At 64.2% G+C, this 55686-nt stretch carries 53 protein-coding genes, 1 tRNA gene and 2 pseudogenes (1 of these 56 only partly in view); 33 read left to right on the forward strand and 23 right to left on the reverse strand.

From position 1 onward, the window contains the following. The first annotated feature begins 412 nt into the window (after positions 1-412). The 8 genes from QBK88_RS23975 to QBK88_RS24010 are packed head-to-tail and all read left to right on the forward strand — an operon-like array spanning position 413 to position 10985. Positions 413-1243: a class II aldolase/adducin family protein gene (locus QBK88_RS23975; protein WP_277963955.1), complete on the forward strand. Its 831-nt coding sequence runs from the start codon at positions 413-415 to the stop codon at positions 1241-1243. A gap of 9 nt (positions 1244-1252) precedes the next feature. Continuing rightward, complete coding sequence (locus QBK88_RS23980) at positions 1253-2215, forward strand: ABC transporter substrate-binding protein (RefSeq protein WP_277963956.1); 963 nt, start codon at positions 1253-1255, stop codon at positions 2213-2215. A gap of 1 nt (position 2216) precedes the next feature. Beyond that, a complete protein-coding gene (locus tag QBK88_RS23985) occupies positions 2217-4676 on the forward strand; it encodes a TonB-dependent receptor (protein WP_277963957.1) in 2460 nt (819 codons plus the stop codon). A 10-nt stretch (positions 4677-4686) separates the two neighbouring features. Further along, on the forward strand, positions 4687-6030 hold the full coding sequence (locus QBK88_RS23990) for an LLM class flavin-dependent oxidoreductase (RefSeq protein ID WP_277963958.1): 1344 nt from the start codon (positions 4687-4689) through the stop codon (positions 6028-6030). Next, the gene (locus tag QBK88_RS23995; protein WP_277963959.1) at positions 6027-7613 is read left to right on the forward strand and encodes an ABC transporter substrate-binding protein; all 1587 of its coding nucleotides are present in this window, start codon (positions 6027-6029) and stop codon (positions 7611-7613) included. The genes QBK88_RS23990 and QBK88_RS23995 overlap by 4 nt, the downstream gene beginning before the upstream one ends. Next, positions 7610-8578 (forward strand): ABC transporter permease, encoded by a 969-nt coding sequence (locus QBK88_RS24000; protein ID WP_277963960.1) that lies wholly within the window; start codon positions 7610-7612, stop codon positions 8576-8578. Before QBK88_RS23995 ends, QBK88_RS24000 begins: the two co-directional genes overlap by 4 nt. Further along, entirely contained in the window at positions 8578-9378 is an 801-nt protein-coding gene (locus QBK88_RS24005) for an ABC transporter permease (RefSeq protein ID WP_268142143.1), read from the forward strand. The genes QBK88_RS24000 and QBK88_RS24005 overlap by 1 nt, the downstream gene beginning before the upstream one ends. Further along, positions 9375-10985: an ABC transporter ATP-binding protein gene (locus QBK88_RS24010; protein ID WP_277963961.1), complete on the forward strand. Its 1611-nt coding sequence runs from the start codon at positions 9375-9377 to the stop codon at positions 10983-10985. The genes QBK88_RS24005 and QBK88_RS24010 overlap by 4 nt, the downstream gene beginning before the upstream one ends. Positions 10986-11034: 49 nt before the next feature. Here QBK88_RS24010 and QBK88_RS24015 read toward each other — a convergent pair whose 3' ends face one another. Next, entirely contained in the window at positions 11035-12255 is a 1221-nt protein-coding gene (locus tag QBK88_RS24015; protein ID WP_277963962.1) for a DUF1835 domain-containing protein, read from the reverse strand. Positions 12256-12514: 259 nt separating this feature from the next. Here QBK88_RS24015 and QBK88_RS24020 point away from each other — a divergent pair, with 259 nt between their 5' ends. Further along, positions 12515-13870 carry an LLM class flavin-dependent oxidoreductase gene (locus QBK88_RS24020; RefSeq protein WP_277963963.1) on the forward strand — a complete coding sequence of 452 codons (1356 nt, stop codon included), beginning with the start codon at positions 12515-12517 and terminating at the stop codon, positions 13868-13870. A gap of 44 nt (positions 13871-13914) precedes the next feature. On the opposite strand, the gene QBK88_RS24025 is transcribed toward QBK88_RS24020, so the two are convergent. After that, positions 13915-15006: an NADH:flavin oxidoreductase/NADH oxidase gene (locus QBK88_RS24025; protein WP_268142147.1), complete on the reverse strand. Its 1092-nt coding sequence runs from the start codon at positions 15004-15006 to the stop codon at positions 13915-13917. Positions 15007-15058: 52 nt separating this feature from the next. On the opposite strand from QBK88_RS24025, the gene QBK88_RS24030 reads away from it, so the two are divergent. Then, positions 15059-15394 (forward strand): winged helix-turn-helix domain-containing protein, encoded by a 336-nt coding sequence (locus QBK88_RS24030; protein WP_277963964.1) that lies wholly within the window; start codon positions 15059-15061, stop codon positions 15392-15394. 123 nt (positions 15395-15517) lie between these two features. Here the strand turns inward: QBK88_RS24030 and QBK88_RS24035 are convergent, their stop codons facing one another. Both QBK88_RS24035 and QBK88_RS24040 read right to left on the reverse strand, forming a co-directional pair. Then, complete coding sequence (locus tag QBK88_RS24035) at positions 15518-16705, reverse strand: MFS transporter (RefSeq protein WP_277963965.1); 1188 nt, start codon at positions 16703-16705, stop codon at positions 15518-15520. 135 nt (positions 16706-16840) lie between these two features. Beyond that, on the reverse strand, positions 16841-17488 hold the full coding sequence (locus QBK88_RS24040) for an SMI1/KNR4 family protein (RefSeq protein ID WP_277963966.1): 648 nt from the start codon (positions 17486-17488) through the stop codon (positions 16841-16843). Positions 17489-17585: 97 nt separating this feature from the next. Here QBK88_RS24040 and QBK88_RS24045 point away from each other — a divergent pair, with 97 nt between their 5' ends. The 4 genes from QBK88_RS24045 (at position 17586) to QBK88_RS24060 (ending at position 19548) form a co-directional block, all read left to right on the forward strand. After that, positions 17586-17762 carry a hypothetical protein gene (locus QBK88_RS24045; protein ID WP_268142151.1) on the forward strand — a complete coding sequence of 59 codons (177 nt, stop codon included), beginning with the start codon at positions 17586-17588 and terminating at the stop codon, positions 17760-17762. Between the two features lie 67 nt (positions 17763-17829). After that, complete coding sequence (locus QBK88_RS24050; protein WP_277963967.1) at positions 17830-18012, forward strand: hypothetical protein; 183 nt, start codon at positions 17830-17832, stop codon at positions 18010-18012. Between the two features lie 24 nt (positions 18013-18036). Next, positions 18037-19038: an SDR family oxidoreductase gene (locus tag QBK88_RS24055; protein WP_277963968.1), complete on the forward strand. Its 1002-nt coding sequence runs from the start codon at positions 18037-18039 to the stop codon at positions 19036-19038. Between the two features lie 93 nt (positions 19039-19131). Continuing rightward, positions 19132-19548: a response regulator gene (locus QBK88_RS24060; RefSeq protein WP_277963969.1), complete on the forward strand. Its 417-nt coding sequence runs from the start codon at positions 19132-19134 to the stop codon at positions 19546-19548. A 15-nt stretch (positions 19549-19563) separates the two neighbouring features. On the opposite strand, the gene QBK88_RS24065 is transcribed toward QBK88_RS24060, so the two are convergent. After that, positions 19564-20766, reverse strand: coding sequence for an MFS transporter (locus QBK88_RS24065; RefSeq protein WP_277963970.1), 1203 nt, complete (start codon positions 20764-20766; stop codon positions 19564-19566). 184 nt (positions 20767-20950) lie between these two features. Between QBK88_RS24065 and QBK88_RS24070 the strand changes: the two genes are divergently transcribed. Further along, positions 20951-21985 carry a YVTN family beta-propeller repeat protein gene (locus QBK88_RS24070; RefSeq protein WP_277963971.1) on the forward strand — a complete coding sequence of 345 codons (1035 nt, stop codon included), beginning with the start codon at positions 20951-20953 and terminating at the stop codon, positions 21983-21985. 228 nt (positions 21986-22213) lie between these two features. Then, positions 22214-22471, forward strand: a complete 258-nt coding sequence (locus tag QBK88_RS24075; RefSeq protein ID WP_277963972.1) for a hypothetical protein — start codon at positions 22214-22216, stop codon at positions 22469-22471. Between the two features lie 91 nt (positions 22472-22562). On the opposite strand, the gene QBK88_RS30955 is transcribed toward QBK88_RS24075, so the two are convergent. The 6 genes from QBK88_RS30955 to QBK88_RS24105 all read right to left on the reverse strand — a co-directional run bounded on the left by QBK88_RS30955 (position 22563) and on the right by QBK88_RS24105 (position 28560). Beyond that, positions 22563-23018: a short chain dehydrogenase gene (locus tag QBK88_RS30955; protein ID WP_445764985.1), complete on the reverse strand. Its 456-nt coding sequence runs from the start codon at positions 23016-23018 to the stop codon at positions 22563-22565. 92 nt (positions 23019-23110) lie between these two features. Continuing rightward, complete coding sequence (locus tag QBK88_RS24085) at positions 23111-24334, reverse strand: zinc-dependent alcohol dehydrogenase (protein WP_277963973.1); 1224 nt, start codon at positions 24332-24334, stop codon at positions 23111-23113. Between the two features lie 126 nt (positions 24335-24460). Further along, the gene (locus tag QBK88_RS24090; protein ID WP_277963974.1) at positions 24461-26758 is read right to left on the reverse strand and encodes an FdhF/YdeP family oxidoreductase; all 2298 of its coding nucleotides are present in this window, start codon (positions 26756-26758) and stop codon (positions 24461-24463) included. Positions 26759-26837: 79 nt separating this feature from the next. Then, on the reverse strand, positions 26838-27914 hold the full coding sequence (locus tag QBK88_RS24095; protein WP_277963975.1) for an aldo/keto reductase: 1077 nt from the start codon (positions 27912-27914) through the stop codon (positions 26838-26840). Positions 27915-27991: 77 nt separating this feature from the next. Then, a complete protein-coding gene (locus tag QBK88_RS24100) occupies positions 27992-28189 on the reverse strand; it encodes a helix-turn-helix transcriptional regulator (RefSeq protein ID WP_277963976.1) in 198 nt (65 codons plus the stop codon). Next, positions 28186-28560, reverse strand: a complete 375-nt coding sequence (locus QBK88_RS24105; RefSeq protein WP_277963977.1) for a hypothetical protein — start codon at positions 28558-28560, stop codon at positions 28186-28188. Before QBK88_RS24105 ends, QBK88_RS24100 begins: the two co-directional genes overlap by 4 nt. Before the next feature lie 163 nt (positions 28561-28723). Between QBK88_RS24105 and QBK88_RS24110 the strand changes: the two genes are divergently transcribed. The 3 genes from QBK88_RS24110 (at position 28724) to QBK88_RS24120 (ending at position 31382) form a co-directional block, all read left to right on the forward strand. Then, a complete protein-coding gene (locus QBK88_RS24110; protein ID WP_277963978.1) occupies positions 28724-28906 on the forward strand; it encodes a hypothetical protein in 183 nt (60 codons plus the stop codon). Positions 28907-29014: 108 nt separating this feature from the next. Then, a tRNA-Arg gene (locus tag QBK88_RS24115) sits at positions 29015-29089 on the forward strand. A gap of 25 nt (positions 29090-29114) precedes the next feature. Continuing rightward, entirely contained in the window at positions 29115-31382 is a 2268-nt protein-coding gene (locus QBK88_RS24120) for a hypothetical protein (protein ID WP_277963979.1), read from the forward strand. 116 nt (positions 31383-31498) lie between these two features. On the opposite strand, the gene QBK88_RS24125 is transcribed toward QBK88_RS24120, so the two are convergent. Further along, a complete protein-coding gene (locus QBK88_RS24125) occupies positions 31499-32389 on the reverse strand; it encodes an alpha/beta fold hydrolase (RefSeq protein ID WP_277963980.1) in 891 nt (296 codons plus the stop codon). Between the two features lie 113 nt (positions 32390-32502). Here QBK88_RS24125 and QBK88_RS24130 point away from each other — a divergent pair, with 113 nt between their 5' ends. Next, the gene (locus QBK88_RS24130; RefSeq protein ID WP_445764986.1) at positions 32503-33102 is read left to right on the forward strand and encodes a hypothetical protein; all 600 of its coding nucleotides are present in this window, start codon (positions 32503-32505) and stop codon (positions 33100-33102) included. A 125-nt stretch (positions 33103-33227) separates the two neighbouring features. Further along, positions 33228-33476 (forward strand): CsbD family protein, encoded by a 249-nt coding sequence (locus QBK88_RS24135; protein ID WP_277963981.1) that lies wholly within the window; start codon positions 33228-33230, stop codon positions 33474-33476. A 28-nt stretch (positions 33477-33504) separates the two neighbouring features. On the opposite strand, the gene QBK88_RS24140 is transcribed toward QBK88_RS24135, so the two are convergent. The 3 genes from QBK88_RS24140 to QBK88_RS24150 form a co-directional block, all read right to left on the reverse strand. After that, on the reverse strand, positions 33505-34407 hold the full coding sequence (locus QBK88_RS24140) for a carbohydrate kinase family protein (protein ID WP_277963982.1): 903 nt from the start codon (positions 34405-34407) through the stop codon (positions 33505-33507). 46 nt (positions 34408-34453) lie between these two features. Further along, the gene (locus QBK88_RS30960) at positions 34454-34738 is read right to left on the reverse strand and encodes a hypothetical protein (protein WP_445764987.1); all 285 of its coding nucleotides are present in this window, start codon (positions 34736-34738) and stop codon (positions 34454-34456) included. 247 nt (positions 34739-34985) lie between these two features. Continuing rightward, the gene (locus QBK88_RS24150; protein ID WP_277963983.1) at positions 34986-35327 is read right to left on the reverse strand and encodes a MarR family transcriptional regulator; all 342 of its coding nucleotides are present in this window, start codon (positions 35325-35327) and stop codon (positions 34986-34988) included. A 465-nt stretch (positions 35328-35792) separates the two neighbouring features. On the opposite strand from QBK88_RS24150, the gene QBK88_RS24155 reads away from it, so the two are divergent. After that, complete coding sequence (locus tag QBK88_RS24155) at positions 35793-36242, forward strand: putative ATP-dependent zinc protease (protein WP_277963984.1); 450 nt, start codon at positions 35793-35795, stop codon at positions 36240-36242. A 12-nt stretch (positions 36243-36254) separates the two neighbouring features. Here QBK88_RS24155 and QBK88_RS24160 read toward each other — a convergent pair whose 3' ends face one another. From QBK88_RS24160 to QBK88_RS24190, 7 genes are all read right to left on the reverse strand, one after another. After that, positions 36255-37016, reverse strand: coding sequence for an aspartyl/asparaginyl beta-hydroxylase domain-containing protein (locus QBK88_RS24160; RefSeq protein WP_277963985.1), 762 nt, complete (start codon positions 37014-37016; stop codon positions 36255-36257). A gap of 34 nt (positions 37017-37050) precedes the next feature. After that, on the reverse strand, positions 37051-37998 hold the full coding sequence (locus QBK88_RS24165) for a hypothetical protein (RefSeq protein WP_277963986.1): 948 nt from the start codon (positions 37996-37998) through the stop codon (positions 37051-37053). A gap of 11 nt (positions 37999-38009) precedes the next feature. After that, the gene (locus tag QBK88_RS24170) at positions 38010-38978 is read right to left on the reverse strand and encodes a diacylglycerol kinase family protein (RefSeq protein WP_277963987.1); all 969 of its coding nucleotides are present in this window, start codon (positions 38976-38978) and stop codon (positions 38010-38012) included. A 26-nt stretch (positions 38979-39004) separates the two neighbouring features. After that, positions 39005-40084 carry an LPS export ABC transporter permease LptG gene (gene lptG, locus QBK88_RS24175; protein ID WP_277963988.1) on the reverse strand — a complete coding sequence of 360 codons (1080 nt, stop codon included), beginning with the start codon at positions 40082-40084 and terminating at the stop codon, positions 39005-39007. Beyond that, positions 40081-41154 (reverse strand): LPS export ABC transporter permease LptF, encoded by a 1074-nt coding sequence (lptF, locus tag QBK88_RS24180; RefSeq protein ID WP_277963989.1) that lies wholly within the window; start codon positions 41152-41154, stop codon positions 40081-40083. Before lptF ends, lptG begins: the two co-directional genes overlap by 4 nt. A gap of 87 nt (positions 41155-41241) precedes the next feature. Further along, positions 41242-42072: a nucleotidyltransferase family protein gene (locus QBK88_RS24185; RefSeq protein WP_277963990.1), complete on the reverse strand. Its 831-nt coding sequence runs from the start codon at positions 42070-42072 to the stop codon at positions 41242-41244. After that, on the reverse strand, positions 42056-43180 hold the full coding sequence (locus tag QBK88_RS24190) for an N-acetyltransferase (RefSeq protein ID WP_277963991.1): 1125 nt from the start codon (positions 43178-43180) through the stop codon (positions 42056-42058). Before QBK88_RS24190 ends, QBK88_RS24185 begins: the two co-directional genes overlap by 17 nt. Positions 43181-43548: 368 nt before the next feature. Between QBK88_RS24190 and QBK88_RS24195 the strand changes: the two genes are divergently transcribed. The 9 genes and pseudogenes from QBK88_RS24195 to cptA all read left to right on the forward strand — a co-directional run bounded on the left by QBK88_RS24195 (position 43549) and on the right by cptA (position 52625). Continuing rightward, positions 43549-45276, forward strand: coding sequence for a fatty acyl-AMP ligase (locus QBK88_RS24195; RefSeq protein WP_277964016.1), 1728 nt, complete (start codon positions 43549-43551; stop codon positions 45274-45276). After that, complete coding sequence (locus tag QBK88_RS24200) at positions 45276-46187, forward strand: NAD-dependent epimerase/dehydratase family protein (RefSeq protein WP_277963992.1); 912 nt, start codon at positions 45276-45278, stop codon at positions 46185-46187. The genes QBK88_RS24195 and QBK88_RS24200 overlap by 1 nt, the downstream gene beginning before the upstream one ends. A gap of 30 nt (positions 46188-46217) precedes the next feature. Then, positions 46218-46481 carry an acyl carrier protein gene (locus QBK88_RS24205; RefSeq protein ID WP_277963993.1) on the forward strand — a complete coding sequence of 88 codons (264 nt, stop codon included), beginning with the start codon at positions 46218-46220 and terminating at the stop codon, positions 46479-46481. Next, positions 46468-47667, forward strand: a complete 1200-nt coding sequence (gene spt, locus QBK88_RS24210) for a serine palmitoyltransferase (protein ID WP_277963994.1) — start codon at positions 46468-46470, stop codon at positions 47665-47667. Before QBK88_RS24205 ends, spt begins: the two co-directional genes overlap by 14 nt. Positions 47668-47714: 47 nt before the next feature. Next, positions 47715-48485: pseudogene (locus tag QBK88_RS30965) on the forward strand (ABC transporter transmembrane domain-containing protein); the annotation flags it as partial. A gap of 294 nt (positions 48486-48779) precedes the next feature. Continuing rightward, positions 48780-49206 (forward strand): annotated as a pseudogene (locus QBK88_RS30970) (ATP-binding cassette domain-containing protein); the annotation flags it as partial. 183 nt (positions 49207-49389) lie between these two features. Beyond that, the gene (locus QBK88_RS24220; protein WP_277963996.1) at positions 49390-50127 is read left to right on the forward strand and encodes a nucleoside triphosphate hydrolase; all 738 of its coding nucleotides are present in this window, start codon (positions 49390-49392) and stop codon (positions 50125-50127) included. Further along, positions 50124-50885, forward strand: a complete 762-nt coding sequence (locus QBK88_RS24225; protein WP_277963997.1) for a hypothetical protein — start codon at positions 50124-50126, stop codon at positions 50883-50885. The genes QBK88_RS24220 and QBK88_RS24225 overlap by 4 nt, the downstream gene beginning before the upstream one ends. 33 nt (positions 50886-50918) lie before the next feature. Then, a complete protein-coding gene (gene cptA, locus QBK88_RS24230) occupies positions 50919-52625 on the forward strand; it encodes a phosphoethanolamine transferase CptA (protein WP_277963998.1) in 1707 nt (568 codons plus the stop codon). A 1-nt stretch (position 52626) separates the two neighbouring features. Here the strand turns inward: cptA and QBK88_RS24235 are convergent, their stop codons facing one another. Next, positions 52627-53571, reverse strand: coding sequence for a LysR family transcriptional regulator (locus tag QBK88_RS24235; RefSeq protein ID WP_277963999.1), 945 nt, complete (start codon positions 53569-53571; stop codon positions 52627-52629). 274 nt (positions 53572-53845) lie between these two features. Between QBK88_RS24235 and QBK88_RS24240 the strand changes: the two genes are divergently transcribed. Both QBK88_RS24240 and QBK88_RS24245 read left to right on the forward strand, forming a co-directional pair. After that, complete coding sequence (locus QBK88_RS24240; protein WP_445764988.1) at positions 53846-54547, forward strand: MlaA family lipoprotein; 702 nt, start codon at positions 53846-53848, stop codon at positions 54545-54547. A 95-nt stretch (positions 54548-54642) separates the two neighbouring features. After that, positions 54643-55686: the 5' portion of a mechanosensitive ion channel domain-containing protein gene (locus tag QBK88_RS24245; protein ID WP_277964000.1), read on the forward strand. Its footprint extends 198 nt past the window's final position; 1044 of the gene's 1242 nt are visible here — the first part of the coding sequence; it begins with the start codon at positions 54643-54645; its stop codon lies beyond the right edge, outside the window.

Here is a 55686-nt window from a genome sequence, read left to right on the forward strand (position 1 = left end):
GGGGCACAGCTCGGCTAACAGGTCCTCGCGTACGATGTGTTCGAGGCTGGCAGTTGGAATGCCGAGCAGCCGATATTCATGTGCAGCCTCCCAAGGTAATGAGTGGAAATGCAAATAGCTGATAACACAATGAAGATTTAATAAATATTAATTAGCATATAACTAATCAGAATTTTACTACTGATACTTAGACGAATAATGTTGATACACGCTTGAGCCCAAGCGTTCATCCCGACCCCCGCACGGTGGAGGAGAGCCTGTCTGCTTCCTGACCTGCGAGGGGTACACCATGCAAACCTGACCACCCGACTGCTTCGCGCCACCGCCATCGCAGCCCCCTGGCCCTTGCCAGCGGACCCGGCTGCGCCGAAGAAGCACCTGCCCCGGCAGGAGACAACCCGAGTCTGTCACCATGAGCCAACATCCGTCGTTCCCCCAAGGCATCTACAGCCTGCCCCAGGACAATAACCGCCTGGCCCTGCGCCAACCGGTGCGTCACGAAGACCCGCTCAAGGAACGCCTGCACCGCAAGCAGCGGCTGGCAGCGGCCTATCGCCTGTTTGCCCAATTAGGCTTCGAGGTCGGCGTAGCGGGGCATTTTACCGCCCGCGACCCGGTGGAGCTCGACCACTACTGGATCAACCCGCTGGGCGTGCCGTTTTGCCAGATCAGCGTCTCACACCTGCTGCGGGTGGACGGTGATGGCCAGGTCGTGGAAGGCGAGGGCGTGCTCAACACCAGTGCGCTCGAACTGCACTACGACCTGCAGAAGGCGCGCCCGGAGGTGGTGGGCATCGCCCATGTGCACGGTTTCCATGGCCGGGTGTGGTCGTCCCAGGGCCGCCTGTTCCAGCCCATCACCGCCGAGTCCGGGGCCTTCATCAATGACCAGGTGATTTTCGACCGCCATGCCCTGCGCGCCGCCGACGGGCGCCTGGAGCAGGACCGCGACCGGGTCAGCCAGGCGTTTGTCGAGACCTTTGCCGACCATAACCTGCTGGTGTGGCAAAACCACGGGCTGTGGGCCGTGGGCCAGACCGTGGAGAGTGCCGCCTGGCGCTTCATTCTCGCCGACGACACGGCCCGGGCGCACTTGCTGGCGTATGCCGCCGGCACGCCCGTGGTGCCTGAACTCGACCCGGCCGACAGTGGCGACAAGGCCCGCCATGAGTTCTTTGCCTGGCTGAACTTCCTGCCGCTGTGGGACCGCATCCGCCTGGAACAACCCGACCTGCTGGATTGAGGAATCACCATGCCGCATTTCTCTCGACGCCGCGTGCTGCAGGCGGGGCTGGCGCTGGGCGCGGGCTGCCTGGCGGGCCGCGCAATGGCCACCGGGCCGGGGCTGCGGGTCTGGCGCTACAAGGGCCTGGTGCCGTCGTTTCTCGACCTCGCGGGGCAGGGCAACCTGCCGTACCCGGTGGAGTGGGCGGATATCGCCGGGGGCAGCATCGTCATCGAGGCGCTGGCCAGCGACCACCTGGACTACGCCTACATGAGCGAGATCCCGCCCGTGTTCGCTGCCGCGGCCAACGCCCCGATCAAGCTGATCGCCGTGGTGCGTGGTGACGCCAACGAGACGCGCCTGGTGGTGAACAAGACGGCGGGCATCCAGCACATCAGTGACCTGCGGGGCAAGCGCGTGAGTTTCGTGCGCGGCACCAACACCCAGGCGTTTCTACTCAACCTGCTGCAGCACAACGGCCTGGCCTTGAGCGACGTGGTGCCGGTGCCGATGCCCATGCAGGACGCGCTGATCGCCTTCCAGAACGGCCACATCGACGCGCTGGTGGCTGGTGGCATTAGCGGGCTTCGGGCCGCGACGATGATGGATGGCGAGATGCTCGAGGGGACGGCGGGTTACTACGCCGGCAACTACCTGATCGCCACCAACGACGCTGCCCTGGCCGACCCCGTGCGCCGCGCGCGCATCGGCGATTTCCTGCAGCGCGAGCGTGCTACCTGGGCCTGGATACAGGCGCACCCGGACGCCTGGGCCGACCGCAGCGCGCAGCTGACCGGCATCAGCCGCGAGCTGTACCTGCAGCAATTCCACCAGCGCAGCCAGCCGGCCGAGGTGGTCGCCGTGGATGACACGGCCATCGCTTCGCAACAGCACGTCGCCGACCTGTTTCATGACCAGCAATTGATTCGCCGCGCCGTCGACGTCCGACCGCTGTGGCGCCACGACTTCAATCAACTTCTGAGCGTTTGACATGACCCCGCATTCCTCGCGTCTTACCCTCCGCTTCGCCCCCCTGTTGCTGGCCGGTTACGCCCTGCAGCCGATGTTCGCCGCCGCCGATACCAACAGTGATGACACCCTGGGCACGGTGATCGTCACCGGCTCGCGCGGCAGCGAGTCCCGTACCGTGACCAGCAGCCCCGCACCTATCGATGTCATCAGCGGCCAGCAACTGGAGAAAACCGGCAGCGGCAGCCTGCGCGGCGCCTTGCAGAAGGCCTTGCCGTCGTTCTCCCAGCGGCCCTCCGGCAGTTCCAACGACAGCATCGCCAGGCCTTACAGCTTGCGAGGCCTGAACGGCTCCAACGTGCTGGTGCTGGTCAACGGCAAACGCCGTCACAACAGCGCGGTGATCAACCTCGACTCCACGGCGGCCTACGGCACCAACCCCGTGGACCTGGACATGATCCCGGTCAGCGCCGTGGACCATATCGAGGTGCTGCGCGACGGCGCCTCGGCCCAGTACGGGTCGGACGCCATCGCCGGGGTGATCAACATCATCCTCAAGCAACAGGACCATGGTGGTTCGGTCAGTACTTCCTACGGTGATTATGCGGCCAAGGGCGATGGCGGCATCCTGCGCCAGACTTACAATCAGGGTGCGGCACTGCCCAACGACGGTTTCATCAACTTCTCCCTGGACGCCAAATCGCAGCAGACCGCCGTGCGTTCGCGCGACGCCACTGGCAGCTTCTACTACAAGCAACCGGACGGCAGCGCCGACCCGCGCGACGCCACCGCCGACCGCAAAGTGCAGGAGAACGGCCTGCCGAAGATCAAGGACATCAAGGTCGCCTACAACGCCGAGTTACCGCTGGACGATGTCACCCTGTATTCGTTTTCCACCTACAGCCACCGTGACGCCCGAGGCGGGCAGAACTACCGCCGGCCCAACTCGACCAACATCATTCCGCAGATCTACCCCGACGGCACCGCGCCGTTCTACACCCTGGTGGAGGATGACTATCAGGCAGCGGCGGGTGCCAAGGGCCAGGCCCTGGGCTGGAGCTGGGACCTGAGCTCCACCTTCGGCCGCGATGATGCCCAGTCCGGGGCCGACAAGACCCTCAACGCTTCGTTGGGCCCCAGCAGCCCGACCCATTTCAACACCTACAGCAGCACGTTCGACCAATGGACCAACAACCTGGACGTCACCCGTGCCTTCGATGTTGGCCTGAGCAAGCCAGCCCAGGTGTCCTGGGGCCTGGAACACCGGCATGAGCGTTACAAGACCGAGTCCGACAACCCGCTGTCGTACATCAACGGCGGCTACATTTACCCCAGTGGCCCGTTGGCCGGCCAGCCCGCCGCCGTAGGTGCCCAGGGCGCCATCACCCTCACGCCCGAAGACGCCGGCCAGGCCAGCCGCAACAGCTATGCCAGCTACCTGGACGTGGGCTTCAACCCCTTCGAGAAACTCTACGTGGGCGCCGCGGGGCGCTTCGAAGGCTACGACGACGGTTCGGGCACTACCACCAGCGGCAAGCTGTCGCTGCGTTACGACCTGACACCGACCTTCGCCTTGCGTGGCACGTTGAGCAACGGCTTTCGCGCTCCCTCGCTGTCGCAATCGGTGTACGCCCAGACGTCCAACCAGTACACCTCGGTCAACGGTGTGTCGCAGTTCGTCGAAGCCAAGACCGCCCGCGTCGACTCGGCGCTGGCCCGTGCCCTGGGCGCCGAAGACCTGAAGCCCGAAAAATCGCAGAACATCAGCCTGGGTTTCACCTGGCAGCCGATACAGGCGGCCAGCGTGACCCTGGACGCCTACCAGATCAAGATCGACGACCGCATCGCCTTGACCGGCTTCCTGTCCGGCGCCGGGGTCAATCAGATCCTGGTCGCCAACGGCTACAAGCCCGGTTACCAGGTCAAATACTTTACCAACGCCGCCGACACCACGACCCGTGGCCTGGACCTGGTGACCGACTACAAGGTGGATTACGGCGCCTACGGCAGCGTCAAGTATGGCGTGGCGTTCAACTGGAACAAGACGCAGATCGACAGCATCAAGTCCACGCCGGCGGCGCTCACCGCCGCCGGCAGCAACCTGGCGCTGTTCGACCGCGTGGCGCAGGGCTACCTGACCGTGGCCAACCCCAAGACCAAGCTGATCCTCAGTGGCGTCTGGGAGATCGGCCAGTTCACCGTCACCGGCGCCGTGACCCGTTACGACAAGGTCACCGCCCGCGACACCAACCCTCAGTACGACGTGACCTACGGCGCCAAGTGGCTCACCGACCTTGAGGTGGCTTACGCCGTGACCAAGGACCTGAGCCTGGCGGTGGGCGCCAACAACCTGTTCGACGTGCGCGCCGACAACAACGCCTACCCCCAGGGGGACGTCAACGGTTTTCCCAAATTCGGCAGCATCTCGCCGTTCGACCCTTACGGCGGCTTCTGGTACACGCGCCTGACCTACAACTTCTGAGGAGTGGCACATGAGCACAGCGCACAAGCAGATCATCCTCGGCGCCTTCATTCCCAGCGCCGGCATCATGGGCGCCGCCTGGCGCCACCCCTCGGCGGCGGCAGACTCGTTCCGCGACTTCGAGCACTTTCGCTGGGTGGCCCAGACCCTGGAAGCGGCGCGTTTCCATGCCGTGTTTTTCAACGACACGGTGAACGTCGACACCGACCTGGACGTGCTGGCCCACGGGCCCAACAGCGTGCGCTGGGACCCCCTGGTGCTGCTGCCTGCGCTGGCCCTGAGCACCCAGCGCATTGGCCTGATCGCTACCGCGAGCACCACCTACAACGAGCCCTACAACCTGGCGCGCAAGTTTGCCAATATCGACCACCTGAGCGGCGGCCGGGTAGGCTGGAACCTGGTGACGTCCCTGGGCGGTGGCGAGAATTTCAACCGCGACGCCCATGTGCTGCACGCCGACCGCTACGACCGCGCCGAGGAGTTCTACGACGTGGTCACCGGCCTGTGGGACAGTTGGGACGAGGACGCCTTTATCCAGGACAAGGCCAGCGGCCGTTTTCTGGACACTGACAAGCTCCATGTGCTGAACCACCACGGCAAGCATTTTCAGGTGCGTGGCCCGCTGAACGCCGCGCGCCCGGTGCAGGGCTACCCGGTGATTGCCCAGGCTGGTTCCTCCGACGCAGGCCGTGCATTGGCGACCCGGGCAGGCGAACTGATTTTCACCGCCCAGCACACGGTAGAGCAGGGCCAGGCGTTTTACGCCGAGATCAAGCAGCGCGCCGCCGCCCTGGGGCGCGACCCCGACCACTTGAAGGTACTGCCCGGCGTGTCACCCATTGTGGGCCGGACGCTTGAGGAGGCCCAGGCGCGCTATGACCAGCAACAGGCGCTGCTGGACCCGCCTTCGTTCCTGCGTTCGATCTCGCGTTTCACCAGCCTGGGCTTTGATCTGTCCGAGCTGCCGTTCGACGCCGTGGTGCCGCTGCCGCCCGAGCAATTCGACACCAACACCCACAAGAGCCGGCAGAAACTGGTCTTCGACCTGATCCGCCGCGAACGGCCCACGGTGCGCCAGTTGTTCAACAAGCTGACCGCTGGTGGCCACCGCATCCTGATCGGTACCCCCGAAAGCATCGCCGACGATTTTCAGGCGTGGTTCGAGGCCGGCGCCGCCGACGGCTTCAACGTGATGTTCTCCGGGCTGCACCAGGGCATCGGTGATTTTGCCGAACAGGTGGTACCAGAACTGCAACGCCGTGGGCTGTTCCGCCGCGAGTACCAAGGCCAGACCCTGCGCGAAAACCTCGGGCTGCCCTTTATTGCCAACCGCCGCGCCGAGGGCCGTTCATGAGCCTGCTTCGTCCTTTCGCCGTGTCGCTGCTGGCCGTGGCGCTGGCCGCCTGCGGTGATGCCCACGCGCCGGTGGCCAGCGCCGACCAGCCAGGCACGCCGCACCGCGGGGGTGTGTTGAAAGTAGCCCTGGACGGTGACCCGCAATGCATCGACCCGCAACAGGCGGGTAACAACACGGCACTCAACGTGGGCCGGCAACTGGTGGACTCGCTGACCGACCAGGACCCGGCCACGGGGGCCATCAAACCCTGGTTGGCCGAGCGCTGGGATGTGTCCGCCGACTATCGCCAATTCACGTTTCACCTGCGCCCGGGCGTGACGTTCAGTGACGGCACAGCCGTGGATGCCGCGGCGGTGAAGGCCAACCTGCAAGGCATCGTTGAACTGGGTGCGCGGGCCATTCTGGGCTCCACCTACCTGGCGGGCCTGGCCGGTATCGACACACCCGACGCGCACACCGTGGTGGTGCGCTTCGCCCAGCCCAATGCCCAGTTTCTGCAGGCCACCTCGACCATGAGCCTGGGCGTGTTGGCCGCCCGCACCCTGGCCACGGCACCGGCCCAGCGGTGCCAGGGCGAGCTGGTGGGCTCGGGGCCGTTCACCCTGAAGTCATTCGTGCATAACCAGGTGGTGTCCCTGGCACGGCGTGACGACTACCGCTGGCCATCGGCGCTGGCTGCGCACACCGACCAGGCCTGGCTGGAGGGCATCGACTTTCTGATCATCCCGGAGTCGGGGGTGCGCCTGGGCAGCCTGGTGTCGGGGCAGATCGACGTCAACACCAGTGTCGCGCCTCAGGACGAGGCCGCCTTGCAAAGCCAGGGCCTGCCAATTCTCAGCCGCGCCAACCCCGGCGTGGTGTTCATCCTGGCGCCCAATGAATCCACGCCGCTGTTCAGTGACTTGCGCGTGCGCCAGGCGCTGAACAAGGCCATCGACCGCCAGCAGTTCAAGCCCATTCTTTCCCATTACCAGCAGGTGGCCAGTGCCTTGCTGGCCAGCAGTACACCCCTGTATCGGGACTTCTCCGCATTGCTGGCCCATGACCCGCAGGGGGCAGGGCGGTTACTGGATGAGGCCGGTTGGGTGCCGGGCAGCGATGGTATCCGGGTCAAGGATGGCCAGCGGTTGTCGTTCAAACTCGACTACTGGCAATCCGTGCCGATTCTGGAACTGGTACAGCAACAATTGCGTCAGGTGGGCATCGAGCTGCGCCTGAACAAGACTACCCTCGGCCAGACCACCGCGCTGCAGGCCAGCGGGGACTACAGCGTGCGCTTTCTCAACCTGACCCGTGCCGATCCGGATGTGCTGCGCACCGTGTTCCAGGCGCCAGGCTATAACGTCAGCGTGCGCCAACCCGGCCAGATCGACTCGTTGCTGGCGGACTCGGCGGCCACCCTTGACGCCAGCAAGCGCCAGGCGCTGGTGGATCAGGCCAGCCAGCAGTTGATCGAGGGCGGGCACGCCATCGCCCTGGTCGAACTGGCCACGGTGCTGGCCCAGGGCAAGCAGGTGCACGGCCTGCATTATGAGGCCTCGTCGCGGCTGCAATTCTTCGACACTTGGGTGCAGCCATGACCCGCCTGGCGCAGCGCGCCTTGGCCAGTGCGGTGCGCTATTGGCTGGGCCGCCTGGCCCAGGCGGGGGTGGTGCTGTGGGCGGCGTTCAGTGTGTCATTCGTGATCCTGTACGCGCTGCCCAGCGACCCGGTGAGCATCATGCTCAACCAGAGCGGCGAGCAGACCAGCGTCGATGCCGCCCAGGTGGCGCGGCTACGGGCCGAGTACCACCTGGACCAACCGGTGATCGTGCAATACGGGCTGGCGCTGGAACGGGCGTTGCACCTGGACTTCGGCCATTCGATCCAGACCGGCCAGCCCGTCGCGGGGGCGCTGCTGCAGGCGCTGCCAGCCACCGCGCAATTGGCGTTCGCCGCCCTGGCGCTGGCGTTGCTGCTGGGCGTGGGCCTGGCGTTGATTGCCAGCCTGACGCGGGTGGCATGGCTGCGCGATGCGCTGCTGGGGGTGCCGGCGCTGGCGGTGTCGTTGCCCACGTTCTGGCTGGGGCTGTTGCTGTTGCAGGGCTTTTCCTTCGGCCTGCACTGGTTTCCGGCCATGGGTAACCGTGGCCTGCCGGCCCTGGTGCTGCCGGCCCTGACCCTGGCCATCCCCACCGCTGCGATCATCGCCCAGGTGCTGCTGCGGTCCATGGCGACGGTGCAGCGCCAGCTTTTCGTCGAAGCCTTGCGGGCCAAGGGGCTAGGCTGGCCCCGGGTGGTCTGCCGGCACATTCTGCATAACGCGCTGATCCCTGTGCTGAGCCTGGCGGGGGTGATCGTGGGCTCGCTGCTGGCCGGCTCCGTGGTCACCGAAACCGTGTTTTCCCGCCAGGGGGTGGGGCGCCTGGCGCAAGCAGCGGTCAGCGTACAGGACATTCCCATGGTGCAGGGGGTGGTGGTGCTGGCGGCAGTGATTTTCGTGCTGGTCAACCTGCTGGTCGATGCCCTGTACCCCTGGCTCGATCCACGCCTGGGGAAACGCTGATGAAACGACTTTTTCTGGTACTGGCCATCGCCATCCTGTTGACTGCCGTGGGCTGGGCCCTGTGGCCGGGGCTGTTCAGCCATGCCGACCCGCTGCTGGGGGTACCGACCCAGGCCTTGCAGGCACCGGGCGCCCAGCACTGGTTTGGTACCGACCAATTGGGGCGCGACCTGTACAGCCGCACGGTGTATGGCGCCGGCCTGTCATTGCGCGCGACCTTGCTGGCGGTGCTCATCGCGCTGGCCAGCGGCATTGTGCTGGGGGTGCTCAGTGGCTTCTTTGGCGGTTGGCTGGACGCCGGCCTGATGCGCCTGGTGGAGGTGCTGATGGCGGTTCCGGCGCTGCTGCTGGCCATGGCGGTGATCACGGTGCTGGGCTTCGGCACCTTGAATATCGCCCTGGCCGTGGGCCTGTCGGCGGTGGCCAGCTTTGCCCGCCTGGTGCGCGGCGAAGTCCTGCGCTGGCGGGTGAGCACCTTCGTCGAAGCTGCCAGCGCCTGCGGGGTGCGACCCTGGACGGTCATTGCCCGCCACATTCTGCCACCAGTGGCCGGGCCGGTGCTGGCCTTGGCCGCGCTGGAGTTCGGCAGCGCGGTACTGGCGGTGTCCGCCCTGAGCTTCCTGGGCTTTGGCGCACCACCGCCGCAACCGGAATGGGGCCTGCTGGTGGCCGAGGGCCGCAACTATATGGTCACGGCCTGGTGGTACACCGGCCTCCCCGGGCTGGTGGTGGCTGCGGTGGTCATTGCCGCCAACCAACTGGCCAGGGCCTTGCAGGCCCGTCAAGGAGTTTACCGATGAGCGTCCAGGCCACGCCGTTGCTGCAGGTCAGCAACCTGCACATCGACTATCACAGTGCCCAGGGTGATGTGCCCGGGGTGACCGGCATAAGTTTCGAACTGCACGCCGGCGAGGTGCTTGCGGTCGTTGGCGAGTCGGGTTCCGGCAAGTCCACCACCGCGGCAGCCCTGGTCGGCCTGCTGGCCGAGAGTGCCAGGGTCCGTGGCGGCAGCATTCGCCTCGATGGGCGCGAGCTGCTGGGCCTGGGTGAGCGGCAATGGCAGCAGGTGCGCGGCGTGCAGATCGGCTTCGTGCCCCAGGACCCGGGCCTGTCCCTGGACCCGGTGAAACGCGTCGGCGCCCAACTGGTCGAGGCCATGACCGTGCACGGCCTGCCACGTGCCGTTGCCCGGGACCGGAGCCTGGGGTTGCTACGCGAAGTGGGGCTGCCCGCTGTCGAACAACTGGCGCGGCGCTACCCCCACGAACTGTCCGGCGGCATGCGCCAGCGGGTGCTGGTGGCCATGGGCCTGGCCAACCGCCCGGCACTGGTCATCGCCGATGAGCCTACCAGCGCGCTGGATGTCAATGTGCAGCGCCAGGTGCTTGATTGCCTGCAGGGGCTGGCCCAGGAGCGACAGGCGGCAGTGATCCTGATTACCCATGACCTGGACGTGGCCTTGCAGCGGGCCGACCGGGTGTTGGTAATGCACCGCGGGCGTGTTGTCGAGAGCGGCGCGGCGGCGCAGGTGCTGCGCCAGCCGCGGCACGCGTACACGCGGGCGCTGCTGGCCGCGGCCCCCAGTGCCCAGGCGGCCTGTGTGCGCCAGCGCTCACCGGCGCAATGGGCGCTGGCCCCGATACTGGAGGTCAGTGGCCTGCACAAGAGTTTTGCAACCTGGCGCCAACCCGGGCCGCCTGCCGTGGACGACGTGTCGTTCGAGGTGCCGCGTGGGGGGACCACCAGCCTGGTGGGGGCCTCGGGTTCGGGCAAGTCGACCACCGCGCGGCTGTTGCTGGGCCTGGAGCGCGCCGATGGGGGCTCGGTGCGGTTCAATGGCCGTGAACTGCTGGGTGCTTCGCGGCGCGACTGGCGCGAACTGCGGCGGCAGATCCAGGTGGTGTACCAGAACCCCTACGCGTCGCTGAACCCGCGCCTGAGCCTGGCGCAGATCATCAGCGAGCCCCTGCAAGCCTTTGCCGTGGGCACCGCGGCCACGCGCCGGCAACGGGTAGCAGACTTGCTCGCCCAGGTGCATGTCCCTGCCACCCTGATCGACAACCGCCCTGACAGCCTCTCGGGCGGTCAGCGCCAGCGCGTGGCCATCGCCCGCGCCCTGGCCCTGGAGCCGGAACTGGTGGTGCTGGACGAGCCGCTGTCGGCCCTGGACGTGCTGGTGCAGCAGCAGATTCTTGAACTGCTGGATGAATTGCAGCAGCGGCTGGGGTTGAGTTACCTGTTCATTTCCCATGACCTGGCCGTGGTGCGGCGCATCTCCGACCGCGTGGTGGTGATGCAGGGGGGCAGGGTAGTGGAGCAGGGGGTGTGCGAGGAGGTATTCAGCCGGCCGGTGCATGGGTTCACGCAGGGGCTGCTGGGGGCCGCGGTAGGCGTGCCGCAGCTGTAGCCGGGCACCGCAGTCCCGCACGGTGCCCTTCCCGATCTGGCGCCGGGTCCTACTGAGGGCGTGCTCGGGCAGGCCGCCACACGGGGATACCCTGGGCATCTATCGCCCAATGGGCCTGGCCCGGCCTGATCGCTACGCCACCTACCCAGCGCTCTCGGTCGCTGTGGTCCGGCCAGTACGCCTGGCCGGCGAGGACCCTTTCACCCAAGGCGGTCAACCCCACCGGCCGGTGCGGCCAAGGCAATTGCGGCGATTGTTCACTCAACAGCGGTTGCCTGGCATCGATCAAGGGCCGCAGCAGGGCATGGAACATCAGGTCGCCCAGGTAAGGCAGCGGTTCGCGTCGGCCCATCAGTTCGGCAAACACCCGGCCGATCGTCACCGCGCCCACTTCGTGGATGTAGTGCAGCGCCAGGCGCTCGGTCAGTGACAGGCCATCGGCAATACCCGGCAGTTCCTGCAATTGGCGACGCAACGCCGGGGCCAACAGGGGCAGCGCCAGATGGTCTTCGCGTGCCAGGTCCGCCAGGGCCAGGGGGGAAGGCGCACAGTAGGATTGCCAGGCCTGACGCGCCAGGGCAAGCATGGCGGCGTCCACAGGGCGACGCTGCGGCCACAGCCAGGCGAGCAGGTCCGGCGCCAGCTGGCCGATGCCGATAAAACGCTGCACGCCCGGCACCTGCCGTACTTCGATCAGCTCCAGGCGTTCAGGCACCTGCGGGAGCCCAGCCAGGGCACGGATCAGAAACAGTTGGTCATAGGCATCGGCCTCGCACCACAGCACGTTGTGGCCGGGGCCTGCCAGTCGCGCCAGCGCGTTGTATTCATTCTGCGTTCGCTGCAAAGCGTCGGCCAGCGGAACATCGAATGTCTGGCAGATGAAGGCACTGCGCAATGCCCGATACGGTTGTGGCGCCAAGTCCTGGACCGGGCCCATGCACAGGGGGTCGCTGAGCATGTGAAAGGCGCCGCGAAAACCGGCCAATTGCAAGCTGTGGGCAATGTCGTTGCCGCAGCGCCAGTGGCCGGTGTTGGCCTCATCGCTGGCCTCAAAGCCTGGGTGGCGGGCGGCGAAGTCGATGGCGTCGACGTGGGCCTTGAGCTTCGGCCAACTGCTGAAGCCCAGTTCCCGGGCCGTCAGCCACTGAGCGTGGGCAAGTGTCGGTGGTGCCGAGGCATCGGCCCCGGCCTTCAGTTGGCGCAGAAGGTCCTTGGCACGCTTGCGCTGCTGTTCAAGGTTGATACGGCCGTCGTTGGAAGATGCAGGCATACGAGCTCCTTGGGCAACCTGGGTCCGCTTCAAGGTCGGGGAGTCGTGATGACAGAAAAACGCATGAACAATCCTGGGCGCAGCCCTTTCCGCGGATGGCGGCGTGGATAACGCCGGGCAGTCACTATAAGGTAAACATCCCGTTCGAGCCACCGTGCTTATAGCAGTGGCGCATAAGCGCGCATTTTCGATTATTGGACGCAGCCGGGCGCAACGCGCAAAGCTGGCACTTTTTGCACCGGCACAGGGAACCTTGCCCATGAGCACCGCCCGACAACTGAAACTCGGCGCTTTCATGCGCCCCGTGAGCATTCATACTGGCGCTTGGCGCTACCCCGGCGCCTGGAAAGACGCCAACTTCAATTTCCAGCACCTCAAGCGCCTGGCACAGACCCTGGAACGGGGCAAGTTCGACGCGTTTTTCATGGCCGACCACCTGGCCCTGCTGAACATGCCGCTCGATGCCCTGAAACGCAGCCATACCGCCACGTCCTTCGAACCCTTCACGCTGCTGTCGGCCCTGAGCCAGGCCACCGAACACCTGGGGCTGGTGGCCACCGCTTCCACCAGCTTCGATGAACCCTTCCATATTGCCCGGCGCTTCGCTTCCCTGGACCACCTGAGCAACGGCCGGGCCGGCTGGAACATCGTGACCACCTCCAACCCCGATGCAGCCCTGAATTTTGGCCTGGAACAGCACCTGGACCACGACCAGCGCTACGCCCGTGCCCGTGAGTTTCATGACGTGGTCACTGGCCTGTGGGACAGTTGGGCCGACGATGCTTTCACCCGCGACGTGGCCACTGCTGAGTACTTTGACCCAGCCAAGTTGCATACCCTCAACCACCGCGGCGAGCATTTGTCGGTGCGCGGCCCGTTGCACATCGCCCGGCCGGTGCAAGGCTGGCCGGTGATCGTCCAGGCTGGCGCTTCGGAGCCAGGTCGGCAACTGGCCGCCGAGACCGCCGATGTGATTTTCGCCGCACCCGGCAACCTGGAAGAAGGCCGGGCCTTCTACGCTGACGTCAAGGCCCGCCTGGCACCGTTGGGCCGTGAACGCGACCAGTTGAAAATCCTCCCCGCGGCCTTTGTGGTGGTGGGCGATACCGTGCAGCAAGCCCGCGAAACCCGCGCGCGGCTCGACAGCCTGGTGCATTACGAGAGCGCGATTGCCTCGCTGTCCATCGCCTTGGGCACCGACGCATCACGCTTTGACCCCGACGCCTTCCTGCCGCCAGTACCGCAGACCAACGATAGCCAGAGCAGCCGTGAGCGGGTGCTGGCCCTTGCCGACCGCGAGCAGCTGACCGTGCGGCAGCTGGCCCAGCGCCTGGGGGGTTATGCAGGATTGGCGTTCGTGGGTACCGCGCAGACGATCGCCGATGAGATGCAGGAATGGCTGGACCGCGAAGGCAGTGATGGCTTCAATGTGATGTTCCCGTGGCTACCGGGTGGGCTGGACGATTTTGTCGACAAGGTGGTGCCGGAACTGCAGGGGCGGGGGATTTTCAGGCGAGAGTATGAGGGCGCGACGTTACGCGAGAACCTGGGGTTGGCGCGGCCGGCGAACCGGTTCTTTACTGCCGATCAGGCTTCGCCCGAAAAAAAACCGTAGCAAGACGCGGCCTCACGGCCGCGTGCTGCAGGGTAACGACTCGCTTAGCGGTAGCGCTCCAGCCAATGCGCGTAAGGTGCTGGCAGTGTCCAGGACGCCTTGTCTACGCCCAGTTCCTTGGCCGCGAAGTACGCCCAGTGCGGGTCGGCCAGGTGCGCGCGGCCCACCGAGACCAGGTCCAGCTGGCCTGCCTTCAACGCGCCGTCCGCCAGTTGCGGTGTGCCGAAGCCCCAGGCCGAGGTGACCGGCAGGTCCGCTTCGCGGCGCACACGTTCAGCGATCGGCCCAAGGAACGCCGGGCCCCATGGGATGTTGGTGTCAGGGATGGTGAAGCCGACACTGACGCTGAGCAGGTCCAGGCCACCGGCCTTGAAGCGGCGAGCCAGTTCAATGGATTCGGCCAGGGTCTGTTCGTCGCGACCGTCATATTCCACCACGCCGAAACGTGCGGTCAGTGGCAGGTGCTCGGGCCAGACTTCACGCACGGCTGCCAGGGTTTCCAGGAGGAAACGGCTACGGTTGTCGAAGCTGCCACCGTAGGCGTCGGTACGCTGGTTGGAGTGTTCGCTGAAGAAGCTCTGGCCCAGGTAACCATGGGCAAAGTGCAGCTCGATCCACTCAAAGCCTGCGTCGCGGGCGCGGCGGGCGGCGTCGACGAAGTTCTGGCGAACCCGGGCGATATCGTCCAGCGTCATGGCCTTGGGCACTTTCGGCAGGTTGGCGCCGAACGCGATGGCGGAAGGGGCGAGGGTGTCCCAGCCTGCCGGGTTGCCTTCGGCAATGTGGTCGTCGCCTTCCCACGGGCGGTTGGCGCTGGCCTTGCGGCCGGCGTGGGCAATCTGGATGCCGGGGACGGAGCCCGCGGCCTTGATCGCCTGAACCATGGGCACGAACGCCTGGGCGTGCTCATCGCTCCAGATACCGGCGCAACCGGGGGTGATACGGCCCTCGGGGGCTACGGCAGTCGCTTCGACCACCACCAGGCCGGCGCCGCCACGGGCCAGGCCTGCCAGGTGCACGTGGTGCCAGTCGTTGACCAGGCCGTCTTTGGCCATGTACTGGCACATCGGTGGAATCGCGATGCGGTTACGCAGCGTAACGTCCTTGAGGGTGAAGGGCTCAAACAGTGCGGACATGTGCAGACTCCAGGAAGTGGACTAGTTTCGGTTGTTCGATCATAATCGAACAATGGCATTTTATGGAAGCCTCGATATCATGTGCTCCATGCGAGCCTATACCCATCCCAATCCTGAAGACTTCACCCTCGAACGTTTGCTCTATGCACTGAGCGACCCTGTGCGCATGGGCATTGTGCGCTGCCTGGCGAACGTGGCTGAAGCCAGCTGCGGCGAGCTGGACGGTGGGCGGCCGAAATCCAGCATGTCCCATCACTTTCGCGTGCTGCGCGAAGCGGGGCTGGTGCATACCCGGAGTGTGGGCACCAGCCACATGAACTCGTTGCGGGCCGAGGCGCTGGAAGGGCGGTTCCCGGGGTTGCTCGGCAGCATCCTGGCCCAGCGGTGAAAGGCTTGTGGCTGCTCCAAGCGGGCGTGTGCCTTTGTAGGCCTCTTCCCGAGCTTCGCCCGGTTCCACAGGGTTGCAATGGCCTTGGACGCGGCCAGGCCCGCTGCAGGACGGTGTGGCGCCTCAGTCGCCGCCTTTCATCCGGCGCGCCACCAGGTACAGCCCCAACCCCACCAACGCGGTCGCCGCGCCGATGTAGCCGGTACTGGTCCAGCCCAGGCCCGCGGTGATCGCCATTCCGCCAAACCAGGGGCCCAGGGCGTTGGCCAGGTTGAACGCGGCATGGTTGGACGCCGCCGCCAGGCTCGGGGCCTCATGGGCGATGTCCATCAGGCGGATCTGCAGCGGTGACGCCAAGGCCACCATGGTGCCCACCAGGCCGATGCCCAGCATCACGCCCCATAGCGAGCCGGCGGCGAACGGGAAGAACAGCAGCACGGCCATGGACCACACCAGCAACAGCCCTACTGCCCGGAAGCCCATGCGGTCGAACAGCTTGCCACCGGCGATGTTGCCGATGATGCCGCCCACGCCGAATGCCGCCAGGCCGAAGGGAATCCACTCGGGCGTTACGTGGGTGACGTCAAGCATGGTGGGTGCCAGGTAGCTGAACACGCAGAACATCCCGGCGAAGCCGATGGCACCGATGGCCAGCGCCATCCACACCTGAGGCTGGGTGAAGGCGAGCAATTCACGCCGTGGGTCGCTGCGTGGTTCGTCGCGGCGGTCCGGCACATAACGCCAGACCAGAGCGATGGTGCACAGGGCGATGGCGCCCACCAGTGCGAATGCCGAGCGCCAGCCAAAGAATTGCCCCAGGAACGTGGCGATGGGGTTGCCCAGCAGCATCGCCAGGGTCAGGCCCATCATCACACGTGCGACCGCGCCAGCGCGTTTGTTCGCTGGCACCATGCTCGAGGCCACCACCGCGGCAATACCGAAGAAGGCGCCGTGGGGCAGGCCGCTGATGAACCGGAACGCCACCAGTGCGCCGAAACTGGGGGTGAACGCGGTGGCCAGGTTGCCCAGCGCATACAGGGCCATCAGCAGCAACAACATGTGCTTGCGCAGCAGTTTGGCGCCCAGGATGGCCAGCAGCGGCGCACCCACCATCACCCCCAGCGCGTACGCGCTGATGGCGTGGCCCACCTGGGGTTCGCTCAGGTGCAGGTTGGTAGCGATGTCGGGCATCAGGCCCATGATGGCGAACTCGCCAGTACCGATGGCGAAGCTGCCCACGGCCATGGCCGCCTCCATTTTGGCGGCGGCGCGAGCGGGCAGTACATGCCCGGGTGTTTGCTGGATGGACATGCGTCGTTCCGTTCTCAAGTCAGTGCGAAAAGGCAAACCGCCGATGATAGCGAATGGGCGGTGAAGGCGTCTAGAACAGCCATTTGCGCGATAGTTCCACTCAGTCGAGGGGCAACGGGACGGATACCACCCCGGTCACTCGTCCTCATCCCCATAGTCGATGATGAATGCATAGCGCCCGTCGATCAGGCCCTGCAGGTACTGGTCGAAATCATCGGCGATGACCGCGTAGCTGTCGGGGTCATGCAAAAAACGCACGACCTGGCCCACCCGGCCCGTGGCGGTGGGGTTGAAGTCGATGAACAGCTGCGAGGTGCCGCCGTTGTTCATGCAGTGGGAGAAGCACAGCCGCTGGTTCATGGGCAGTGCCATGTCGATGCGTGGGTCCACCAGGTCGGGGTATTCGTCCAGGTACCCGGCGTAGATCTCGGCGATGCTGCGTCGGTGGCGTGTGCCTTCTTCGATGATCTGTTCGGCGGACAGCAGGTAATAGGGGTACTCGAAAACGTCGGACCCCAGCATCAGTACCTGGATCTTCTCGCCGGCATATTCCTGCCAGTAGGTGCCGTTGATGCGGGCCAGCAGCCCGAGCAGGGTAGTGGGGCACTGAGGGTAGAGGCGCCGCACGTCGTCCAGTTGCGCGCGGGACGCGCCCGTCGCGGTGGCCAGCGCGGCCTTGGCATAAGCGGGCAGGGCGGCGCGCAGGCCAGCCAGGTAGGTGTCGATCAGGGGCGTGTCCATACGTTCAGGGCTCGGGCGATGATTGGCGTGCAAGGGTCTCATGCGAGGCACCATTTGTCTGCCAACCTGACGGCCCAGCGGAACGTCAAGCGTGACGTCGGGGACGAACGTAAGCCACCCATGAAAAGGAACCACTGTCATGACCAAGCCGACCCGTTCCGGGCAGAACCCCGACCGCGCCCACCCCCCGGGCGAAGTAGAGCGCGACAACGATGCCCACCGTGCCGATACCCCCAAGGACCGCACGCGTGACTCCACGGCCCAGGAGACCGCCCGGGAAGTGACGCCCAAAACCGGGCAGGCGCCAGCCCGCTGAATTCGGCTGAACTTTTCACTGCCCCTCCGTCTCCCTTGATAACCCCGTCACACAAGGAGATCGGACCATGAACCCTCTGAAATTGCTGGGCCTGGCGTGCTGCGTATTGATGTTGCACGGCTGCTTCAATGAAACCGACCACCCCGCCAAGGATGCTGACCGCAGCAAGGCGTCGGTGCAAATGCAAAAACCGGATGCGCCAACGGGCGAGGCCACGCCACAGGGCGAGCCGTCCAAAGCCAATCAGTAACCCGTGGCACCCAGGAGCCTTTACATGGATGAATTCAAGACTTCACGTCGCTACTTGTTGCAAGGTGCGGCCATCACCGCCGCTGTAGGGTTTACCGCACCGGCGCTGGCCCAATCGGCGACGCCGGGCGCAGCGCCGGCGGCGGCACCGTTGCGCAACCCCCAGGGTGGTTTTCCCAAACCGCCGTTCACCGAGCAGTCCCAGCCGTGGCCGGGCCTGGCAAGCAAGATGGACCCGCGGCCAGACCACGGTGAAGACAGCTATGAAGGTTCGGGCCAGTTGGCAGGGCGTCGTGCGCTGATCACCGGTGGCGATTCCGGTATTGGCCGCGCTGTGGCAATCGCCTTCGCCCGCGAGGGGGCCGATGTCGCGATCAATTACTTGCCCACTGAAGAGGCCGACGCCCAGGAAGTGGTGAAGTTGATCCGCGGTGCCGGCCGCAAGGCCGTGGCCATCCCCGGCGACCTGCGGGACCCGGATTTTTGCCGCAACCTGGTGCAGCAAGCCAATACGGCCTTGGGCGGCCTCGACATTCTGATCAGCAATGCTGGCCGCCAGCACAGTTACGATTCGATCCTGGATATCCCCGACGAACAGTTCGATTGGACTGTTAAGACCAATCTGTACGCCATGTTCTGGGTGACCAAGGCGGCGGTGGCAGTGATGCCGGAAGGCGCAGCCATTGTCTACACCGCCTCGGTGAACGCTTACGACCCCTCCAGGAACCTGCTGGACTACGCGATGACCAAGGCCGGGATCGCCAACTTCAGCAAGTGCCTGGCCAAGCAGTTGGCTGACCGGGGTATCCGCGTCAATGCGGTGGCCCCGGGACCGTTCTGGACGCCGTTGCAGGTCAGCGGCGGGCAGACCATGGACAAGCTCAAGTCATTCGGCAGTGACACACCGTTGAAACGCCCGGGGCAGCCTGCGGAAATTGCCGGGCTGTACGTGCAACTGGCCTCTGCTAAATCCACCTACGTGACCGGCCAGGTATTTGGCGCCTCCGGTGGCGCCGGGCAGCCTTGACCCATGCTCCACGGTGGGGATGGCGGATAGCTAGCATCGACCGCCACCCCCTTTGGTGAAACACTCGACGCCTCTAACGCAAGCGGGGGTGTCGTGGACATTCAATGGCAGGAGCTGCAACCGATTCAAGGCGACGTCATCGTCATCGAAGACGACCCGATACTTCGGGAGCTGATGGTCGACATCATTGAACAGCTCAACGCACGCTGCGTTGCGTTCGACAATGCCGACGACGCCTTGATCTACATGCTGAAGCCCGACAATCCGTTCGCTTTGCTCATCGCCGATCATGGGGTGCCGGGCACCATCCAGGGCATGGAGCTGTCGACCATGGTTCACCAGAGGTGGCCGGACGTGGGCATCATTCTCACCTCCGGCTACCTGCTGGATGTCTCGGCGCTGGCGCCGAACATTGTCTACCTGCTCAAGCCGTGGTCGCTCGATGGTCTGGTGACCACGATCGCCGGCCTGGTGCAGCCAGGCGTCGCGCTGCACAAAACCGCAGGTTGACGCTTTGCACGGGTTTTAATGCGCCGCTTGCCGAGTGGACGCCGTGCGTTGGTCGATCAGCCGTGCCAGCCACAGGCACAACCCGAATGCCAGCAAGGCCAATGCGGTGAGCATATGGATCATCGCTTCGCTGCCCAGCGTGGAAATCAAGTAACCGCATGCAATGGGTGCGACCGCCTGCGCCAGCAACGCCGGGCGCGCCATGCGCCCGGACACCACGGCATAATCGGCCGGGCGCACCACCACCAAGGGCAGCGTGCTCTTGACGATCGCCCGCAGGCCGTTGCCCGCCCCGTAGCACACCAGCCCCCAGGCGACCAGGCTGGGGGCGAAGTCCACCACCAGCAAGCCGATGGCCGTCATGCCGCTGGACAGCAGGGCGGTGAACAGCGGTGCCTGGCGTTTGAGCACCAGGTCGATTACCCGGCACAACACCTGGGCGGGGCCCACCAGCGCGGCCAGGCCAATGGCCGATGCCAGGCTGTGCCCACGGGCTTGCAACACCGTCAGCAGGACGATGGAAATGCAGGTCATCAGCGCGGCGGCGATGGCGAACAGGGCCGTCATTACCCAATAGATGGACGGCGACAGAGGCTCGCTGTGTTCAGGTTGAGCCTGATGAGGAGCAGGGGCGGCGACGTGCGCCGGCAGCGCAAAGCGGTACAACGGAAACAGCGCCACCAGCACCAGCACCGCGAACGCGCCGCACGTGCCGCGCCAGCCCAGCAGGTGCACCATCAGCGCCAGCAACGGCCAGATCACGGTGGTGCAGAAGCCGGAAATCAGGGTCACGCCGACAATGATAGGGCGCGCCTGCATTCCGTAGGTGGCGCCCAGTGACGTGAACAGCGCGTCATAAAGCCCAGTCGCCATGGCCGCGCCCAGCACCACCCACGCCAACAGGTACACCGCCAGGTTCGGCGCCAGGGCCACCATGGCGAGGCCCACGGCCATGATCAGGCCATGGGCAGCGATCACCTTGCGCCCGCCGACCCGGGCGATCAGGCGCCCCACCAGCGGCGACAGCAGGCTGGCCACCAACAGGCCGATGGAGGCGCCGCCCAGCACCCATTGGTGGGACCAGCCGGTGTCGTGCGCGATGGGGTCGGCCAGTACGCCGAGCAGATAGAACGAGCCTCCCCAGGAGAGGATTTGCAAAACCCCCAGCAGGGCGATTCGGGCAGGGCCCGGGCGTGGGGGCAGGGTAGCGGTGTTCACGCGATGTCCTTGGTCAGCAGAGATGGAGGGCCGTCAGCATGCCGTGCGCGTGCGCCGCGGTCCAGCCAGACCATGGTGGAGGCCGCCAGGGCCCGCCCGACGTGTCTGTTTCCGAACTCTGCGCGACGCTTGGGGGTCACAACCGATGCACGTTGCAAGGACCTCGACCCCCAAGGAGATGAACATGCCTCACGCACCCCGCACGATGTTCAACCGTACCTGCCTGGCGGCTTTGCTGCTGGCCGGAGCGTCACTGGCCCAGGCCGATGACCTGCTGCTGGTCGGCAACAAGGACGGCGCCAGTGTGTCGGCACTGAGCCTGGAGGACGGCAAGCAGGTGCTTCGCCTGCCCGTGAGTACGGGCCCCCACGAAGTCATCGTCGCCGCCGATGGGCGGCTGGCGGTGGTCGGCAATTATGGCGCCCAAGGCGTCGCCAACAACCGCCTGAGCGTGATCGACTGGGCCTCGCGCAAGGTGGTACGTACCATTGACCTGGGCCAGGATTCCCGCCCCCACGGTATTCGTTTCTTCCCGGACAATCGCCGCGTGGTGGTTACCACCGAGGACAGCGAGCGCCTGCTGGTAGTCGACCTGGAACAAGGCAAGGTGCTGCAGCGCATCGCCATTGGCGGCGGGCAGCCGCACATGGTCGTGCTGTCGCCTAGCGCCGACCGCGCCTACGTCACGCACGTCAAGGGCGGCAGCCTGTCGGTGGTGGACCTCACTCGGCAGCGCAAGATCGCCACGGTGCCGACCGGCAACAGCACCGAGGGTATCGCCATCAACCAGGCGGGCACCCAGGTGTGGGTGAGCAACCGCGAAGACAATGACGTGGCGATTGTCGATACCCGAACATTGAAAGTGACTGACCGGATCAAGACCGGCGCATTTCCCATTCGCATCGTGATGACGCCCGACGGCAAGTATGCGCTGGTGACCTGCGCGAAATCGGCGGAACTGGCGGTCATTGACGTGGCGCAGAAACGCGAGGTCAAGCGGGTCAACCTGGCTTTCGAGGGTGCCAAGTACCGCCAGACCCTGCTGGGGGCGGCGGCGCTGCCGATTGGCGCCGTGGTGTCCGATGACGGCAAGCGCGCCTACGTGGCCATTAGCGGTGGCGACGAAGTCGCGGTGATCGATACAGCCAGTTGGACCGTGCAAGCCCGCTGGCCGGCCGGCCCGGAACCGGATGCGCTGGCGCTCGTGCCGCAAGCGTGATGGGCTGGAACCCCTGGCGGCTGTCGCCTCCGCCAGGGGTTTTCACGGGAGCAGGGGGGGCCGAGCAGCGAGCTGGGCCAGACGTTCCACCTGAGTGAGCCGTTGTCGAGTGACATGGGATGGCATCAGCCGCATCGATATTCACTATGCCGCCAGGTGTTTTTTCCATCCGGCCCGGTGGCCGTAAAGTGGGCTCCATGTTCTCCCAACCTCATCAGGAGCTCCACCATGAAACCTGTATTGACCTTCACCCTCGCATTGTCCCTTCTGGCCACCGGTAGCGCGTTCGCCACCCCACAGACCGTCACCAGCCATGAGCGCGCCACCGTTGCCCAGGATGGCGCCGAGCACGCCCGTGACCACAACCTGCGCATGGCCGAGAGCGGCAGTGAGCATGTGTTGCCGCGCCAGCACATGGACCGTCAGGGCGTGATTTATGTGGCTGAAGTGCGCAAGGAGTTTGGCTCGCAGTACCAGCGTTATTGAGAAACAGGCTGCTGCCACGGCCCTGACAGGTTCAGGGCCCGGGCAGGCCTGGCCTTGGTGCTGGCCTGACGGTTGCGCCACGCCCCTGACTTTACCGGCGGCGGTAACGTTGGGTGAGCAAGCGCGCCAGTGTGACGCCGACGATGAACGCCGCACCCACTGCGCCCCACAGGGCGGCCGGCGATGCCTTCGTCGCAGCCGGGTCGGGATCTGGGTGCTCGTCGTGTTCGGCGCTTGGCTCGCTATCCGAAGGCGTGTCATGAGAAATGAACCGCTGCTCCTGCAACTTCAGCGCCGCGCCCTCGACGAGGGTCAACGTCAGGTCCTCGATAACGCCCGCGATGCGATCTGTGTAGACCGGGGCGCCGGTGGCGTCCAGTTCGTCGTAGATAAACTGCTGCCCCTCCAGCCAGCCGACCGCGGTCAGCAGTTCGGGGCTCAAGTAGTACTTGCCATCAAGGAAAAAACCGGTGAAGCGATGTGCGTTGTCATGGCCTTCTACGGTGTAGCGTTCGCCTGCTCGCATTCCTGTCGCTGAGTCGATCATGGCTGTAGTCTCCTGTTGTTGTTCTGGTCCAGCGAAATACCCTCGACACCTGCAGGCGCTGGTTTGCCAGCGCCCACGGGAGCATCGGTGCCTCAATAAACCGGCAGGCCGACGACGTCGTCCGAGACGGGGATCTCGATCCCGGCTTTGCCCGGCGTGAGGATGACCTTGCGGCAGTCTTCCTCTTTCTTGTCAAAGATCTTGTAGCCCTCCGGCGCCTGCTCAAGGGACATGCGGTGGGTAATGATGGCTTCGGGGGTCAGCTTGCCCGCTTCGATGATGTCCAGCAGTTCCGGCAGGTAGCGTTGCACATGGGTTTGCCCCATGCGGAAGGTCAGGCCCTTGTCGAATGCGTCGCCAAACAGGAACCCGTGGATGAATCCCGAATACACCCCGGGCACGCTGACCACGCCGCCCCGGCGCACCGCGGCGATGCACTGGCGCAGGGCCTTGCCGCTGCTGCCTTCCAGTTTCAGCGTGGCCAGCACGGTTTCAGTGGTACTGCCCTTGGCTTCAAACCCCACGGCGTCCACGACGCCATCGACGCCGCGCGACCCCGGGGTTTGCCGAATGATGGTGTCGGCGGGGTCATCGTCTTCATCGAAATTGATCGGGATGACGCCATAGGCCTGTTGTGCGTAGGCCAGCCGGTAGGCGTGGTGGTCGACCATGAAGATGCGTTCGGCACCCAGCATCCGGGCCACCGCCGCACACAGCAGGCCCACGGGCCCGGCACCATAGATGGCGATGCTGGAGCCTGCGCCGATCTGGGTGTTGGTTACCGCCTGGTAAGCAGTGGGCAGAATGTCGGAAAGGAACAGCACCTTCTCGTCCGACAGGGTGCCGGGCACCTTGAACGGGCCGGTATTGGCCTTGGGAACCCGAACGTATTCCGCCTGGCCACCGGGAATGCCGCCATACAGGTGGCTGAAGCCAAACAGCGCGGCGCCTGGCGGGATGGCCTTCTTGTTGATGATGGCTCCGCGCCCGGTATTGGTGGTTTCGCAGGCGGCGAAGAGGTCGTGCTGGCAGAAGAAGCAACTGCCGCAGGCGATCACGAACGGAATGACTACGCGGTCGCCGCGCTGAACGGCGGTCACGTCGCTGCCGACGTCTTCGACGATACCCATGAACTCATGCCCGAATATATCACCGTGCTCCACGGTGGGAATCTTGCCCCGAAACAGGTGCAGGTCCGATCCGCAGATCGCTGTCGCCGTCACCCGCAGGATGATGTCATCCGCCGCCTCGATGACCGGGTCTGGAACGGTGTCGACCTTTACGTCGTGTGCGCCGTGGTACGTCAATGCTCTCATGGTGCGTCTGCCTTTTGGTGGGTGGCTTTAAGTGCAGAGGAGGCGGGCAGCCGCGAAGTTCAAAACACTCGAGGAACAGGCGATTGATGGTGCTCCGCCCGCCAGGGGCACCCGCAGCGGGCGCACTTAGCGGTGCAGGGTGATGGGCACCGACTTCGCCGCTGGCACCTTGCTGCGTTCAGCGTGGTGCCATAGCGGTACCAGGGCGTTGCATTCCGGGTAATACGCCGCCGCGCAGCCGGCAGGTATGTCGTAGGCGATGATCTGAAACGGTCCGACCTCACGGCGCACCTCGGGCTCGACGGCGGTACGCAGCCGAACCCAGTCGCCGGCCGCGAGGCCCAGGCGGGCCACGTCGTTGGGGTTGAGGAAAATCACGCTGCGGGTGCCTTTCACCCCTCTAAAGCGGTCATCGTAGCCATATACGGTGGTATTGAACTGGTCATTGCTGCGGATCGTCATCAACCGCAACACGTCGCGACGCTGCGGGCTGACGGCCACATCACTGTCTTCGTCGAGGCTGCGCGGGGCCGTGAACTGCGCCTTGCCCGAATCGGTCTGCCATTGCCGCTGGCTGGCGGGCAAGGGACGATGGAAACCGCCGGGCTCCCACATGCGGGTTTCCATGTCATGGAACATCTCCGGGTAGGCCTGGCTGATCGCCTGGCGAACCAGGGCGTAGTCGCGGCGCCAGGCACCCCACGGGATAGTCGTGCGGCCCTCGAGCGTGGCCTCGGCCAGGCCGGCGATGATTGCTACCTCCGAGCGCAAGTGCTCGCCGGCGGGCGCGCTGGTGCCTTTCCAGCCATGCACGCAGCCGGTGCTGTCTTCGGTGCTGTAGGTCTGCACCACGCCGTCCTGGCTGTCGAGTTCGATGCGGCCCAGGCAGGGCAACAGCCACGCCCGTTTACCGGGTACCAGGTGTGTGCGGTTGAGCTTGGTCGCGACTTCCACGTGCAGCTCAAGCGCCGCCCAGGCCGGTTCGATGCGCTGGGTGTCCGGCACCGCCCGCAAAAAATTGCCGCCCAGGCCGATAAAGGCCTTGATGCTGCCATCGATCACCCCGGCGCAGGCATCGACGGTGCTGGTGCCTTTACGCTGCGGTACCGTGAAGCCGAACAATTGCTCGATCTTGTCCACCGGCACCTTGGCCGGGTCTTCGGTAATACCCACCGTGCGCTGACCCTGCACGTTGGAGTGGCCGCGTACCGGGCAAATGCCGGCGCCCGGCTTGCCCAGGTTGCCGCGCAGCAGCAACAGGTTGACCAGCATCTGCACGTTCTCGACCCCGTGCCGATGCTGGGTCATGCCCATGCCATACACCACCATCACCCGCTGGCTGCGGGCATACACCGTGGCGGCCGCCTCCATGGCGCTGCGGTCCAGCCCCGACCGGTGCTCAAGCTCGGCCCAGTCGTGGCGTTCGACCTCGGCCACGAACGCCTCGAAGCCCTGGGTGTGTTCGGCGATGAACGCATGGTCGAGGACTGCCGGCAGTCCCTCTGCGATCGCCACCCTGTCCATCTCCAGCAGGTGGCGGGCGATGCCGATGACTGCCGCGGTGTCGCCGCCAATGGCGACCTGGTGATACTGAGTGCTGATGACGGTTGATTCGGGCCCCAGCATTTCGATGGGCGACTGTGGGTTGACGAAACGCTCCAGCCCCCTCTCGCGAATGGGGTTGAACGTAATGATCGGCACCTTGCGTTTGCGTACTTCCTGCAGCGGATGCAGCATCCTGGGGCTGTTGCTGCCCACGTTCTGACCAAAGAAAAACACGCAATCGGTGTGCTCGAAGTCCGCCAGGGTAACGGTACCCACCGGTACGCCGATGCTCTCCTGCAAGCCCACCGAGGTGCTTTCGTGGCACATGTTCGAGCTGTCCGGCAGGTTATTGGTACCGTACGCCCGCGCCAGCAACTGGTACATGAACGACGCCTCCAGCGACGCGCGCCCGGAGGCATAGAACACCACCTCATCAGGCACACGTTGGCGCAGGTGGCCGCCGATTTCCTGGTAGGCCTGCTCCCAGGTGGTGACGAGATAGCGGTCGGTGGCCGCATCGTACCGAAGGGGGTGGGTGAGCCGGCCATGTTGTTCAAGGGCGTAGTCGGTCCAGGTACGCAATTCGGTCAGCGTATGCTGCGCGAAGAATTCCGGCCCCGTCCGGTAGGACGTCAGTTCCCACGCGGTGGCCTTGGCGCCGTTTTCGCAGAACTCCAGCGCATGGGGGTCGCCAGGTTTTGCCCAGGCGCAGCCGACGCACGCAAACCCCTTGGGCTTGTTCTGGCGCAGCAGTGCCAGCGGCGCCCGCTGCAACGCCTGCTCGCGCCAGAGGATGGTCATGACCGAATGCGCGGAGCCCCAACCACCGGATGCATGGGTGTAGGGCTTGTAGCGGGGTGTGGGGTGAAACAGCTGCATGGCAGGGTCCTCGGCGAGCTTCGTGCTATTACGAAGCGTGCGCCGAGGTGATGGTTCAATGCGCGAGATGGAAGGCGGCTTATTTGTCCTTGCGCGCATCCAGGGTCTTCTGGTGCTCGGCAAGAAACGGTTGCTCTGCCACATCGAAGCGGTCAATGCCCGCGGTGAAGCGGTGCCAGTAAGGGTACAGCGGCTGTCGCCGGGTGGCGGCTTCGATACGGGCCTTTTGTTCCGCGGTGAGCTTGAGCGCTGTGGCGGCCAGGTTGTCGTGCAGATGCGCTTCGGTTCTGGCGCCGACAATCAGCGACGTGATGCCGGGCCTGTCCTTCAACCAGGCCAGGCACACCCGTGCCACGGAGACGTCGTGCTCGTCGCCGACGCTCGCCAGGGTTTCGATGATATCCAGGGCGCGCTCCTGATCATGCACATAGGGTTCCGGCCAACCGCTGCCTTGGCGTGTATTGGCGCCCGGCGTGCGGCCACGCCGGGTGGTACCTGTCAGCAGGCCTTCGCCCATGGGGCCCCACACCAGCGTACCGATGGACTGGTCCAATGCCAGCGGCAGCAACTCGTACTCCGCTTCTCGCGACTCGGGGGTGTAGTAGATCTGCTGGGTGATGGGTTTGAGAAAACCGTTGAGTTCAGCTTTGCCCAGGGTTTTCATCATCTGCCAGGCGGTGAAGTTACTGGTGCCGAAGTAGCGAATCTTCCCAGCGCTCACCAGATGGGTCAGGGCCTCGAGGGTTTCTTCGATCGGCGTCAGGCCGTCCCAGTTGTGGAGTTGATAGAGGTCCAGATGGTCCGTGCGCAAGCGCTTCAGGCTGGCCTCGCAGGCCCTGATCAGGTGGTAGCGCGACGAGCCCGAGTTGTTCGGGTTCTTGTCGACGGGGCTGCGGCCCTTGGAGGCCAGGAGGATATCGTTGCGCTTTTCCCCCAGTGCCTGGCCGACCACTTCCTCGGCCAGGCCGTGGGAGTAGAGGTCGGCGGTATCCACCATGTTGACCCCGGCCTCGAAGGCGATGTCGAACATGCGCTTGGCCGTGGGTACATCCACCGCCCCGCACTTGGCAAACTCGGCACGGCCGCCGAAGGGCACGGTGCCCAGGACGATTTCGGATACGAGCAGGCCTGAATCACCCAGTTGTCGGTATTGCATGTTGCCTCCCAGATTATGTGACACGTGGTTTTTCTGAGGGGCGAGGCGCGGATTAGTTTGAATTTATTATGGGGCAGTCACTGGGCAGGGGCGTCGAAAATGCTTTCGATGGGCATGGTAAACAGCCTCGCGATGTGAAACGCCAAGGGCAGGCTGGGGTCGTAGCGGCCATTTTCGATGGCGTTGACGGTCTGCCTGGAGACGCCCAGGCGCTCGGCCAGGTCCTGTTGCGACCACCCCTGTGTGGCGCGCAGTTCCTTGAGTCTGTTCTTCATTGGTAGCGGCGCCTGGCCAATCTCAGGCCAATGATCCACGTAAGCCCCATTACCGGCCACACCCATAGCCAGGGAATGTGCGGCGCGCCGATGTTCTCCATGAAGCCGTAGCTGAAGGTCAGCAGGGCGGAAGCGGCGAAGGCAAAACCGAGGGCTTCGAACTGGATGCGCAGGTGCATTTCATCCAGGCGGCGCAATTGGCGGACCACGGCCCAGCAGATGAAAGCGGCGGGGATGACCGGGGACAGGGTGAGCGCGGTTCGGGTGATGAGGCTGGCGTCCTGATAGTGGGCCAGGGCCAGGACCGATGCGATAAGCACTACCACATAGCAGGCCAGGGCGGCGCCCATTTCGTAGAGATAGGTTTTCATGAGGGGTCTCGATGTAAAGTTGGCTTTACATTAGAGGGTGGCAGACTGAATGTAAAGCAAGCTTTACTTCCATGCGCTATGGCTAGTCACGGCACGCCTGGGAATGATACGGTCTGGCCTTTGACGTTTTCAGCTTCCACCTGATCAACCCATGGAGCAATGGATGAAACGCAACGGACGCCGCAAGCGAGCCCGGGAAAATATTGGACGAATGATCGCCAGGATTGACGGTGGCGATGAACAGCATGGTTCCAGGCTTGTGCGGTTGGCTAGCGTGGGCTTTCAGATGGCCCGGGGCCTTGTGTTGAAAACCTTCGGCGAGAAGGGCGGGGCGAAGGTGTTGTAAATGAGCATTCCGGTCGGACTCGCGCAGGTGCCTGTTTTCAACGTGGCATGGCCGATCACATTTTCGGCTTCCCACAAAACCAATGCTCAGACAGAATGCACCCTCTGTTCCGGGGTAGTTCAGCGGTAGAACACTCGGCTCCTACCCGGGTGGGCGCTGGTTCGAATCCAGCCCCCGGACCCACTCATTCGCAAGGTCAGTAGGGCACATGTCCAGGGAAGGCAGGGAATCCGGCGCATCGGCCGGCGTGAACGCGGGTTATGCGGTGTTCCAGTTATGCCGAGCGTTGACCGCGTCAGGTCACGATCACGCTGCAAACAGCCGCCAGCGGGTGGAACGCTGGCAGCAGGTGGTGCAGCACCTGGTGCAGGGTTCGGCGCAATATGGCTCACGTACTCCCTTGGCGGATGTGCCCGCATGGGTCACGCTGGAAGTGGTGACCGGTGGCTTCGCGACCGGTAACTTTCTGGCCGGTGGCGCACTGACGGAAGACGAGCGCCGGCTGGCCGACGCTATTGCTGGCGTGCGGCCGGGCTGCGAGCGGCTCGACCTCAATGCCTGGCACCTGACCGATGAAGGTATCCACTCGCTGCAAGCGCGCCTGGCGAGTGGGGATTATCGTGTCGATGTGCCTGAAGAGGCTGCTTTGCTCACAGTCGCCTGGCTGCTGGGCCGAGAGCGCACGGAACAAGCCCGCCGCCTGATCGAGTCGATCGCGCCTTTCTTCGACCGTTTGCGTTTTTTCCCCGCGCCCTCCAAGGGGCCAGCGCCCACATCTGCTCAGGTTCAGGTTGTCGCTGCCGGCGACGTCAGGCAGCAGCTCTCGCGGCAACCGCCGCAGAAACGGGTGGCGGTGCACAAGCGTGTGGTTGAAACGCTATTGCCGCTTTACGATGCCGCGGTCTCGCTGTTGCTGCAGACCTGCGAAGCGGGCTGGCCTCTGCGGGTCTACCCTGAAGGGTGGTTCGTACAGGCAACGACGCTGTGCAACCGATTCGATGCGACCCATGGCGTCGGCAAATGGTCGAAGGAGCGGGCAGGGGAGTTGTACGCAGTGCTCCGCCAGTGCGTGCGTGACCCTGCCATGCTGACAGGACGGCAGGTGGGACGGGTTCGGCACATCATCAATGGCTTCGTGGCCAAGCATGGCCATCCCGTGTCCGAACGCCACTTGCACAAACGCTCAAGGCAACGCGCTGATGTGGCCGCCCCTGAGCACCACTTGATCGCCAGGGCGGTGTCTGATCGGCTTGACGGTTATCCAGCGTTGGACGGCATCGATGATTTCGCGCCTCTGCTGCGCCCCATTTCCCGTGAAGAAGCGCAGACGTACCCCGTGGCCGAGGGCACCGATGTTCCTTGCGCCGTGCGTCGACGTCTTGAACGATGCCGCAGGGGCACCATCGCCGAACTGATCGACGCACGCCTGATCAGCTCCGCGGATACTATCGCGCAAGTGCTGCCGGCCATGACGGCCGATATCAACAATGCCGGTTTCGATGATGAGGCGTTGCGCAGGCTGGCCATCTGCACGTATCGCGCGTTCCGGCGCCGCCGTTCGCTGCTGTTGCTGAACCTGCAGAGCCAGGTGAAGATCAGCGAATTGCCCTGGGTTGCCGCCGTCGAGGCTGAGCGAGGCGGCGATGCCTTCGTCGTGCAAGGGGCGAAACAGGCGTTGACCGACGCTGCGGTGACGACGCTTCGTGCGTTCCCACAGGCCATCGTGCCGAACAAGTTGATCCAGGAGTTCCGCTCGCTGGCGGCCACGGCGAAATTGGATGCCCCGTGGGTGGAAGAGGTCGCGGCCGACATTTTCATGGGCGCGTTCTCGGATAAATACGCGCAAGCCGCCAAGCGCGCCGCCAGGGTGTTGAAGGGCACGCTGTATGCTCGTTACTACAGCATCGACACGGAGTGGGTCATGGCGATGACCGGCGATGTGTTCGCGAGCCATTGTGCTGTGCGCGCCAACCGTGCCGAAGCCAGGGGCGGTGTGGCCGCGAACGGAACCATCATCGAGCAACAGCAGATTCTCACGACGCAGAACCTGGCGGTTCTGTTCGACGAACTCGGCCTGCGTGACCTGCTCCAATCCCACCTGGGCGCGATGGCCTTGCAATGTTTTCGCTGGATCTGCCGGCGGCAACAGGTACACATCGCGCACTATCATGCGTACCTGGTGACGCTCAAGAACACGGCGTACGCGTGGCGGCAGATGCTGTTTTACCTGTCCATGCTTGAGGAAGGTGGCAGGGCAAGCGCCCTGCAGGCCATTGAAACGCATTTCGCCGATCAACCGGCCGTGTTCCGGGAAAGGTTTCTGCCGGCCATGGTCGGATTGCGTGTGGCGGTTGCGGGAGACACGTTGACGGTAGCCCATCAGGTGGCGACAGGGGCGAGGGTCTTTCTCGGCTGGACGATTGATCGGCATTGGTTGATGCCACCGCCGGACAAACCTCCGGGGCTTCCGGACTGACCAACCGATTACCGTCACGCTCCAGAATGTGTGTGACTGCAGCAAGGCTGCGTATCTGAGCGTGTTTAGCGAATGTCGCCCTTCAGACCTGAAAAGTACCGGCGGGTAGAGGGCGGTCAACCTGTCCAAACAATACTCAACACCGCATCCGCAAAATCGGCCGGTGCTTCCTGCGGCACGTTATGCCCCACGCCATCGAGAATCACCCGGCGAACGGGCCCGGTAAACATGCTCAGCGCCGTTCGTTCATCTTCGATCGGCCTCACACCGTCGTCAGTGCCCGCCAGTATGACCGTGGGTACCGAAATCAACGGTTGCCGCGCTAGCTGCCGCTGTATAGCCGCATACTGCGGATCGCCTTCGACCAAGCCGAAGCGATGTCGATAGGAATGCGTGACGACATCGACGAAATCGGGATTATGGAACGACCGGGCGGTGGCCTGGAACTGCTGGTCACTGAACGTCCACAACGGGGACCATTGTTGCCATAGCAGTCGGCAGAATGCGTCCCGGTTCGTGTCGAGCCCGGTGTAGCCGCGGTCACTGTGCAGGTAGTACTGATACCACAGGCGATGCTCGGCTTCAGGCGCAGCAGGCTTGCTGGCCGTTGCGATGTCCTGGATGTTGTAGCCGGGCTCGCAACTGACCAGGCCGACCACCCGCTGCGGCCAGAGCGCTGCGACAACGCAGGCGGCCCTGCCGCCCCAGTCAAAGCCGGCGAGCACCGCGCGCTGGATTTCGAGGGCATCCAGCAGCGCCAGCAAGTCGGCACCCAGTGCGGCTTGCTCGCCGGAGCGCAGCGTACTGGGTGAGATAAAGCCCGTGGCGCCGTAGCCGCGCAGAGACGGGATGATGCAGCGGCAACCGGCCGCGGCAAGGCGCTCGGCGACATCGTCGTAGGCGTGGGCGTCATAGGGGAAGCCGTGCAACAGCAACGCCACGGGCCCGTCGGCCGGGCCTGTTTCCCGGTATGAGATTTTCAGTACACCGGCGTGGATTTCTTTCACAGCGTCGTCCTCGGCAAGGGTGTCTGCATCAGACCGCACGGATGACAATTTCGTCATTCTTGCCGGGCCGAAAATCGGTTTAATAAAACACACCGATCAAACCAGGAGGCTGTATGACTTTCACGATGAAAAACTGTGCGATGCGGGCCAGCTTGCTGGCCTGGAGCTTGGCTGGCAGCACGGCAATGGCCGCGACGGCCGAGGCGCCCCCGGTTCCCGTCCTGGGTACTGCCGAGGTGCAGGCCACGACCACCGCGAACCCCCAGCAACCCACGGTGCCCTACGCCAACCTGTGGGCCGATGCCCAGGGCCACACCCATGTGGCCAAGTGCGAACTCAACGGCATGAAGCTGCTGAGCTATGCGCCACCTGCCGCGCCAGAATGGTTCGGCACACCCCCCGAAGACATCCAGAGCATTACCTATGCGGTGCTGCCGGTGGGCTACGTGGGCTCCTGGCATCACGCGCCAGGCCCGCAGTGGGTCGTGACCCTGTCCGGCCAGTGGTCGGTGGAAGCCACCGATGGGCAGACGCTGGTGCAGGGGCCGGGGGATTTTCAGTTCAACGCGGATACCTCCTCGTTCGCCAGCACGCCCGGGGGCAAGGTGGGGCACATTTCCAGGACGGTGGGCAACGTTCCCAACGTGCAGCTGATCATCAAGCTCAAGCCGCGTGCCGGGGTGGTGTATGCGGGCAAACCATGTGCCGTCTGAGGTGGGCGGCTGATGTTCGTTGAACTATTGGTTACAGCGATTTGACTAACATTGTGCAGTCAGCCCTGGCCAGTGGCCAGGGCCATTTCTCAACGATGCACTTGCAGACGAAGGTCGGTGAAATCATGAAGCGTGAACAGATCGAAGGTGTTGCAGAAAAGGCCGCCGGTAAAGCCCAGAGCGCGGTAGGGCGGCTGCTTGGGGACTCGCAACTGGAGGCTGAAGGCGCAGGGCACCAGGCTGCTGGCCAGGTGACCAAGACCTACGGCGACGCGCTCGATACCGTGTCGGCTTTTGTCAAAGAGAAGCCGGTGGCAGCCCTCGCGATCGGGGCAGCGCTGGCGCTGGTGGTCAGCCGCCTACTGCGCCGCTGAGCAGCTCCCCCTTCCAGGCCGCTGCCGGTCAGGTGTACGAAGCCAGCAGTTGCTGCACCTCTTCAAGCCCAGGCGCGTAAGCGCCTGCATGGCTGCAGGACACTGAAGCACAGGCCGCTGCGAAACGCAGTTGCGCCTGTGCTTCGTCAATGCCCAGTACTTCACACGCCAGCCATCCCGCCATGCAGGCATCCCCAGCGCCCACGGTATCGGCGACCTCCACGGCAATCGCCGGTTGGCTGTATTGCTGGCTGCCGATATGCAGGACCATACCGGCCTCACCTCGGGTAAATAGCACGCGAGCCGCTGGGTTGAGGGCACGTAGTGCGTCCAGCGCCTGCTCCTCCGTGCGCCCAGGGTAGATCTGGCGCAGGTCCTCGTCCGACAGCTTGATCAACTCTGCCAGCCTGACCATGGTGGGGAACGTGTGCTCGAGGTAGTGCGGGTCCATGAGGTTGCGCCAGTTGGGGTCAAAGCTGATACGTTTGCCCGCTTGCCTGGCCTGTTGCGCGATGCCCACCAGGCGGTCGGCCAGCGGTTGGCGCGCCAGGCTGATGCAACTGAAATGGCACCATCGGGCGGCGTCGAGCCAGCCTTGGGGAAGGTGGTGGGGATCAAACCGCAGGTCGGCGTCACCGGCGAAAAAATACCGGGGAGGGTGGCTGGAGGCAACGATCGCAACGAGTGGATCGCTGTCGACGCGCTGGATGAACCGCATGTCCAGCCCGGCGGCGCGGGACTGGTTCGCGATTTCATCACCCAGTGAGTCCTGGCTGATCGCCCCGGCGAACGCGGCCTGCACGCCCAGGCGGCTCAAGCTGCGGGCCACATTCCAGGGCGCGCCGCCAGGGTACCCTTGCCAGTGTCCAGGCGAGCCCTGGACGATATCGGTCAGGGCTTCACCGAAAACGATTACGTGGGGCAGTGACATGGTTTCTCCTGCTTCAAAGGTAGAAAAGCAACGGGCGGGGATGCGTTTACGCTGTTGTCGTTGAGGAGAACGCCCACGGCGTCGCGCCCGCTCCAATAGCGGTGTCACCTCGACAACTTGGCGGCCGGTGCAGCGCAGCGGCCGACAGGATTTCGCGCTTGAACTGCAGGGTCACGTCACGGCCGGGCAACTGCTCGGGATGGTGGTTCCGGCGGGCAAGGGCATAGGAGTAATTGTGCTCGTACCGGCGAAAACCCTGGTCGGCGGGCGGCAGGATGGCCTCGAACTCAGCCAGCGGCTGCTCGAACAAGGCACTACGGTGATCAGGCATCGGATACCCTTTTTATCATTGTTCAGGGCGCTGGCAGGCTAACCATACGTGGGCCTTGGCCGGGTGGCTAGTGTCGAGTTAACGTGGTCTCGATACTTTTTTGCCTGTCAGGGTGAGGGATTGCTGAGGCTCAAGCCCACGACGCTGGCATTGCGGCCCAAGCGCCTGGGCCTCGAGCCGACGCAGTAAAGCGGGGGGCATCGGGGCACCCCACGCCTCGATTCACCGTTACCTGTTCATGCAGCCCCTAGAGCGCCTTGAGCAGGCTGTTCAGCGCCACGAAATACGACGACGGCAGTGCATGGGCCTCATTGTCATCGGTGTGGGCCAACAGCGCGTGGGCGTGAGTATGCAGCCGTGTGCCCAGGGCGCTGACGCACAGCCGTACCGTGCGCCGGTCAGGTTGCTTGCGCAGGCGTTCCAGCAGTTGCTTTCGCTCAAGCTGGTCGACGACGGTGGTGATTCCGGACGCGGAAATATTCAATGCATCGCTAAGGTGGGCGGGCAGGCTGGCCTGGTTGTTGACCAGCAGATCCAGTACGTGGAATTGCGTGATGCTCAGGCCGCAGGGCTCCAACCGCTGGTTCATCAAATGTTCAACCGTTTTGCGCGCGCGGTTCAGTGAAAGGTAGGACTCGAGATAAGGCGCATTCATTGAAAAAGACCAGCAGGTTTAAAGACAGACACAAGGGCCGGCAATGATGAGCCGGTTGCAAAGAGGGGCCGTGCGTAGAGTACGCCGAAAGTGTGTTGTGTTAAACGAACCTTCGCTTGATAGTGCATTACTGGAGCTGTAACGATAAGGGTAGGCACCTTGATGGGTAGTGTGGAAGTGTGATCGCTTCTGCAATGATTCGTGACAGGCTCGAAGTTGTCAAATAGTCGTCCGGAGCCTGTGGTATTGTGGGGCGCTTATAGGTTTGATCGTTGATGGGTTATTGCCAGGATCGATCAATTATTGTTAACGAAGCAATGCAGTTTTTTATCAGGTGAAATAATGTTTTTGTATCGAGCGTTATTGGCAAGTGCGTTAGGGGTCGCGGCGATATCCCAGATGGCCTCGGCCGCCACCGCGCCGGTTGTTTTCGGCTGGCAGGAAAAGAGTGTCATCGAACCTGAACGCAGTACTGTCGATATGGAGCTGGACCCGACTTCAGCCACCTCGTCCCTGACCGTTCAGGACCTGGCCACTTTCCAGAAGGGCGGTGAAGACTGGGTGCGTTTCAGTATTCAAGGGACTGGCACGCTGACCGGCAGCGGCGCGGTGACCCTGGAGCGCCAAGTGCTGCGCAAGGAGAAGTCCAAGAACAGTTTCAGCAGCAGCCAGCGTCAGGTGGTGCGTCTGTCGTTGTGCATCGGCGACAAGGTCTATGCCGAAGACCTGTTGCTCAAGACTCATGGCAAGGGTACATCGCCCATCAAGCTCGGTCGCGACGTGATTGCCCACCTGGGGCTGGTGGATGCGTCGCGCACCGAACAGGTCAAGCCCGACTGCAAGGGGTGAACCTGGCAGCCGTTACTGGTTCAGGATGCCCCGGTCCCACGCCTGCTGGTTCTTGCGCGCATCCTGAATGAACGGCGACCACTGGATAAGTTTCAGCACGACACGGTTGAGCAACCTGCCCGGCAGCGTCATGGGGCGCTGCACGTCCAGGAACAACACCACGCGGCGGCCCTCGGTGTCATTCCATACCTGATGCTTGTAAGTGTCATCGAATACCAGGCACTGGCCCGCTTGCCAGTGGCGTGTTTCACCCCCCACTTCAATACGACAGCGTTCGGCCGGCTCGGGAATGATCAGCCCCAGGTGCACCCGTAAAAGTCCGTTATAAGGGCCGCGGTGCGGGGGAATATGTTTGCCGGGACTGAGGATGGAAAAGAAGGCCGTGTACATACCGGGTATTGATTCAATGGCCTGCGCAGTAATAGGGCAACGTTCGCAGTTTCCGTCGATCCGGTAACCATAGCCATACAGGAAAAAAGTCTTCCAGTGGTCGTCCTGGGTCAGGCGGGCCTGGTCCTTGGATATTTGCTGAAAACTGGGAATGGCATCAGTGTTTTCCAGCACGGCGTCGAGTTCGGCGCGGATGGCGGCCGATTGGGCTTGCAGCGACGTGGCCCAGGCAAATATGGCCGGGTCGAAGTACGGCGTGTTACCCACGGTGGAACTTCGGCGTATGAAAGTTTCAAGGCGTTTGATGATCCACAGGCCGATGGCGACGCTGGGGCGATGCTTGCGTTTCTTGTGTGGCGCCGAGGCCGACTTCGAGGCAGTCATGGGAAAAGTCCTGAGGGTGTTGAAGTACTGGGGCTCATTCCCCGCGGCGCTGCCTGAGCAGGCGCCACAACAGGGGCCAGCAGTAGAGCAGGGGGTAGCGACGCACCTGGTCGGCGCGGGCAATGGGGTGGCCCCAATGCCGCTCCAGTTTCCAGAGGGCGTAATCCACGCCACCTTGGGTAGTGAACAGTGATTTGAGCAGGCGCAGCACGTTCAGCGAGCGGCCTTGAACCTTCCTGGCCTTCCAGCGGCGCACCTGGCGCCGCCGTTGCGCCTGTTTGCTGCGGTTCAGGAAGTGGCAGCTGTCGCTCGCCTGCTGCACGGCAAGTTCTGGTGTGCGCGCGCTGGCGGTCAGCAATTGCTCGAAGTAGCGCTTATTCTGCTGGGCGATCAGCGCCGGCCGGCCGCTGTTTTCAGGGCGCAGCTCGGTGCCGTAGGTCAGTGCCAGGGCGCGTGTCCAGAAGCCTGTGCTGTCGAAGGTCGCGGGCTGCAACGGCAGGGTTTCGTTCACCAGGCGCCTGACGGCACCCTCGATGGCGCGTTCGACTCGCCCACGTGTCGCGTCGTCGCGGCTGAACACCAGGCGGCTGGGCTGGGCGAACCGCGCCCACAAGTAGCTCTGGAACCAGGTACAGGTGCCTTTCTCGAAATCGGCGACGGACACGATGGCGCACTTGGCCCGCAGTTCCATACCGTCGCCGGCAGCGGTACGGAAGAAGAATATGCTCGGTGGCAGCCAGGCGTTGGCCCACTGGCCGAGCCTCGCAGGGTGGATGTCGCGGTAGTCGTCGACCACCACATACAGGTCGATCAGCCCTTCCCCGATGGTGTCGGTGCGCAGGCAGGAGCCGTAGAACAGCAGCGCGCTGATGGCACCGCCCCATTGCTCCAGCAGTGCGTCCTTGAGCGTGTGCAGGTCGTGATGGACAGGGCGGGCCAGTTCGTTGGCCACGCACTCCCTCAATGCAGGTGTATCAGGCATGGGCGCCCGCCTTACGGGATGATGAAGCACACAGGGGTGCTGGTGGTGAGGGCAAGCGTGCCGACAACGTTGAAGATCTCGCCATCGAGCAGGTACTCACGCAGGTGTTCGATCCCCGCGCCCTCGACGTTGTGGCTCAGGTAGCCGCTGTCCTGGCGCATGGCGGTGCTGGGGCGGCCGGACCACACCGACGGCAGTGCCCGGCACAGGCGCCCGGGTTGCTGGCTGATGGCGGTGAGGCGCATGGCGGCTTTTTCGGTTCCCCAGAACGGCGTGCTGCCCATCAGCAATGTATCGAGGGTGGTCGCCAGCACCAGAAGCCAGGGTGCCTGCCGGCGGGCCTGGGGCACGGTGATGGTGGCGCTTACGGTGGGCAGCAAATGGCGGCCTTTGCGCGAGAACAGGGCCAGCACCATGCGCGCCAGGGCGGTGAGCGGCCCGGCCACGCCGCGCAGCCCGGTGGGTTTGATGTGCGCATGGAAATAGCGCACCCCTGTGACGATGGCGCCAGCGCCGAAGAACATCCCGCATTGCGCCGCCCCGGCGCCGGAATCCATCACCTGCAACACGGCCCTGGGTTGCGTGCCTGGCGCGCGGGTGCCCTGGTGCAGCCACCTGTCCAGCGCGCGGATGATCTTGGCCGGGTTGCCTCTTACCCCCATGGCCGTGGCGCTCATGTTGGTGGTGCCCGCGGGTACGATCAGCACCTGGGGCAACCGTGTGCCGGCCTCGCGCAGCAGGCTTGTCAGGGCGGCCTGCAAGGTGCCGTCACCGCCCACGACGATCAGCAGGTCCTTATCGCCCAGGCCCCAGGCCATGATCGCGGCGTCGATCTGGGGTGCGGTGCTGACCTGTGCGACCTGGGTCGCGGGCAGGCGGCCCAGCAGCGCCTGGTATCGCTGCGGGTGGCGGCGCACACGACCGCTGCGGGGGTTGAGCAGCACACCAATACGTGCGGGCCGCAGGGCAGGCAGGTTCATGGTTGGGGTCTCCTGGTCATTGGCGCTCAGGCCTGCCGATCGAAGCGGTAGACCAACGCCAGTGCCACCGCGAGGATCAACAGCGGGGGCAACAGGGTGGTCAATGCAGGGTTGAGAGTGAACAGCAAGCCGAGGTTGACGACGATCTGGTTGACCACATAGGTCAGCAGGCCGGTAATGGCACCCACCGCCAGGCGGCTGCCCAGGCCAGGGGAACGCTGCTGGACGAAGGTGAACGGCACTGCCAGCAGGATCATCGCCAGCGTCAGAATGGGCCGGCCGAATTTTTGCCACAGGGCGATGCTGTACTGGTCGGCGGGCTGGTCGGTGGTGCGCAGAAAGTGTATGTAGCGGCTCAATTGCTTGATGGAAAAGCTGTCGCTGGGCAGGGTCAGCTCCTTGAGGTGGGTGCTGGAAAATATCGACTGCCAGGGCAGCGTGACCAGGGTCTGAACGGTTTCGATGCCACCGGTCCAGGTCTTGACGTTGACCTGGTTAAGCACCCATTTGCCCCCGGGCCGAACCGTGGCGCTGTCGGCATGCAGGTAGCTGGCCAAGGTGTTGTCAGCATTGAAACGGAAGATTTCGATGCCCAGCGGCTGATTGTGCGCGGCCAAGGTATCGATCCTCGCGGCTTCATCGCCCCTGCGTGCCCACAGCGTGCCCTTGGCGTTGACGGCTTCGTCCGACTGGGTAATGGCCGCGTTGCGTATCTGCAAGCCACGCTGTTGCAACGGCGAAGCGACCCACTCGTCCACGGCCGCCAGGGCCAGGGACAGCAATAGCCCGGCCGTCGCTGCTGCCAGGGCGATGCGCACGATGGAAACGCCGGCCGTGCGCAGCGCGGTGAGTTCCTGGCTGATTGCCAACTGCCCGAGGCCGACGATGCCGCCCAGCAAGGCGATGAACGGCCCCAGGTCGATCACGCGCCGGGGCAGTGTCATCAATACCACGGAAACTGCCTGGGTCCAGCGGTACCCCCCGGCGCTCACGTCATCCAGTTCGTTGATCAGGTCGAACGTGGTGAACAGTGGAATCAGCAATGCCGCGGCGGCGATGAACCCCATGAACACGCTTTTGATCAGGTACAGGCGCCACAGCTTCATCGTTTGAACGCCGGCAACAGGCGCAGGTCCCGAGCGGCCAGCAGGGCCAGGCCTGTCAGCATCAACAGTGGCACTAGCCAGAGGCCGGGCGTCAGCGGCAGGGCGGTATTGGCGACCAGGGTGCGGCACAGGTTGCCGCCGTAGAAAATCACGGTGAACAGGCCGGTGATGGGCAGCAGCGTCGCAAACCGCCCCTTGCGCGGCGCGGTACGGCTCAAGGGCACCGCCAGCAGGGCCATCAGCACGGCATTGAGACCACGGCTTTCACGCCATTGCAGTTCGGCCTTGTCCTGGGGCAGGGCGGAGACCGCCAGCACCGCGCTGGGGGTGGATTTGCGCTTGTTTTCGGCGGTGGTTTCCATCGGCTTGAGGTCGAGCTGCAGGTGCCGGTAACTCAGGGCACTGTCCCGGCTACCATGGTGCTCCAGGGTATAGGTGGTACCGGCCTCCAGGGTCAGCGCGGGGGCCAGTGGGTCCGGGTTGGTGATGGTGGCGACCTGGGCGCGAAAGATCCGGCTCTTGCCCTGCGCCGGGTCGTAGATCAGTGCGTCCGTCAGCCGGTTGGTCTGCTGGTCGATGCGTTGCGCCAGGATCATCCGGCCATTGTCGTCGTTGAGGTTGAAGCGTTGCGCCTGCAGGTGGCTGACATCCAGGTCGGAGCGCGACTGCATCTGCAACTGATAGGTTTGCGTGTACGCCCAGGGGCGCCCGTAGAACGACAACAGCATCACCACGATCGCCAGGGGGGTGGCAATGAACAGGATGGCGCGGTAGATGCGCAGCGGGCTCGCACCCGCCGCCAGGATAGCGGTGACTTCCGAATCGTTGTACAGCCGGCCCAGGGCAATGGCCACCGAGGCATACAGGCCCACAGGCAAGAGCATTTCCAGGGCAATGATGACTTTATAGAACACGATGTCGAACACCACGCCCAGCCCCAGCGTGCCATTGGCGGCTTCGGTCAGGTAGCGTTCGGCCGAGTAGCTGGCGAACACAAAGGTGAGGAACCCGACCATCATTGTCACTGGGCGTCGTACTTCGGCAATGATGTATCGCTCAATCGTAAGCATGTACCGCTAACCTTCAGCGCGGCGCGGGGCCGTGCGAGTAAAGTGGAGAGGGTGCGCCGTGCTCCTGGACCGGCCGGCGCAACGATGTCAGGCGCCGGGCCGCGCCGGCGGCCAGCGGGTGGTGCCGAGGGTGCGCTCCACCAGGGCGAAGTCGGCGGCCGAGTCCACGTCTACCGCCGCTTCTGCGAACGGCATCACCACGGCACCGACTTTCACCCCCAGGGCGTTCGACAGCTGGGCCAAGGCGTGCGCGAGTGAGAGCTGGCCCAGCAGGTATTTGAGCACCGCCAAGGGGCCCAGCGCCTTGGCCACCACGCTGCGCGGGTGCTTGCGGGCAGCCTCCAGGCCGGTCCAGTACTGGGCGAGGCTTGCACCGCGTGGCGTCATGAAGGCAAACAGGTTGCTGCCACACACCGCCCCCCCTTTCAGGCGAATAGCGGTTCGGGTAGACCCGGGGAAGCGCTCCAGCACGGTGGCCAGCGGCGTCACCGCCACGCAGACATCGCAGTCAACCGCGGCCGCGCCGGCCAGGAAATGGTCGACGATATCCGTGCGCAACAGCGCGTGGTCGGCGGTGGTAACCAGGACCGGCCACCGTTGTTGATGTGCCAGGCCGCGGCGCACGCTGGCCGCGGGTGAATGGTCGGGGGCCAGGTAGCCGAGTTCGCCCTGCGCGAGCTGCGCATGGAGGCAGGCGTCGTCGGCCAGCAACGTACGCGATGGCCCCACCAGGGTAATGTGGCCGATGTGCTCGCTATGCTGTAGCGCAGTGACCACCCTGTGCAGCATCGGTATGCCGTCGATGGGGGTCAGAGCCTTGCAGCCAGCGGCGCCCAGCGCTGTCACCGGGTCATGGGCATGGCGATCCGCGCCCAGCACCAGGGCATCGAACCGCTGTGCCTCAGAGCTGTTTTTCATAAAGGCGATACCGCTTGTAGGGATCGGCGCCGATGCGTTCGAGGATGGTGCGCATACCGGTGTTGGACTCCAGAATCCACGACATCTCGAGCGCTTCGATATCGCGCGCCAGAAACGGGCCCTTCAATGCCTCGATGAGCAACAGGGCAATGACCGGCCCCAGGCGGCTGAACTGATACGCCTGACGCACGCCCATCAACGGAACACGGGCGGTGCGCACGCCGCTGACCTTCAGGCGCCATAGCAACTTGGCCCAACCCAGCGGCAGCAACTGACCGTTGAGGTCGGCAATGGCTTCATTGATATTGGGCAGCGCCACGATGAACCCGCAGGCCTGGCCGTCTATTTCGGCCACGTGGATCATGTCATCCGGCACCAGGAATTTCAGTTGCGCGCCCATTTCACTGAACTCGCGTTCGGTGAATGGCACGTACCCCCAGTTGTGTTGCCAGGCATCGTTGAACACGTCGCGCAGCACCTGCATTTCAGCGGCAAAGTGTTTGCGGTCCAGTGGGCGGATACGCACGCGTTCGCGCATGCGGTCCATGATTTTGCTCAGCGCAGGGGTGAAGAACAGGTCGTCGCGGCGCATCCAGTACGCCAGCAGATCCATGCCCTTGCGGTAGCCCAACTGCTCCAGGCGCGCCGCGTAATAAGGCTTGCCATGGTTCATGAGGGCCGACGGCGGCGTATCGAAGCCGTCCACCAGCAAGCCACTTTCCTGGTTGATGTTCAGGCTGAAGGGACCGGTGATGGTGCGGGCGCCCCGCCGGCGCAGCCAGGTCTCGGCAGCGCCGGTCAAGGCGCTGAATACCTCGGGGTCATCAATGGCATCGATCATGCCGAAATGCCCGGTATCGGCACCATGAAGTTGACGGTGCAAGGTGTCGATCTGCGCCGTGATACGGCCCACCACCGTGTCGCCACGCCGGGCTATCCAGGCCTGCCACTGAATGTGCTCGGCTGCGGGGTTCTTCGCCGAAAGGTGCTCGGTACGCTCAATGTGCAGTGGCTCGATCCAGTGTGGATCATCGGCATACAAACGCGATGGCAACGCGAGGAAGGCTTTCATTTCAGCCTTGCCGCTGACCTGTTCAATGGAAATCATGTTTAACCTTGCATCTACAACTTTAGGAGGGGTGAACTAGCGGGCATGATGAAACTCGCCTGTTGCGCTATAAATGAAACCGTTATTTGCCTGGTTTGTATATCAAATGACTATCTGTGTTGTTGATTGCGGGTATCTGATAAATGAATAGTCGTTCAGGAACACGAGGCTGTTAGTCTTGTCGCAAATTGGGTTCAACCAGAACTTGAAAGCCCCAAAACCCGCATTCCAGTGGGGTTTCGCTCCCTTCTCGGCCGTTATTTCGTCCTTGTCGACTGACGCCTGCGAGGGCGTGCGAGGCGACATTGCGGGAAGGATCTGCTGTTCGCGATCAGGCGATAAGGTTCAATGTCATGGCTGTGCTGTATATGTCGGAAACAAGCTCCAATAGTTCAATACCCCTGCGTTATGCGGACTTCGAAAGTTTGCCTGATGCATTGGATTACGCGGCAACCGGCAACGCCGGAATGAACTTCTATGACCGCCGTGGGCAACTGGTCAGTTCCTTTGAATACCGGATGCTGAAACAACGGGCGGTGCTGACGGCACGGCGCCTGTTGGGCCAGGGCCTGTCGCGCGGTGACCGGGTTGCGTTGATCGCCGACACCAGTGCAGCCTTCGTCGAGGTGTTTTTCGCCTGCCAGTACGCCGGCCTGGTGCCTGTGCCCCTGCCCATACCCATGGGCATGGGCCAGCACGCCTCGTATGTGGAAAAACTGCGCGGCTTGCTGCTCAGCTGTGGCCCGGCCGCCGTGTGTGGCACCGAGGAATGGTTGCCGCTGGTGCGGGAGGCCGCGCAGGCGACGCCCTCGGCCCGGGTCATCGACAGCGCCGAGCTCGATGCGCTGCCCGTGGCGCCAGTGGCACTCGTGGCGCCCTCGGCGGATGACATCGCTTACCTGCAATATACCTCCGGCAGCACACGCTTTCCCCGCGGCGTGGTGATCACCCAACGCGCGGTGATGGCCAACCTGCAGGCCATCAGCCGGCACGGCATTCGGTTGCGCGAAGGCGACCGCTGTGTTTCCTGGCTGCCGTTCTACCACGACATGGGGCTGGTCGGTTTCGTGCTGACGCCGCTGGCGACCCAGCTGTCCGTCGATTACTTGCGCACCCAGGACTTCGCCATGCGCCCGCTGCAATGGCTGAAGCTGATCAGTCGCAACCGCGGGACCGTGTCTGTCGCGCCGCCCTTTGGCTATAACCTGTGCCTGCGTCGGTGCAGCGACAAGGACCTGGCGGAGCTGGACCTGTCCAGCTGGCGCGTGGCCGGTGTGGGCGCTGAACCGGTGCCGTTCGAGTCGCTGAACCAGTTTGCCCAGCGTTTCGGCACCGCCGGCTTTGGCCCCCGCGCCTTCATGCCCTGCTATGGCCTGGCGGAAAACACCCTGGCCGTCAGCTTCGCACCGGCGGACGCAGGGCTTGAGGCCGACCGCGTGGACCGCGATGTGCTGGAACAGCAGGGCAGGGCCATGCCGCCGTCTGCCGACACCCGGGCCATCAGCACCTTTGTGAACTGCGGTGCCTCGCTGCCGGGCCACTGCATCGAGATCCGCGATGCCCAGGGCCTGCCCCTGGCAGAGCGTGAAGTGGGGCAGATCTTCATTGCCGGCCCCAGCCTGATGAGCGGGTATTTTCGCGATGCCGAGTCGCAGGCGCGTCTGCACGCCAGCGGTTGGCTGGACACTGGCGACCTGGGCTACCTGCATGCTGGCAACCTCTACATCACCGGGCGCCAGAAAGACTTGATCATCATCCGCGGGCGCAACATCTGGCCCCAGGACATCGAACACCTGGCCGAAGGCGAGCCGGACGTGCGCCCCGGAGATGCGATCGCTTTCCTGACGAGCCAGGGCGAAGACGCAGTGGTGGTCATGCAGATCCAGTGCCGGGTGACGTCCCAGGCCCTGCGCGAACGCATGGTGCACTCGCTATCGGGGCGTATCCAGAGCGAATTCGGCGTGAGTGTCGATATCCAGTTGGTGGCACCGCAGAGCATCCCGCGCACGTCATCCGGCAAGCCCGCCCGAGCCGAGGCCAAGCGCCGCTACCTGAGCAGGCTGGAGGCCGCGGTGCCGACAGCGGCCAGCGCCTGATGACCCACACTGTTGCCCTGACCGGCGCCACCGGTTTCATTGGCCAGCATATCGTGCAGGCCTTGCTGCGCCAGGGCTTCACGGTCAGGGCGCTGACCCGGCGCACAGGCGTTGACCAGCCGGGGTTGCAATGGGTACATGGCGCGCTGGACAACCCCGCGTCGCTGGCGGAACTGGTCCGCGGCGCCGAGGCCGTCATTCATTGCGCGGGGCAGGTACGCGGGCGCGACCGTGCCACGTTCCAGCACTGCAACGTCGACGGTACCCGCCGGCTGGTGACCGCGGCCAAGGCTGCCGGCCATTGCGAGCGCGTGCTATTGATTTCGTCCCTTGCCGCGCGCCACCCGCAGCTGTCGTGGTACGCCGAATCGAAATTCCAGGCCGAACGCCAAGCCGTCGAGGTGGCGGGTACCCTGCCGGTGAGTATTTTTCGGCCCACGGCCGTGTACGGCCCGGGCGACCGTGAACTGCAACCGGTGTTCACCTGGCTGCTGCGAGGCTGGTTGCCACGGGTGGGCGCCGCCGACGCTCGGCTGTCGTTTCTGCACGTCCAGGACCTGGCTCAGGCCTGCCTGCGGTGGTTGGCGGCCGCGCCTGCCGGCACGGCGTGTTACGAACTCAACGACGGCGCCCCGCAGGCGTACAGCTGGCCTGGCCTGCAGGCGATGGGCGCCCGCGTCCGCGGTGCGCCGGTACGCCAGGTGAGCATTGCGCCGCTATGGCTGCGGCGTCTGTCGCGGCTGAACCTGGCCTGGCAGCGCCTGGCCGGCGGCGAGCCAATGCTGACACCGGCCAAGGTCAACGAACTTTTGCACCCCGACTGGTCATCCAGCAACCGTGCGATCGCCGCAGCCCTGGGCTGGCGCCCAGGTATTGCGTTGGAGTGCGCGTTGCGCGAGCGGTCGTTTTGATCCCCTTTGAAAAGACATCAGACCCCTTTTATGTTGAAGCATGACGTTCTCATCGAATACATCCTGCAGTGCCTGCACGAGCTTACGCCCGAGAGCCGCCGGCCCATCGGGCCACAGAGCAATCTGGTCGAGGACCTGGGGCTTGAGTCCATCAAGATCCTGGACCTGCTGATGATGCTCGAGGACCACTTCGATCTTTCCATCCCCATCAACATTCTCATCGACGTGACCACGCCGGTCGAGTTGGCCAACGCCCTGGTCACGTACCTGGAGAACCACCATGGGGCTGTATGACGGCTATGCCCGCCTGGCGGATGAGCGCCAGGTGTTTCAAGGCGCAGGCCTGAACCCCTTCGGTACCTGCATCGACACCCTGCATTCGGCTACCGAAGGCCAGATCGGCCAGCAGCGCGTCATCCTGGCCGGCACCAACAACTACCTGGGCCTGACGTTCGACAGCGAGGCCATCGCCGCCGCACAAGCGGCGCTGGGCGAGCAGGGCACCGGCACTACGGGTTCGCGCATGGCCAATGGCAGCTACGGTGCCCATGTGGCGCTGGAGGCTGAGCTCGCAGCATTCTTCGAGCGCCCGTCGGCCATCGTCTTTTCCACCGGCTATGTGGCCAACCTGGGCATCATCAGTGCGCTCGCTACGCCCAAGGCCGTGGTGCTGCTGGATGCCGACTGCCACGCCAGCATTTATGACGCCTGCGCACTGGGTGGCGCTCAGGTGATCCGCTTCCGCCACAACGACGCTGCCGACCTGGAGCGGCGCATGGTACGGCTGGGCGAGCAGGCCCGTGATGCGCTGATCATCGTCGAGGGCATCTACAGCATGCTTGGCGACGTGGCGCCGCTGCAGGCCATCGTCGATATCAAGCGGCGCCTGGGCGGCTACCTGCTGGTGGACGAAGCCCATTCGTTCGGCGTGCTGGGGCACACCGGGCGCGGGCTGGTTCAGGCACTGGGCCTTGAACAGGACGTCGATATCATTCTGGGCACGTTCAGCAAGAGCCTGGCGGCCATCGGCGGCTTCGCCGTGGGCAACGATCAGGGGATGGAGGTGTTGCGCTACGCCAGCCGCCCTTACATCTTCACCGCGTCGCCGTCACCGTCGGCTATTGCGTCGGTACGCTCGGCGCTGCGTACCATCGCGCGCCAGCCCGAACTGCGCGATCGGCTCTGGGCCAATGCCTACAGGCTGCACGAAGGCCTGGCGCAACTGGGTTACAAGGTGGGCCCTGATGTGAGCCCGGTGATCCCGGTGATGATTGGCACCAAGGAGCAAGGCGTGCGTTTCTGGCGAGCGCTGATCGAGGAGGGGGTCTACGTGAACCTGGTGTTGCCGCCCGCGGCGCCATCGGGCATTACCCTGGTGCGTTGCAGCGTCAGCGCGGCCCATTCCCCTGAACAGATCAACGCGATGGTTCGCGCGTTCGCTGCCTTGCGTGACCGCGGTATTCTGGAGGCTGCCCCATGAGAATCATCCTGGCCTTTGGCAAGTCCTACCCCCTGCGCACCCTGCTGATGCTGCTCAGCCTGGTGGTGGCCGGCGTGGTGGAGGGGATCAGCCTGACCACCATGCTGCCGCTGGTGTCGGTGATGCTCGGCGACAGCGGGCACACCGGCGCCGTGGCTACCCATGTGGGCGCGGTGCTTCAGAGCGTTGGCCTGGAGCCGACGATCAGTGTGCTGCTGGTGATCATCGTGGCCGGCATGTCGTTTACCAGCCTGCTGATCCTGCTGGCCAACCGGCAGGTCGGCTACACGGTGGCCCACGTGGCCACCGACCTGCGCGTGGACCTGATCAATGCCACGCTGGAAAGCCGCTGGGAACACTATTTGCGCCAACCCGGTGGCGCACTGGCCAACTCGGTGGCCACCGAGGCGTTCCGGGCCGCCACGGCCTATGAGCACGCGGCCAACATGGTCGCCTTGACCATTCAGGCCATCGCTTACGGCATCATTGCCCTGGTGGTGTCCTGGCAGGCGGCGCTGGTCTGTATCGCCCTGGGCCTGGGCATCCTGCTGGCGCTGCGCGGCCTGGTGAAGACCTCGCGCAAGGCCGGCAAGAGCCAGACGGGCTTGATGCGCGAACTGTTGATCAACCTGAGTGACACGCTGGGTTCGGTCAAGCCGCTCAAGGCCATGGCCCGGGAAGACATCGCCGACTCATTGCTGCGCAGCCAGGCGACCGAGCTGAACGCGGCCATGGAAAAAGAAGTGACCAGCCGGGAGACCCTGCGGGCGCTGCAGGAACCGCTGCTGGCCTTGTTGGCCGCCGGCGGCCTGTACGCTGGCCTGGTGGTCTGGAAACTGCCCATGTCCTCGGTCATGGTGCTGATCTTCATGGTGGTGCGCGTGCTGGGGCTTTTGCACAAGGCCCAACAGCGTTACCACCGCATGGTAGGGCAGGAGAGCGCCTTCTGGGCCCTGCGCGAGGCCGTGGCCGAAGCCAAGGCGCAACTGGAACCCCAGGGCGGTAGCCGCAAGCCTGCGCTGACCCGCGAGATCAGCTTCGACCACGTCACGTTCACCTACGGTGGGCGGCACATTCTCAAGGACGCCAGCGCGACGTTTCCGGTGGGCCGGATGACCACGCTCGTCGGGCCCTCGGGTACCGGCAAGACCACGGTGCTCGACCTGCTGTGTGCCTTGCTGATCGCGCAGCACGGGCAGGTCACGGTAGATGGCGTGGCGCTGGCCGATCTGCAGCGGCGCGCCTGGCGCCGCATGATCGGCTACGTCACTCAGGAGACCTTGCTGTTGCATGACAGCGTGCTGGCCAACGTCACCCTGGGCGAGCCATCGCTGACCGAGGCCGACGCGCAGGCTGCGTTGCGCCAGGCCGGCGCCTGGGATTTCGTGCAGCGCCTGGAACAGGGTATCCATACCCCGGTAGGCGAGCGCGGTGGCCAGCTCTCCGGCGGCCAGCGGCAGCGCATCGTGATCGCGCGCGCCCTGGCCCATCGCCCGAGCCTGCTGATTCTGGACGAGGCCACCAGCGCGCTGGACGCAGAGTCCGAGGACGATATCTGCCGTACCCTCAAGGCCCTGACGCCCGACATCACCATCATTGCCGTATCACATCGGCCGCGACTGATCGAGGTGGCCGACAAGGTCATCGAACTGGTGGATGGGCGCTTCGCGACCGTGGCCAGGCCCGGCGTGGTCCGGCTCGACGGCACGGGAGGGCGTTGACATGAATCCACGAACTCAGCCTGCGCGTCTGGCGCCCGTCATTGCCTTCGTAGGGTGCGATGGCGCCGGCAAGACCACGGTGTCCGACGCCATCCTGGCCTGGATGCGCGAGTCGCGGCCTACGGAAAGCTGCCATCTGGGCATTCAGTCCAAGGCCCTGGGCGAGAAGCTGGTCGCCTTGCCGGTGGTGGGCGGCCTGTTCAAGCGCTTGATCGCATCCAATGCCCCCAAGCCCGCGGCCACGGTGGCGGCGCTCGAGCAACCGCCCGAACCGCCTCGCACCTTGGCAGCGGTGGCGATCCTGGGGCTTTCCCTGCGACGCTGGCGGCGCTACCAGGCCATGATGGCCTTGCGGCGCAGCGGCGTTGCCGTGATTGCCGACCGTTTCCCGCAGATCGCCGTGGCCAACATGAAGATCGATGGCCCCGGGTTGACCGGCGTGCCACACCGCAATGCACTGGTGCGCGGGCTCGCGGCCTGCGAACGGTTGCTGTATTGCTACATGGTGAGTTACCGCCCCGACATTGTCATTCGGCTCAACGTCGACCTGGACACCGCATACCGGCGCAAGCCCGACCACCGCTATGTATCGCTGGCCAGCAAGATTGCCCTGGTGCCCCGGCTGGAATACCAGGGCAGCCCGATCATCGACCTGGACAGCACTCGGCCGTTGGCCGAGGTCATTGCTCAGGCCAAGTTGGAAATCAGCGCCTGCCTTGCCAACGGTGCTTCAGCATGAACACCCGGCGGGCGCGGGCGGCGCCTCAGCCGTTGCGGCGGCTGGCGCCGCTGGTGGCCATTGTCGGGCCGGATGGTGCCGGCAAGACCACCGCGGCCCAGTACCTGTGCCGCCACCTGGCCGACAGTCAATATGCCTACCTGGGGCTCGGCTCCGGCGCCCTGGGGCTCAAGATCAAGCGGCTGCCCTGGGTTGGGCCGCTGCTGGAGCGACGCCTGGCCGCCAAGGCCAAGCGGGCCCGTACGCCGGGGCAACGCATTCCGGGGCCGGCCACGGCGCTGGTCATCTACCTGTTCGGCAGGGCGCGCAGGCGTCGATTCCTGCGCATGCTGGAGGCGCGCGAGGGCGGCCAGCTGGTGATCTGCGACCGCTATCCGCAAGTGCAGGTGGCCGGGCTCAACGATGGGCCGGGGTTGTCGGCGGCGCTGCCGGTGGGCCGGTTGACCACCTGGCTGGCGAGGCTGGAATACCAGCTGTACAGGGAAATGGCGCTCATTCCGCCGACCTTGGTGATCCGCCTCAATGTGGACCCCCGCACGGCATGGGCGCGCAAGCCAGACCATGACCTGGCGCTGATCGAGAAGAAAGTCGCGGCGACCGCTTCCCTGACGTTTCCCGGCGCCCAGGTGATCGATGTCGATGCCAACTTGCCTCAGCCCGAGGTACACGCCATTTGCCTGAAGCTGGTGCATCGCCTGCTGGGTATCGAGCCCCCCTCTGCCTCCACGCGCACGGCGCAGGTCGCGCGCGTTGAATAATCCTTTTTTTCCAACTTCGGTGTGCCACGCGACATGACAGACTCTGCTGTTTACAAGGGAGCGGGTGCCAAGCTGTATGCCCTCGCCAATCTGTACCTGTTTTTCTGGTTCTTCTCCGGCCCCCTGCAACTGATGATTTACCATGCGGGCGTTACCGGGCTCGGTGGCTTCTGGCAAGCGTCGGCCTTGAGCCTGCTGTGGATGATCCCCGTGCTCCTGGTGCCCCGCTGGACCCGTGCCATGGCCGGGCTCATCGGGTTGGTGCTATGGCTGAGCTCGCTCACGGCATTGGCGTACTTCCTGATTTATGGCCAGGAGTTTTCCCAAAGCGCCATTTTCATCATGTTCGATTCCAACGTCACCGAGTCCAGCGAGTACCTGTCGCAGTACTTCGCGTGGTCCAGGCTGGCGATTCTGGTGGGCTACAGCCTGGTGGCCCTGGTGTTGTGGTTCCGGGTCAGGCCGGTACGGTTTTCGCCACCTGTGCGGGCATGCGCCTGTGTGCTGGTGGCGTTCGTGTCGGTGGGCTTCTCCGCCCTGCATGAATTGGCCAAGCGCGGGGACCTGGACATGCGCCTCGGCAAGTTCGAGCAAAACCTGCAAGCAGCGGCCCCCTGGCAATTGGTGGTGGGCTTCGCCCAATACCGTCAGCAGTTGGCGGACATGGGCCAGATCTTTGCCAATTGGGCCACCATTCCCCCGTTGCAGGATTTCCACGACACCCATGCCGGCCAGCCGTCGACGCTGGTGCTGGTCATTGGCGAGTCCACCGATCGTCAACGCATGAGCCTTTACGGCTATGGCCGGCGCACCTCACCGGAACTCGATGCGTTGCGGCCGGAACTGGACGTGTTTGACCACGTCATCGCGCCGCGCCCCTACACCATCGAAGTGCTGCAGCAAGTGCTGACTTTTGCCGACCAGGAGCACCCGGACCTGTACCTGAATTCGCCGTCGCTGGTCAGCGTGATGAAGCAAGCGGGGTACAAAACCTTTTGGGTCACCAACCAGCAGACCATGACCCAGCGCAATACCATGCTCACCACGTTTTCCAAACAGGCCGATGAACAGGTCTACCTCAATAACAACCGCGACCAGAACTCCACCAGCCAGTTCGACCAGGACGTTCTCGACCCCTTCAGCCAGGTGCTGAAAGACCAGGCGCCGCGCAAGTTCATCGTGGTCCACCTGATGGGCACGCACATGAATTACCGCTACCGCTACCCCAAGGACTATCAGCATTTCCGGGACAACGCCCAGGTACCGAGCTACGTGGTGAACCAAAAGCTGCACAAATACAACGATTACGACAACGCCGTGCTGTACAACGATCATGTGGTCAGCTCGCTGATCGGCCGCTTCAAACGCTCCAACCCCCACGGCTTCCTGCTGTACGTGTCGGACCACGGTGAGTCGGTGTACGACCCGGTGGCCCCCAAGGTGCTGGGCCGCAACGAGGACGCCCCGACACGGCCGATGTACACGGTGCCCTTCCTGGTCTGGCGTTCGCCCAGCTGGAAAGAAGACACCCCCGTGGACCTGTCCGGCGCGCTGCACCGCGAGTACACCACCTCGCACTTCATCCACACCTGGGCAGACCTCGCGGGGCTGAGTTTCGATCGTTTCGAGCCATGGAAAAGCATCGTCAACCCCCACTACCAACGGGGCCAGCTGCTTATCGGTGACCCGCATCAACCGCAGAAGCTGCGTGACTTCGATACGCTGGACGAGGCCCCGTGAATCAGCCGGCGGCCATGGCCAGTATTGGATGAGGCACACCCTGTTCGCTGCCCAGGTAACGCTCCAGCTGCGCGCGCAACCAGCGTTCGGCCGGGTCGTTGTCGGTCAGGCTCAGCCACACCATGGAAAGTTCCAGTGTCGGCACCTCGAAAGGGCAAGGTTCATCACGCAGATTGCCCCAGGCGAGCAGCGCCTTGGCTGCGTAGTCAGGACAACTGGCCAGCAGATTGGTACCGGCGAGCGCCGCCGGCAGGGAGCTGAACTGGGGGATGGACAGGACCACCCGGCGCTCCCGGCCTATCCGGGCCAGGCATTCGTCGACAACGCCGTGGATGTTGGCGGTATAGGACACCTGCACATGGGGGCGGGAACAGTACTCGTCCAGCGTCAGCGGGGCAGTGCCATTGTCGGCACGCAGGATGCGCGGCTCTATTCGCCGCAGCAGTTTGCGCTTGGCATTGGCCGGCAGTTCCCGTGTCTCGGTGATGCCGATGGTGATTTCGCCAGACGCCAGCAAATCCGGAATACGCCAGTAGTCCACATGCTGAATGATCACCACCACATGGGGCGCTTCCTCGCGCAGCGCTTGCAGAAAGGGCGGCATCAGGCCGAATTCGACATCATCGGACACCCCGATCTTGAACGTCAGCCGGCTGTCTCGCGGGATGAACTGATGCGCAAGGCTCAGTGCCGTGGCCATTGCATCAAGCGCGGGGGACAGGTGCCTGATGATCTCTTCGGCGCGTCGGGTGGGCTCCATGCGGTGCCCCACCCGGACGAACAGGGGGTCGTTGAACTGCGTGCGCAGCCGGCCCAGGGCCGTGCTGACCGTGGGTTGGCCCAGGTGCAGCTTTTCGGCGACGCGGGTGACGTTCTGCTCCTGCATCAGTGCTTCGAAAATGACCATCAGATTGATGTCCGATTTTCGCAATTCGTTTCGGTTCATGGTGGCCTTGAAAATGCAGAAAACCGCCTGCAGGCGCCCCCCGCCCACAGACAGCATGGGCAGTGCGCCACGGCCGGGTAAGGTGTGATCGAGCAGTGCGCGGGAACTTAGCATGCAGTCGCGGGCACGCCTATGCAGCACGCCGCAATGGTTATTTGTGTATGGCGTAACAATGAATCCGCGGGTTGATGATCAAATGCCTCGACCCGTTCGCAGTCGTCACATTCACCGGTTTGCCTTGAAGGCAGCCGTATACGCTGAAGGAGTTATACCCATGCATGACAGTGGCTCTGTTGCAATGCCCCGCCTGGCCACGGCCTGCCTGCTGGCCGGCGCGCTTTTCGCGCCATTGGTGGCCCAGGCCGCGCCCCAGGACCCATGGGAACGGGTCAACCGGCCCATCTTCCAGTTCAACGACACCGTCGATACGTATGCCTTCAAGCCGGTGGCCCAGGGGTACCAGTACATCACCCCGCAATGGCTGCAGGACGGTATCCACAATTTCTTCCAGAACCTGGGCGATGTCGGCAACCTGGCCAATGACACGCTGCAGGCCAAGCCACGAGAGGCGGGGGTCGACACCGCACGCTTGCTGCTCAACACCACGCTGGGGGTAGGCGGGCTTTTCGATGTGGGCACCCGCATGGGCCTGCAGCGCAACGATGAAGATTTCGGCCTGACCCTGGGCAAGTGGGGAGTGCCCAGCGGCCCGTTCGTGATGCTGCCCCTGCTGGGGCCGAGCACCGTGCGCGATGGCGTTGCCAAGGTGCCGGACCTGTATACCCAGCCGTACCGATACATGGACGACGTGGCTTTTCGCAATAGCCTGTTCGCCACCGGCATGCTCGACACCCGCGCCCAACTGCTACCCGCGGATAAGCTGGTGAGCGGCGACAAGTACATCTTCATTCGCAACGCCTACCTGCAGATGCGTGACTTCAAGGTCAACGACGGCAAGGTCCAGGACGACTTCTGATGCCGCGCGCGGGCGTGCACGCCGGCGTTGCCGCCGGTGGCGACGCCCGCTCCATTCGCCCGCCGGGTGGCCGGCCCACGAGGTAATGTCTTTCTATGTGGCTTGCAGACCTCTCCCACACCAACTATTTCGGCTACGTGGCGGCCCTGCTGGGCATCGCGACCGTGCTGAGCCTGGTGGCCTATTTCATCGTTCGTTTCATCATCCTGCGCTTGACCGTGAAGTTGCTGTTCCATACCGGCCGGAACCACGCCAAGCATTACACCGAGCGCGAGATTCGCGTGGTCAAGCGCCTGTCGACCATCGCGCCGATCCTGGTGTTCGTCACCTTGAGCAAATCGAATGGGGTGTTGAGCGCGGGCGCCGTCTCGGCCATCCAGACCCTGTGCGGCGCGCTGTTCGTCGTGGTGACTGCCTTGGTGATCAACGACCTGCTCGACGCTGGTAGTGAAAAACACCTGCTCCACAAGCACCGCTCCATCAAGGGCTATGTGCAGATCGCCAAGCTGGTGGTGGTGGGCGTGTCGGTGATCCTGATCATCGCCACGATCTCCAACAAATCGCCCGTGATCATCCTGTCCAGCCTGGGGGCGGTCGCGGCGGTGCTGATGCTGGTGTTCCAGCACACGCTGACCTCGCTGGTCGCCAACATCCAGGTGTCTTCATCCAGCGTGATCCAGATGGACGACTGGATCGAGATTCCGCAATTGAATGTCAGCGGTGAAGTGATCGATATCGCCTTGCACACCATCGCTATCCGCAACTGGGACAACACCGTTTCCCGGGTACCCACCAAGAGCTTCATCACCGACAGCTACACCAACTGGCAGCCCATGTTCAGTTCCGGCGGCCGTCGCATCAAGCGCAGCTTTTACGTGGACCAGTCCAGCATTGCTTTCGCTAGCCGCGAGTTGCTGGAGTCCATCGAGTCGGTGATCTATGCCAAGGACAGGCTGCACCATGAGATCGAAGCGATGCTGGCGGCGGACAATATCAAGAAATTGATTTTCGACGGGGTCACCAACCTCGGGTTGTTCAGACGGCACCTGGTGGCGCACTTGAAATCCAGGGCGGATATCAATCAGGGGATGTACCTGGTCGTCAGGCAGCTGGCACCGTGCGCCGACGGTTTGCCGATC

This window comes from Pseudomonas sp. RIT-To-2 (genome assembly GCF_029623465.1).
Lineage (GTDB): Bacteria > Pseudomonadota > Gammaproteobacteria > Pseudomonadales > Pseudomonadaceae > Aquipseudomonas > Aquipseudomonas silvicola.

Coding starts and splice junctions, on each gene's coding strand:
- QBK88_RS24045 (WP_268142151.1), top strand. CDS start 17,586: ATGACCAAGCCGACCCGTTCCGGGCAGAACCCCGACCGCGCCCACCCC.
- QBK88_RS24150 (WP_277963983.1), bottom strand. CDS start 35,327: ATGAACCAGCGGTTGGAGCCCTGCGGCCTGAGCATCACGCAATTCCAC.
- QBK88_RS30960 (WP_445764987.1), bottom strand. CDS start 34,738: ATGCCTGATCACCGTAGTGCCTTGTTCGAGCAGCCGCTGGCTGAGTTC.
- QBK88_RS24030 (WP_277963964.1), top strand. CDS start 15,059: ATGGCATTTTATGGAAGCCTCGATATCATGTGCTCCATGCGAGCCTAT.
- QBK88_RS24160 (WP_277963985.1), bottom strand. CDS start 37,016: ATGACTGCCTCGAAGTCGGCCTCGGCGCCACACAAGAAACGCAAGCAT.
- lptG (WP_277963988.1), bottom strand. CDS start 40,084: ATGAAGCTGTGGCGCCTGTACCTGATCAAAAGCGTGTTCATGGGGTTC.
- QBK88_RS23980 (WP_277963956.1), top strand. CDS start 1,253: ATGCCGCATTTCTCTCGACGCCGCGTGCTGCAGGCGGGGCTGGCGCTG.
- cptA (WP_277963998.1), top strand. CDS start 50,919: ATGACAGACTCTGCTGTTTACAAGGGAGCGGGTGCCAAGCTGTATGCC.
- QBK88_RS23985 (WP_277963957.1), top strand. CDS start 2,217: ATGACCCCGCATTCCTCGCGTCTTACCCTCCGCTTCGCCCCCCTGTTG.
- QBK88_RS23995 (WP_277963959.1), top strand. CDS start 6,027: ATGAGCCTGCTTCGTCCTTTCGCCGTGTCGCTGCTGGCCGTGGCGCTG.
- lptF (WP_277963989.1), bottom strand. CDS start 41,154: ATGCTTACGATTGAGCGATACATCATTGCCGAAGTACGACGCCCAGTG.
- QBK88_RS24140 (WP_277963982.1), bottom strand. CDS start 34,407: ATGTCACTGCCCCACGTAATCGTTTTCGGTGAAGCCCTGACCGATATC.
- QBK88_RS24010 (WP_277963961.1), top strand. CDS start 9,375: ATGAGCGTCCAGGCCACGCCGTTGCTGCAGGTCAGCAACCTGCACATC.
- QBK88_RS24070 (WP_277963971.1), top strand. CDS start 20,951: ATGCCTCACGCACCCCGCACGATGTTCAACCGTACCTGCCTGGCGGCT.
- QBK88_RS30955 (WP_445764985.1), bottom strand. CDS start 23,018: ATGATCGACTCAGCGACAGGAATGCGAGCAGGCGAACGCTACACCGTA.
- QBK88_RS23990 (WP_277963958.1), top strand. CDS start 4,687: ATGAGCACAGCGCACAAGCAGATCATCCTCGGCGCCTTCATTCCCAGC.
- QBK88_RS24155 (WP_277963984.1), top strand. CDS start 35,793: ATGGCCTCGGCCGCCACCGCGCCGGTTGTTTTCGGCTGGCAGGAAAAG.
- spt (WP_277963994.1), top strand. CDS start 46,468: ATGGGGCTGTATGACGGCTATGCCCGCCTGGCGGATGAGCGCCAGGTG.
- QBK88_RS24110 (WP_277963978.1), top strand. CDS start 28,724: ATGAAACGCAACGGACGCCGCAAGCGAGCCCGGGAAAATATTGGACGA.
- QBK88_RS24130 (WP_445764986.1), top strand. CDS start 32,503: ATGACTTTCACGATGAAAAACTGTGCGATGCGGGCCAGCTTGCTGGCC.
- QBK88_RS24025 (WP_268142147.1), bottom strand. CDS start 15,006: ATGTCCGCACTGTTTGAGCCCTTCACCCTCAAGGACGTTACGCTGCGT.
- QBK88_RS24000 (WP_277963960.1), top strand. CDS start 7,610: ATGACCCGCCTGGCGCAGCGCGCCTTGGCCAGTGCGGTGCGCTATTGG.
- QBK88_RS24085 (WP_277963973.1), bottom strand. CDS start 24,334: ATGAGAGCATTGACGTACCACGGCGCACACGACGTAAAGGTCGACACC.
- QBK88_RS24035 (WP_277963965.1), bottom strand. CDS start 16,705: ATGTCCATCCAGCAAACACCCGGGCATGTACTGCCCGCTCGCGCCGCC.
- QBK88_RS24095 (WP_277963975.1), bottom strand. CDS start 27,914: ATGCAATACCGACAACTGGGTGATTCAGGCCTGCTCGTATCCGAAATC.
- QBK88_RS24195 (WP_277964016.1), top strand. CDS start 43,549: ATGTCGGAAACAAGCTCCAATAGTTCAATACCCCTGCGTTATGCGGAC.
- QBK88_RS24135 (WP_277963981.1), top strand. CDS start 33,228: ATGAAGCGTGAACAGATCGAAGGTGTTGCAGAAAAGGCCGCCGGTAAA.
- QBK88_RS24090 (WP_277963974.1), bottom strand. CDS start 26,758: ATGCAGCTGTTTCACCCCACACCCCGCTACAAGCCCTACACCCATGCA.
- QBK88_RS24225 (WP_277963997.1), top strand. CDS start 50,124: ATGAACACCCGGCGGGCGCGGGCGGCGCCTCAGCCGTTGCGGCGGCTG.
- QBK88_RS24100 (WP_277963976.1), bottom strand. CDS start 28,189: ATGAAGAACAGACTCAAGGAACTGCGCGCCACACAGGGGTGGTCGCAA.
- QBK88_RS24205 (WP_277963993.1), top strand. CDS start 46,218: ATGTTGAAGCATGACGTTCTCATCGAATACATCCTGCAGTGCCTGCAC.
- QBK88_RS24165 (WP_277963986.1), bottom strand. CDS start 37,998: ATGCCTGATACACCTGCATTGAGGGAGTGCGTGGCCAACGAACTGGCC.
- QBK88_RS24015 (WP_277963962.1), bottom strand. CDS start 12,255: ATGCCTGCATCTTCCAACGACGGCCGTATCAACCTTGAACAGCAGCGC.
- QBK88_RS24185 (WP_277963990.1), bottom strand. CDS start 42,072: ATGAAAAACAGCTCTGAGGCACAGCGGTTCGATGCCCTGGTGCTGGGC.
- QBK88_RS24190 (WP_277963991.1), bottom strand. CDS start 43,180: ATGATTTCCATTGAACAGGTCAGCGGCAAGGCTGAAATGAAAGCCTTC.
- QBK88_RS24005 (WP_268142143.1), top strand. CDS start 8,578: ATGAAACGACTTTTTCTGGTACTGGCCATCGCCATCCTGTTGACTGCC.
- QBK88_RS24120 (WP_277963979.1), top strand. CDS start 29,115: ATGTCCAGGGAAGGCAGGGAATCCGGCGCATCGGCCGGCGTGAACGCG.
- QBK88_RS24055 (WP_277963968.1), top strand. CDS start 18,037: ATGGATGAATTCAAGACTTCACGTCGCTACTTGTTGCAAGGTGCGGCC.
- QBK88_RS24170 (WP_277963987.1), bottom strand. CDS start 38,978: ATGAACCTGCCTGCCCTGCGGCCCGCACGTATTGGTGTGCTGCTCAAC.
- QBK88_RS24075 (WP_277963972.1), top strand. CDS start 22,214: ATGAAACCTGTATTGACCTTCACCCTCGCATTGTCCCTTCTGGCCACC.
- QBK88_RS24240 (WP_445764988.1), top strand. CDS start 53,846: ATGCATGACAGTGGCTCTGTTGCAATGCCCCGCCTGGCCACGGCCTGC.
- QBK88_RS24020 (WP_277963963.1), top strand. CDS start 12,515: ATGAGCACCGCCCGACAACTGAAACTCGGCGCTTTCATGCGCCCCGTG.
- QBK88_RS24105 (WP_277963977.1), bottom strand. CDS start 28,560: ATGAAAACCTATCTCTACGAAATGGGCGCCGCCCTGGCCTGCTATGTG.
- QBK88_RS24050 (WP_277963967.1), top strand. CDS start 17,830: ATGAACCCTCTGAAATTGCTGGGCCTGGCGTGCTGCGTATTGATGTTG.
- QBK88_RS24220 (WP_277963996.1), top strand. CDS start 49,390: ATGAATCCACGAACTCAGCCTGCGCGTCTGGCGCCCGTCATTGCCTTC.
- QBK88_RS24040 (WP_277963966.1), bottom strand. CDS start 17,488: ATGAGACCCTTGCACGCCAATCATCGCCCGAGCCCTGAACGTATGGAC.
- QBK88_RS24200 (WP_277963992.1), top strand. CDS start 45,276: ATGACCCACACTGTTGCCCTGACCGGCGCCACCGGTTTCATTGGCCAG.
- QBK88_RS23975 (WP_277963955.1), top strand. CDS start 413: ATGAGCCAACATCCGTCGTTCCCCCAAGGCATCTACAGCCTGCCCCAG.
- QBK88_RS24235 (WP_277963999.1), bottom strand. CDS start 53,571: ATGAACCGAAACGAATTGCGAAAATCGGACATCAATCTGATGGTCATT.